This window comes from Microbispora sp. NPDC088329, from assembly GCF_040685655.1.
Taxonomy (GTDB): Bacteria; Actinomycetota; Actinomycetes; order Streptosporangiales; family Streptosporangiaceae; genus Microbispora.
Genome location: NZ_JBFBIP010000022.1, coordinates 57,007 through 113,385, shown reverse-complemented (window position 1 = coordinate 113,385; position 56,379 = coordinate 57,007). Strand labels below are relative to the sequence as shown.

General features: G+C 69.3%; 55 protein-coding genes and 1 tRNA gene (2 of these 56 cut by a window edge). 30 read left to right on the top strand and 26 right to left on the bottom strand.

Annotation, left to right across the window (positions count from 1 at the left end; genetic code table 11):
* Window positions 1-1,121 carry the 3' portion of a VWA domain-containing protein gene (locus tag AB0O28_RS31935; protein ID WP_363646280.1) on the top strand. Its footprint begins 13 nt before the window's first position, so only the last 1,121 of its 1,134 coding nucleotides appear in the window; its start codon lies off the left edge, out of view; it ends in the stop codon at window positions 1,119-1,121.
* Entirely contained in the window at window positions 1,118-3,145 is a 2,028-nt protein-coding gene (locus AB0O28_RS31930) for a hypothetical protein (RefSeq protein WP_363646279.1), read from the top strand. Before AB0O28_RS31935 ends, AB0O28_RS31930 begins: the two co-directional genes overlap by 4 nt.
* 38 nt (window positions 3,146-3,183) lie before the next feature.
* On the opposite strand, the gene AB0O28_RS31925 is transcribed toward AB0O28_RS31930, so the two are convergent.
* From AB0O28_RS31925 to AB0O28_RS31915, 3 genes are all read right to left on the bottom strand, one after another.
* Window positions 3,184-3,522, bottom strand: coding sequence for an Imm51 family immunity protein (locus tag AB0O28_RS31925; protein ID WP_363646278.1), 339 nt, complete (start codon window positions 3,520-3,522; stop codon window positions 3,184-3,186).
* Between the two features lie 160 nt (window positions 3,523-3,682).
* Complete coding sequence (locus AB0O28_RS31920) at window positions 3,683-4,096, bottom strand: S4 domain-containing protein (protein WP_363646277.1); 414 nt, start codon at window positions 4,094-4,096, stop codon at window positions 3,683-3,685.
* A gap of 85 nt (window positions 4,097-4,181) precedes the next feature.
* A complete protein-coding gene (locus AB0O28_RS31915; protein WP_363646276.1) occupies window positions 4,182-6,410 on the bottom strand; it encodes a hypothetical protein in 2,229 nt (742 codons plus the stop codon).
* 1,187 nt (window positions 6,411-7,597) lie between these two features.
* Here AB0O28_RS31915 and AB0O28_RS31910 point away from each other — a divergent pair.
* From AB0O28_RS31910 to AB0O28_RS31900, 3 genes are read left to right on the top strand one after another with little or no spacing between them, the layout of a single operon-like run.
* Complete coding sequence (locus tag AB0O28_RS31910; RefSeq protein ID WP_363646275.1) at window positions 7,598-8,515, top strand: copper resistance protein CopC; 918 nt, start codon at window positions 7,598-7,600, stop codon at window positions 8,513-8,515.
* 28 nt (window positions 8,516-8,543) lie between these two features.
* A complete protein-coding gene (locus AB0O28_RS31905) occupies window positions 8,544-9,044 on the top strand; it encodes a hypothetical protein (protein ID WP_363646274.1) in 501 nt (166 codons plus the stop codon).
* Window positions 9,045-9,053: 9 nt separating this feature from the next.
* A complete protein-coding gene (locus AB0O28_RS31900) occupies window positions 9,054-10,370 on the top strand; it encodes a hypothetical protein (protein WP_363646273.1) in 1,317 nt (438 codons plus the stop codon).
* A gap of 97 nt (window positions 10,371-10,467) precedes the next feature.
* Here AB0O28_RS31900 and AB0O28_RS31895 read toward each other — a convergent pair whose 3' ends face one another.
* The 3 genes from AB0O28_RS31895 to AB0O28_RS31885 form a co-directional block, all read right to left on the bottom strand.
* On the bottom strand, window positions 10,468-11,259 hold the full coding sequence (locus AB0O28_RS31895) for a metalloregulator ArsR/SmtB family transcription factor (protein WP_363646272.1): 792 nt from the start codon (window positions 11,257-11,259) through the stop codon (window positions 10,468-10,470).
* 125 nt (window positions 11,260-11,384) lie between these two features.
* A complete protein-coding gene (locus tag AB0O28_RS31890) occupies window positions 11,385-11,948 on the bottom strand; it encodes a dihydrofolate reductase family protein (RefSeq protein ID WP_363646271.1) in 564 nt (187 codons plus the stop codon).
* Window positions 11,949-12,042: 94 nt separating this feature from the next.
* Window positions 12,043-12,783, bottom strand: a complete 741-nt coding sequence (locus AB0O28_RS31885) for a VOC family protein (protein WP_363646270.1) — start codon at window positions 12,781-12,783, stop codon at window positions 12,043-12,045.
* 919 nt (window positions 12,784-13,702) lie between these two features.
* Here AB0O28_RS31885 and AB0O28_RS31880 point away from each other — a divergent pair.
* Window positions 13,703-16,399, top strand: coding sequence for an RICIN domain-containing protein (locus tag AB0O28_RS31880; protein WP_363646269.1), 2,697 nt, complete (start codon window positions 13,703-13,705; stop codon window positions 16,397-16,399).
* 748 nt (window positions 16,400-17,147) lie between these two features.
* Here AB0O28_RS31880 and AB0O28_RS31875 read toward each other — a convergent pair.
* The 9 genes from AB0O28_RS31875 to AB0O28_RS31835 form a co-directional block, all read right to left on the bottom strand.
* On the bottom strand, window positions 17,148-17,540 hold the full coding sequence (locus AB0O28_RS31875) for a hypothetical protein (protein WP_363646268.1): 393 nt from the start codon (window positions 17,538-17,540) through the stop codon (window positions 17,148-17,150).
* Complete coding sequence (locus AB0O28_RS31870; RefSeq protein ID WP_363646267.1) at window positions 17,540-18,118, bottom strand: hypothetical protein; 579 nt, start codon at window positions 18,116-18,118, stop codon at window positions 17,540-17,542. The genes AB0O28_RS31875 and AB0O28_RS31870 overlap by 1 nt, the downstream gene beginning before the upstream one ends.
* Before the next feature lie 252 nt (window positions 18,119-18,370).
* A complete protein-coding gene (locus AB0O28_RS31865) occupies window positions 18,371-19,138 on the bottom strand; it encodes a GntR family transcriptional regulator (RefSeq protein WP_357051085.1) in 768 nt (255 codons plus the stop codon).
* A 92-nt stretch (window positions 19,139-19,230) separates the two neighbouring features.
* Window positions 19,231-19,938, bottom strand: a complete 708-nt coding sequence (gene deoC, locus AB0O28_RS31860; RefSeq protein WP_363646266.1) for a deoxyribose-phosphate aldolase — start codon at window positions 19,936-19,938, stop codon at window positions 19,231-19,233.
* A gap of 42 nt (window positions 19,939-19,980) precedes the next feature.
* A complete protein-coding gene (rbsD, locus tag AB0O28_RS31855) occupies window positions 19,981-20,436 on the bottom strand; it encodes a D-ribose pyranase (protein WP_357051079.1) in 456 nt (151 codons plus the stop codon).
* On the bottom strand, window positions 20,433-21,977 hold the full coding sequence (locus tag AB0O28_RS31850) for a sugar ABC transporter ATP-binding protein (RefSeq protein WP_363646265.1): 1,545 nt from the start codon (window positions 21,975-21,977) through the stop codon (window positions 20,433-20,435). Before AB0O28_RS31850 ends, rbsD begins: the two co-directional genes overlap by 4 nt.
* A gap of 4 nt (window positions 21,978-21,981) precedes the next feature.
* Window positions 21,982-23,001, bottom strand: coding sequence for a substrate-binding domain-containing protein (locus AB0O28_RS31845; protein WP_363646264.1), 1,020 nt, complete (start codon window positions 22,999-23,001; stop codon window positions 21,982-21,984).
* A gap of 59 nt (window positions 23,002-23,060) precedes the next feature.
* Entirely contained in the window at window positions 23,061-24,083 is a 1,023-nt protein-coding gene (locus tag AB0O28_RS31840; RefSeq protein ID WP_357051070.1) for an ABC transporter permease, read from the bottom strand.
* A gap of 14 nt (window positions 24,084-24,097) precedes the next feature.
* Window positions 24,098-25,009, bottom strand: coding sequence for a ribokinase (locus AB0O28_RS31835; protein ID WP_363646263.1), 912 nt, complete (start codon window positions 25,007-25,009; stop codon window positions 24,098-24,100).
* Between the two features lie 1,181 nt (window positions 25,010-26,190).
* Here AB0O28_RS31835 and AB0O28_RS31830 point away from each other — a divergent pair.
* Window positions 26,191-27,078 carry a DDE-type integrase/transposase/recombinase gene (locus AB0O28_RS31830; protein ID WP_363646262.1) on the top strand — a complete coding sequence of 296 codons (888 nt, stop codon included), beginning with the start codon at window positions 26,191-26,193 and terminating at the stop codon, window positions 27,076-27,078.
* A gap of 425 nt (window positions 27,079-27,503) precedes the next feature.
* Complete coding sequence (locus AB0O28_RS31825) at window positions 27,504-29,915, top strand: tetratricopeptide repeat protein (RefSeq protein WP_363646261.1); 2,412 nt, start codon at window positions 27,504-27,506, stop codon at window positions 29,913-29,915.
* Window positions 29,916-30,194: 279 nt separating this feature from the next.
* Here the strand turns inward: AB0O28_RS31825 and AB0O28_RS31820 are convergent, their stop codons facing one another.
* On the bottom strand, window positions 30,195-30,905 hold the full coding sequence (locus AB0O28_RS31820) for a GntR family transcriptional regulator (protein ID WP_363646260.1): 711 nt from the start codon (window positions 30,903-30,905) through the stop codon (window positions 30,195-30,197).
* Window positions 30,906-30,923: 18 nt separating this feature from the next.
* Entirely contained in the window at window positions 30,924-31,463 is a 540-nt protein-coding gene (locus AB0O28_RS31815) for a GntR family transcriptional regulator (protein ID WP_363646259.1), read from the bottom strand.
* A 281-nt stretch (window positions 31,464-31,744) separates the two neighbouring features.
* Between AB0O28_RS31815 and AB0O28_RS31810 the strand changes: the two genes are divergently transcribed.
* From AB0O28_RS31810 to AB0O28_RS31745, 14 genes are all read left to right on the top strand, one after another.
* Complete coding sequence (locus AB0O28_RS31810) at window positions 31,745-31,903, top strand: hypothetical protein (protein WP_363646258.1); 159 nt, start codon at window positions 31,745-31,747, stop codon at window positions 31,901-31,903.
* 414 nt (window positions 31,904-32,317) lie between these two features.
* Window positions 32,318-32,560, top strand: a complete 243-nt coding sequence (locus AB0O28_RS31805; protein WP_363646257.1) for a helix-turn-helix domain-containing protein — start codon at window positions 32,318-32,320, stop codon at window positions 32,558-32,560.
* A complete protein-coding gene (locus tag AB0O28_RS31800) occupies window positions 32,560-32,811 on the top strand; it encodes a hypothetical protein (RefSeq protein ID WP_363646256.1) in 252 nt (83 codons plus the stop codon). The genes AB0O28_RS31805 and AB0O28_RS31800 overlap by 1 nt, the downstream gene beginning before the upstream one ends.
* Entirely contained in the window at window positions 32,808-33,137 is a 330-nt protein-coding gene (locus tag AB0O28_RS31795) for a hypothetical protein (protein ID WP_363646255.1), read from the top strand. The genes AB0O28_RS31800 and AB0O28_RS31795 overlap by 4 nt, the downstream gene beginning before the upstream one ends.
* A 140-nt stretch (window positions 33,138-33,277) precedes the next feature.
* Window positions 33,278-34,096, top strand: a complete 819-nt coding sequence (locus AB0O28_RS31790; protein WP_363646254.1) for a hypothetical protein — start codon at window positions 33,278-33,280, stop codon at window positions 34,094-34,096.
* Window positions 34,097-34,212: 116 nt separating this feature from the next.
* Window positions 34,213-34,434, top strand: coding sequence for a hypothetical protein (locus AB0O28_RS31785; RefSeq protein WP_363646253.1), 222 nt, complete (start codon window positions 34,213-34,215; stop codon window positions 34,432-34,434).
* A complete protein-coding gene (locus AB0O28_RS31780) occupies window positions 34,431-34,745 on the top strand; it encodes a hypothetical protein (protein ID WP_363646252.1) in 315 nt (104 codons plus the stop codon). Before AB0O28_RS31785 ends, AB0O28_RS31780 begins: the two co-directional genes overlap by 4 nt.
* Window positions 34,745-35,062, top strand: a complete 318-nt coding sequence (locus AB0O28_RS31775) for a hypothetical protein (protein ID WP_363646251.1) — start codon at window positions 34,745-34,747, stop codon at window positions 35,060-35,062. Before AB0O28_RS31780 ends, AB0O28_RS31775 begins: the two co-directional genes overlap by 1 nt.
* Window positions 35,063-35,076: 14 nt before the next feature.
* Window positions 35,077-35,457 carry a hypothetical protein gene (locus AB0O28_RS31770; RefSeq protein WP_363646250.1) on the top strand — a complete coding sequence of 127 codons (381 nt, stop codon included), beginning with the start codon at window positions 35,077-35,079 and terminating at the stop codon, window positions 35,455-35,457.
* Window positions 35,457-37,766, top strand: a complete 2,310-nt coding sequence (locus AB0O28_RS31765) for a DNA translocase FtsK (RefSeq protein ID WP_363646249.1) — start codon at window positions 35,457-35,459, stop codon at window positions 37,764-37,766. Before AB0O28_RS31770 ends, AB0O28_RS31765 begins: the two co-directional genes overlap by 1 nt.
* A gap of 272 nt (window positions 37,767-38,038) precedes the next feature.
* Window positions 38,039-38,935 (top strand): bifunctional DNA primase/polymerase, encoded by an 897-nt coding sequence (locus AB0O28_RS31760; RefSeq protein WP_363646248.1) that lies wholly within the window; start codon window positions 38,039-38,041, stop codon window positions 38,933-38,935.
* Window positions 38,932-40,506 carry a hypothetical protein gene (locus AB0O28_RS31755; RefSeq protein ID WP_363646247.1) on the top strand — a complete coding sequence of 525 codons (1,575 nt, stop codon included), beginning with the start codon at window positions 38,932-38,934 and terminating at the stop codon, window positions 40,504-40,506. The genes AB0O28_RS31760 and AB0O28_RS31755 overlap by 4 nt, the downstream gene beginning before the upstream one ends.
* Window positions 40,507-40,825: 319 nt before the next feature.
* Entirely contained in the window at window positions 40,826-41,020 is a 195-nt protein-coding gene (locus AB0O28_RS31750) for a helix-turn-helix domain-containing protein (protein WP_363646246.1), read from the top strand.
* Window positions 41,021-41,034: 14 nt separating this feature from the next.
* Complete coding sequence (locus AB0O28_RS31745; protein ID WP_363646245.1) at window positions 41,035-42,405, top strand: site-specific integrase; 1,371 nt, start codon at window positions 41,035-41,037, stop codon at window positions 42,403-42,405.
* 128 nt (window positions 42,406-42,533) lie between these two features.
* Here the strand turns inward: AB0O28_RS31745 and AB0O28_RS31740 are convergent.
* Window positions 42,534-42,608: transfer RNA gene (locus tag AB0O28_RS31740), tRNA-Arg, on the bottom strand.
* Window positions 42,609-42,757: 149 nt separating this feature from the next.
* On the opposite strand from AB0O28_RS31740, the gene AB0O28_RS31735 reads away from it, so the two are divergent.
* The gene (locus AB0O28_RS31735; RefSeq protein WP_363646302.1) at window positions 42,758-43,126 is read left to right on the top strand and encodes a response regulator; all 369 of its coding nucleotides are present in this window, start codon (window positions 42,758-42,760) and stop codon (window positions 43,124-43,126) included.
* Window positions 43,127-43,199: 73 nt separating this feature from the next.
* Window positions 43,200-43,820 carry a LysE family translocator gene (locus tag AB0O28_RS31730; protein WP_363646244.1) on the top strand — a complete coding sequence of 207 codons (621 nt, stop codon included), beginning with the start codon at window positions 43,200-43,202 and terminating at the stop codon, window positions 43,818-43,820.
* On the opposite strand, the gene AB0O28_RS31725 is transcribed toward AB0O28_RS31730, so the two are convergent.
* A complete protein-coding gene (locus AB0O28_RS31725; protein WP_363646243.1) occupies window positions 43,821-44,528 on the bottom strand; it encodes an alpha/beta hydrolase in 708 nt (235 codons plus the stop codon).
* An 81-nt stretch (window positions 44,529-44,609) separates the two neighbouring features.
* On the opposite strand from AB0O28_RS31725, the gene AB0O28_RS31720 reads away from it, so the two are divergent.
* A complete protein-coding gene (locus tag AB0O28_RS31720) occupies window positions 44,610-45,203 on the top strand; it encodes a TetR/AcrR family transcriptional regulator (protein WP_363646242.1) in 594 nt (197 codons plus the stop codon).
* A 313-nt stretch (window positions 45,204-45,516) separates the two neighbouring features.
* Entirely contained in the window at window positions 45,517-46,095 is a 579-nt protein-coding gene (locus tag AB0O28_RS31715) for a DUF5666 domain-containing protein (RefSeq protein WP_363646241.1), read from the top strand.
* A 64-nt stretch (window positions 46,096-46,159) separates the two neighbouring features.
* Here AB0O28_RS31715 and AB0O28_RS31710 read toward each other — a convergent pair whose 3' ends face one another.
* The 4 genes from AB0O28_RS31710 to AB0O28_RS31695 form a co-directional block, all read right to left on the bottom strand.
* Window positions 46,160-47,548, bottom strand: coding sequence for a glycoside hydrolase family 16 protein (locus AB0O28_RS31710; protein WP_363646240.1), 1,389 nt, complete (start codon window positions 47,546-47,548; stop codon window positions 46,160-46,162).
* A gap of 322 nt (window positions 47,549-47,870) precedes the next feature.
* Window positions 47,871-49,247: a DHA2 family efflux MFS transporter permease subunit gene (locus tag AB0O28_RS31705; protein WP_363646239.1), complete on the bottom strand. Its 1,377-nt coding sequence runs from the start codon at window positions 49,245-49,247 to the stop codon at window positions 47,871-47,873.
* Window positions 49,244-49,774 carry a PadR family transcriptional regulator gene (locus tag AB0O28_RS31700; protein WP_363646238.1) on the bottom strand — a complete coding sequence of 177 codons (531 nt, stop codon included), beginning with the start codon at window positions 49,772-49,774 and terminating at the stop codon, window positions 49,244-49,246. Before AB0O28_RS31700 ends, AB0O28_RS31705 begins: the two co-directional genes overlap by 4 nt.
* Window positions 49,775-49,825: 51 nt before the next feature.
* Window positions 49,826-50,332: an anthrone oxygenase family protein gene (locus AB0O28_RS31695; protein WP_363646237.1), complete on the bottom strand. Its 507-nt coding sequence runs from the start codon at window positions 50,330-50,332 to the stop codon at window positions 49,826-49,828.
* 82 nt (window positions 50,333-50,414) lie between these two features.
* Here AB0O28_RS31695 and AB0O28_RS31690 point away from each other — a divergent pair, with 82 nt between their 5' ends.
* From AB0O28_RS31690 to AB0O28_RS31680, 3 genes are all read left to right on the top strand, one after another.
* Complete coding sequence (locus AB0O28_RS31690; protein WP_363646236.1) at window positions 50,415-51,359, top strand: AraC family transcriptional regulator; 945 nt, start codon at window positions 50,415-50,417, stop codon at window positions 51,357-51,359.
* 339 nt (window positions 51,360-51,698) lie between these two features.
* On the top strand, window positions 51,699-53,090 hold the full coding sequence (locus AB0O28_RS31685; RefSeq protein WP_363646235.1) for a GH1 family beta-glucosidase: 1,392 nt from the start codon (window positions 51,699-51,701) through the stop codon (window positions 53,088-53,090).
* Between the two features lie 58 nt (window positions 53,091-53,148).
* A complete protein-coding gene (locus AB0O28_RS31680) occupies window positions 53,149-54,144 on the top strand; it encodes a LacI family DNA-binding transcriptional regulator (RefSeq protein WP_363646234.1) in 996 nt (331 codons plus the stop codon).
* 13 nt (window positions 54,145-54,157) lie between these two features.
* On the opposite strand, the gene AB0O28_RS31675 is transcribed toward AB0O28_RS31680, so the two are convergent.
* On the bottom strand, window positions 54,158-54,496 hold the full coding sequence (locus tag AB0O28_RS31675; RefSeq protein WP_363646233.1) for a rhodanese-like domain-containing protein: 339 nt from the start codon (window positions 54,494-54,496) through the stop codon (window positions 54,158-54,160).
* A gap of 96 nt (window positions 54,497-54,592) precedes the next feature.
* On the opposite strand from AB0O28_RS31675, the gene AB0O28_RS31670 reads away from it, so the two are divergent.
* Window positions 54,593-55,171: a helix-turn-helix domain-containing protein gene (locus AB0O28_RS31670; protein ID WP_363646232.1), complete on the top strand. Its 579-nt coding sequence runs from the start codon at window positions 54,593-54,595 to the stop codon at window positions 55,169-55,171.
* A gap of 19 nt (window positions 55,172-55,190) precedes the next feature.
* Here AB0O28_RS31670 and AB0O28_RS31665 read toward each other — a convergent pair whose 3' ends face one another.
* On the bottom strand, window positions 55,191-56,282 hold the full coding sequence (locus tag AB0O28_RS31665) for an alkene reductase (RefSeq protein ID WP_363646231.1): 1,092 nt from the start codon (window positions 56,280-56,282) through the stop codon (window positions 55,191-55,193).
* Window positions 56,283-56,300: 18 nt separating this feature from the next.
* Window positions 56,301-56,379: the 3' portion of a tetratricopeptide repeat protein gene (locus AB0O28_RS31660; RefSeq protein ID WP_363646230.1), read on the bottom strand. Its footprint extends 2,051 nt past the window's final position; only the last 79 of its 2,130 coding nucleotides appear in the window; the start codon falls outside the window, past its right edge — the gene reads right to left on this strand; the stop codon is at window positions 56,301-56,303.

The following is a 56,379-nucleotide window of genomic DNA, read 5'->3' as shown; positions in this document are numbered from 1 at the left end:
CCCTCGAACGGTGGCGCCTGCTGCTCGGCGAGGCCGGCAGCGCCTGCCTCGGCGGGCAGGGCCTCGACGCGCAGGCCGCCGCCCGGGACGCGGCCATGGACTGGCTCTACGGCCGCGACGAGGACCTGCGCCGACGCGGCGTGCGGCAAAGCGGTGCGCGGCAGGGCGGGACGGGCGAATCGACGCTGACCACCGTCGACTGGCTCGACGACATCACGCGGCTGTTTCCCAAGGAGACCGTCGAACGACTGCACCGTGACGCGGTCGAGCGCTACGAGATCCATGACGTGGTGACCGACCCCGCCGTGCTGCAGCGCATCGAACCCAATCCCGCGCTGCTCAGGGCGGTGCTGCGGACCAAGCACCTGATGAACCCACAGGTGTTGCGGCTGGCCAGGCGGATCGTGGAGCAGGTCGTCCGGCAGCTGACCGACAGGCTCGCCACCGAGGTGCGCAGCGCGTTCTCCGGCACGAAGGCGCGACGGCCCGGCCGGATGCGGCTGGCCCGCAACTTCGACATGGTCAGGACCCTGCGCGCCAACCTCGGCCGCTACCAGCCGGAAACCGGCAAGGTGGTGATCGAGACCCCGTTCTTCTTCTCCCGCACTCGCCGCCACCTGGAGCAGTGGCAGGTGATCCTGCTCGTCGACCAGTCCGGGTCGATGATCGACTCGGTGATCCACTCGGCGGTCACCGCGGCCTGCCTGTGGGGGCTGCCCGGCGTACGCACCCACCTGGTCGCCTTCGACACCGAAGTGGTGGACCTGACGGCCGACGTCGACGATCCGGTGGAGTTGCTGATGAAGGTCCAGCTCGGCGGCGGCACCGACATCGCCCGCGCGGCGGCGTACGGCGCGGGCCTGGTGGATCAGCCGCGCCGCGCGATCGTCGTGCTGATCTCCGATTTCTACGAGGGCGGTGATCCGCGCCGGTTGGTGCGGGTCGTCCGCGAGCTGGTGGCACAGGGCAGCACGGTGCTGGGCCTGGCCGCGCTCGACGAGCAGGCCAATCCCGCCTACGACCGGGAGCTGGCGCAGCGCCTGGCCGACGCCGGAGCCCATGTGGGCGCGATGACCCCCGCCGAGCTGGCGTTCTTCGTCGCGGAGCACGTGGGCCGATGAGGACGGATCTGCTCGGGCTCACGGCGGACTCCCTCGCCGCGCTCACCAATCGCGGTCTGGTCAAACGGGCCGGCAAAGAAGCCGCGCCGGAGCTTCGGACCGACGCCGACGGCACCGTGCACGGCAGCTTCTCCGACGGCCCGGCCACGACCCTGCCTCCCGGCGGCCTCGACCTGGCCCGCTGCACCTGCGGTGCCGTCGGCGCCTGCCGGCACGTCATCGGGGTGATCCTCGCCTACCAGCGCCTGTCCGCCGAGGCCGCCTCGATTCCCCCAGGGGCTGACACGACGCCCGTAGAGGCCGGCCCAGCGCCTGCCAAAACTCACACAGCGCCCGCCGAAGCTCACACAGCGCCCGCCGAGGCCGCCGCGGAGCCCCCGCCCTGGTCGCCCGGTCAGCTGACCGACGAGGAGCTCACCGCCAAGCTCGGTGCCCGGCTGATGGCCGCCGCTCGCCGTACGGCGAAAGCCGGGTTCACCGCGCGGGTCCGCCGGGCGACCTCCGCCGATCCGGTGTCGCAGGTCGAGCTGGCCACCGCGACCGTGCGCTTCCTGGTCCCCGGCGATCTCGGGTTCGTCCACACCGACACCGTCGCCGGTAGCCGCGATGACGTCATCGCCCTGGCGGTGTGGGCGTTCCGTGTCGCCGACGAGCTGCACCCCGGCGTCCCCGAGGTGCGGGTCGACGTCGGCGGTGAGGCCGGAGCGGGCACCGGATCCGGGCTGGAGCGTGCCCTGGGCCTGGCGGGCACGGTCCTGCGCGAGGGCGCCGCGCATCTCGGCCCGGGCCTCGACGCCACCATCGCCGACGTGCGACGCCACCTGGACGCCGCCGGGCTGCGCTGGCCGCTGCTGGCCGTCGGCGACGTCGCCGCACAGCTGGTTTCCTATCGCGACCGTAGCGCCCACTACCGTCCCGAACTGCTCGCGAGTCACGTCGCCGAACTCCACGCCCGCCACCGGGCGGTGACGCGGCCGGACGCCACCCTGCGCAGCAGCGTGCTCGGCACCGCCGAGGCCGCCGAGACCCCGTTGCGCCGGGCCCGGATGGAGAGCCTCGGCTGCCGGATCCGCGGTCTCGGCGACCAGCGGATCGCCGAGGTCTATCTGGCCCACGGCGACAGTGCCATGGTGCTGGTCCTCCGCCGTCAGTGGGACGGCGACGACGACGGGGCGACGCTGGCGCGGCGGCGGATCGCCACGTCCACGCTGGCCGCTCTGGCCACCGGAAACCTGGTAACGGAATCCGCCGTCCGTAGCGCCAGCCGTACGGTGCGGCTGGCCACCGGGCGGATCTCCACGACGACGGTCAGCCCGTCACGGGGCGACTGGGACGAGCTGCCGCCGTCTCTGGTGGTGACCGACCTCGCCGCGCTCGGCCGTGAGCTCGACGCCCTCCCCCTCCGGCCCATCCGTCCGCGGGTGGAAGCGGAACTGGTCCGGGTCGTCGCCGTCGCCCGGGTGGAGACCATCCGGTATGCGCCAGGAGACCAGCGCCTCGACGCTGTCATCGTCGACCGGACGGGTAACACCGCCACCGTCAGGGCCACGCACACCGGAGCCGCCCCCGGACGCCTCGACTCGCTGGCCGCCGTGCTCGCCGGAGAGAGGGGCGAGCTGCGATTCGTCAGCGGCGTGGCCGGGCGGACCGCCGGCGGTGTCGTCATCGAACCGGTCGGCCTGGTGGCCGGCGACCGGGTCGTCGTTCCCGACCTACAGCCCGCCGGCGGCAGCGGCACCCTCACGGTCGCCGAAGACGACCGGCACGACCCCCTCACCGGGGCTCTGATCGACACCCGAGGACTGCTCGCCGAAGTGGCTCATCATGGCCTGTCTCACCTGCCGCCGACCTACGACGACCGGCTCGCCGCCGCGGCGCGGCGGCTGACCGTGCTCGGGCTGCACCGCGTCGCACAGGCCGTCACGGCCTTCGCGGCGGCGCGGGCCCGCGACTTCGACGAGGCGGTCGAGCGGGCCTGGGTCGACGCGTACCTGCGCCTGGAGGTCGCTCTGGACCTGACCTGACCGATGTGGGGACTCGTCCCGCCCGGCAGCGGGGCGAGTCAGTCGTCGAACTCGAAACCGTCCGCCTTGGCGGCCTCGACGAGCCGCCGCATGCGGTTCGCGTCCGTCGCGACGGACGCCAACCGGGCGCCCAGCTCCTCCAGCACGCCGCGGTCGCTTCCGTACGCGCAGAACATGTCGGCTTCGGGATCGCAGGAGAACCGCCCTTGCAGGGCGGGGACCTCGGTGCCGACGAGCACCTGCGCGACGCCTTCCCAGAAATATCCGTTCGGCTCGTGACCGAGCTCCTCGATCACGCTGTCCACCTGCGTGGTCCCGGCGTCCAGCAACAGCGAGTACGTGCCCGGGACCGACTCGATCAACTTCAATGGATGCATCGGCGCATGTTGCCACCGTCGATGCCAGACCGCAAAACACGCTCGTCGACCACGCCTCATCTGCCGCCGGGCGCAGCCCGAGTAAAGCTCCGAGCCCGTTCAGGACGGCGAATTCGGGTTCGACTGCGCTCGCCGACAGCGTGACCCGGGCAGGCCCGTATCACTCCGGGCGTGCCCGGCGGTCCCGCCCCTCCACCGCCGGGCGCCCGAGCAGCTTGTCGATGCTGCGGCGCTCGCGCTTGGTGGGACGTCCCGCGCCCCGAGCCCGAACGGCCACCGTCACGACCTCCTCGCGCGGAGGAGGCGGAGGGCTCTTGTCGACGTAGCACTCGGCGGCCACGGCGGCGCCGACGCGCTTGGTGATGACGCGGGAGACGACCAGGATGCGTTCGCGCCCCTCGTGCCGCAGCCGGACCTCGTCGCCGACCCGGACGACATGCGCGGGCTTGACCCGCACCCCGTTGACCCGGACGTGACCGCCCCGGCAGGCGTCGGACGCGATCGAACGAGTCCTGGTCAGCCGTACTGACCAGATCCAGCTGTCCACCCGCGCACTCACCTGCTCACCCGGCACTCCGCCACTGTACTGAGAGCGGCGCGCTGCCGGCATTCGAGCCTCGCCTGACCAAGGGGGGGTGGACGTCATGGGGACGGACCGGCTACGGGTTCGGAGGCTCCATATAGGTGAGCTTGTGGTAATCCACAACGGGCGTGCCCGTCACCGGATCGGGGTGTGTCACCTCCTCCAGATAGAAGGGGGCGGTGAGGTCTTTGCCCAACCAGCCGATGTGCGCGACGCCGACGAACGGCGCGGTGATCGACACCGTGTAGTGCTTGTTGTCCTGGCCGGTCAGCTCGACGCTGCAGTTCACGTCGTACTTGACGGACTCCTGGCCCGCCGGGGGCGGTGGCAGGGCGACCTCGGCCGTGATGCCCGCCGGGGTCGGAACCGTGGTGCCGGTGGATGTGTCGACCAGCTTCCAGTTCACCGAGTTGATCGTGATGCCATAGGTCTGCACCGCCACCCGCAGGGTGAGGGTCCCCTTGACCGGGTCGACCAGATGCCAGGTCAGCGGTGCGTCGAAGTAGCCGTCGGCACGCACCACCGTGGAGGGACCCGGCTGGCCGGTGGGGAAGGTCCACAGGAAGGGGGTGTTGGTATCGCCGACGTAGTTGCCGCCGATCAGGACCCGTCCGCGCACCGGAAGTCCGTCGGCGTTCTTGGCGATCACCTTCACCGACCGGGTGTCGCCGGTGGTGACCGGGTTCGGGTCGGTGTCCAGCGTCATCTTGCCGAACGTCACGGGGACGGCCGAGCCGCTCGCGGTCGCGGTGCACAGCTGCTGGACGGCGTGCACGTAGTCGGGCCGCCCCGACGCGGACGCCTTGAGCTGCCCGGCCGGGACCCTGACCGTCGTCGACGTGGCCTCACGGGCGCCCCGCCACACGCCGTTGACATACACCGACACCAGTGCGCCGGGCACGACACCCTCGACCGGAACCTCCGTCCGCCACGCCTCCAGAGGCTGGCGCACGGCCGGCGCCCCCAGCGGGGGCATCTTGACCACCTTCCAGTCCGCCCTCTTCACGATGTCACCGCCGCAGCCGCTCTCGACGGCGCTGACCACCTCGTCTGTGACCAGGGGCCGATAGCAGCGCACCACCGTGGTGTCGGAGGTCGCCGCCACCGGTGCGCTTATCGGCGTTTTGCCGACGGTGAGCCACACCAGGGCGTTCGGGGTGGTGCCCCGCACCTCCACCAGAGTGCCGCACTCGTACAGCGGCCCGATCGAGATGTCGCGGCTGATGACGGAGTAGTCGACGCCGACGGGCTGCGACATGGTGGCCTGGCCCAGGCAGTTGGAGACCTCCACGTACACCTGCATGTCGGGGTCGGCGAGTACGGCAGGCGCCGAGGACAGCAGGGGAAACCAGTCGTCGCCGTCCTGCGAGGCCGTCCAGAGGCCGAGGTCGACGGTCTTGTTGTGCTTGTCGACGGCCCTCGCGAGAACCTGCGCTCCTCGACGAAGCTTGGAGACGGTGATGACCGCGGTCTTCTCGCACACGCGCGCGTGGACCGTCGGCCTCTCATAGGGGGCGGCCTTGTCCGCCGAGATGGTGGTGGTGCGGCTCTCCGCCCCGCAGCCCGTGTAGAACCGCTGATACAGCCCGACCTTACTACCCTGCTTCAGGGACCCCACGGCACAGCGGATCGTGTCTCCCACATAGGGATAGTCCAGGATCGTGCTGTCGATGGTCATCCGCAAGGAGGCCCCGGGGACCACCCCCGACACGTCGACCTCCGTATCGCACTGCAGAGGGTTCCGCTGGAACTGCGGAGCGGGCAGTGGCGGGGAGACCGGCGAGGCCACCACCGGCGGGCTGACCGTCACGGGACCGCTGATCACCGCCTTCGTCACAGGGTCCACGTAGTGCTGCCACACCGTGAGGACCTGACCCGGTTTGAACGCGCCGCTGCGGCTCTTGTTCAGCAGCACCGAGACCTGCGACCAGTCGGGCCAGTCGCAGAGCGTCTCCCCGACGGTTACTCCCAGATATCGGACGGTCACGGTCGCCCCGGCCACGGCGCCGGCCACCACAAGCCAGTCGATGCACTCATGCACCAAACTCGCGCAATGCACCGCCCCCAGCGATGCCGGCGGGTCCTGCACGGGTTCCGCCCGGGACGGCTCTCCGGTGACGCCGGGCGCCGTCTGCGTCACGGTGAGCTGCTGGCCCGTCTTCAGACCGAGCCCGGCCGTGGGGATCAGCGTGACGCCGTCGGCGCTCGCGGGCACTGAGGTGCGGAAGGCACCATCGGCGAACAGGGTGACGACGCTGCCGGCGTGGGCGTTGTCCACTCGCACGGTCGGGCTGATGGTCGTCACCGGGCCGATTATCTTCGGTGCCGCGAGAGGCGTTTCGGTGTCCGCCTGCGCGATGTCCGCCAAGGCGCCGAGGGCAGCGCCCGCGGTCGCCGCCACGGCGAGGTTTCTTCCCAGGCGCAGAGCTCCACGCCGGGTGACCTCCATTCCGGATCCCTGTCCGCATCCGCAACGGCGCGCGGTCGGCTCTTCGGTCATCGGCTCTCCAGGACGCTCGCAGTCGCCCCGAAGGATGAGGGATCCCCAATATCGGAGGAAGACCCAATTTCGCCCTGTCCCCTGATCTGGCAGGCGAAATCCTCCGGTTGGGCACGAAGGCGGCCCGCCAGAAGGGATAGCCGTAGCCGATATCGGCAGGGCCGGAGAGGCACGATGACTCCGGCGTCACGCGAAGTCGCAGAGGTGGGTGCGGATGCCGGCGAACCGTATACCGGTAAGTTTCACAATCACGCAGGCCGAATTCCCATCCCAGTGGCGGCGGCGACCAGCTCCCGCATGCTGGCGGCCCTCCCCCGCGACGACCGCCGTCCGGCCTGCCGCGATGACGCCTTTGCGGCATAAGCACGAATAGCAGGAAAAGCGCCTACCGATAGGTCACCTTCTGCACGCGCCCGGCAACCGGGAACCGATCCCGGGGATGACAACGGTGGCATGGTCCGCGGAGAGTCCAAGGAGAGCGCGGCTCGGCGCAGCAGCCGGCGGAGGATCTTCCACCGGTGGCGGTAGCCCGTGGATCGACCGCGACCGTCGGCGTCGCCTACCGCGACGCCCACGCCCACTACCTGCTGCCGCCGAAGCCGGCTGGCCCACGTCGTCCAGTCGATCCAGCTCACCGACCGCCCGGCGCTCCGTACGATGCTTGAGGGCTACTAGGCGAGCCTGCGCAGAAAGACCAACATCGACTAGAGCGTGCGCCCCGATGATCGGGAGGCGCCGGCTGCGCGTGTCGACGCCGGTGGCCTCGCCGACGTACCACGCGGCCAAGAGCGATCCGGCCCCGGTCCGGCAGGGCCCGCCCTGGACCGGCAGGGGGCATCGCTGCGACACTGGGTACAGGCTCTACTTTTGGTGTCAACGGTGCAAGTTCTGTTCTTCTGTGGCAAAAGTCGTTAACCTCGACGGAATTGGTCCTACGGGTCCACGCCGCATCTCCCCTCAGGGGCCGTATCGCATGGAGAGCAGAAGTGACGATGGCGCGCTGGTTGGGCCGGTTGCTTCTGCCGGTCGTCGTCGGCGTGGTGGTGATGGCCGCCCTGGCGGCGCCCGCGTCCGCCCATGGCCAGCTCGCGATGTCGACACCGGCGAAGGACAGCACGGTGCGCGAGCCGTTGGAGTCCCTCTCCCTCTACTTCACCGAGGCGCCCGCCCCGAACGCGTACTTCGCGGTCACCGCTCCCAGCGGCGCCCGGGTCGACCAGACCTGGACGCACGGTCAGCCGAAACGCCTCGACAAGCCGGTCCAGGAGTACAACCTCGTCGACGGCTTCTGGGAACCGAGCGTCTACAACACCGGCTTTCCGGCGCAGATCCCCGTCGCCTACTGGCCTGAACGGGGCGAGTACGTCGTCAAGTATCTGTCGATCGCCTCCGACGGGGAGCCGGTGCGGGGAGAACTGCGGTTCACCTACAAGGGCAGGACCTCGGGGCCGCCCAAGGGCTGGCAGGCCCCGGACAACAAGCCCGACCCCATCCTGCTCGGCTCGGCCGAGCCGGGGAGCGACACCCAGACCCCGGCGCCCGACACCGGCGGCAGCCCGGCGGCGATGGGCCCGGCGGTGCCCCCAGCCGGCGCCAGCCCGGGCACGGAGACCGGCGCCGGCCCGGGCACTGTCACGCAGACCGGCGCTAGTCAGGCCGCGGCGTCCGGAACCGGCAGCTCTGCCGCCCGGACAGCGCAGCCGGCCGACTCCGGCACCGGGCTGTCGGTATGGCTGGTGCCCGCGATCATCGTCGTGGGAGCGGGCGCCCTGGTGGTACGGGCGGCGCGGCGACCCGCGCCCGCCACCCCGGCGGCCGGGCGGTCTTCCGGCCGTCCACAGGCCAGGAAACCCGCACGCGCCCCGGCGTCACGTACTCCGCAGCGTCCCAAATCCACCAAGCGACGCTGACTCGTCCCATCCCTCAGGAGAACCCCCGATGACGATCGCCCCTGCACGCCTGCGCCCGCTGCTCGCGGCGCTCCCGCTCGGCGTTGCCCTGCTGATGGCCACGTCGGCCTGTGGCGGGTCGGATGCCGCCACCCCCGCTCAGTCGGCCGCCCCGGCATCCACCGAATCGGCCGCCCCGGCTCCCGCCGAGTCGGCTGCCCAGGCTCCTGCCGAGTCGGCCCCCCCGGCCGCCGGCGAGTCGGCCGCCGCCGCCCCCGCCGACCCGGCCGTGAAGGAGATCACCGTCACCATCGCCGGCCGGAAGGTCACGCCTCCGCCGGGACGGATCGAGGTGACCAAGGGCCAGACGGTGCGCATCACGGTCACCAGCGACACCGCCGACGAGGCGCACCTGCACGGGTACGACAAGGCCGCGAGCCTGCAGCCCGGCACCCCCGCGAGCATCGAGTTCGTCGCCGACGAGACCGGCCTGTTCGAGATGGAAACCCACGAGTCTGGACTGCAGTTGTTCCAGCTCCTCGTGCGTTAGGCCGGTGGGATGCTGCTGGCTCACGGCGTCGGCGGCCGCCAGGACCTGCCGATCCCGTTCTCGGCCGCACTGACCGGCGCGGCCCTCGCGCTGCTGGTGTCGTTCGTGGCGCTCGGCGCACTGTGGAAGGAACCGCGGCTGAACGCCGCCCTCACCGGTGCCCGCTCCTTGCCCGGCGCCATCCGGACGGCGGTGACCGCGCCGGCATGGAGGTGGGTCTGGCGAATCGCCGGGCTCGTCGTCGCGGCGTACTTCTGCATCGGGTTGATTTTCGGTCCCGATCGGGCCGACAATCCCACGGCCGGGGCGTTCTACGTACTGTTCTGGGTCGGCCTGGTGCCGCTGTCGCTGCTGTTCGGACCGGTGTGGCGCGGCCTGAACCCGTTGCGGACGCTGCACCTGCTGGCCTGCAAGGGGCTCGGACGCGACCCTGAGCTCGGCCTGCGGCCGCTGCCGCCGGGCGTCGGATACTGGCCCGCCTGCGCGGGCCTGTTCGCCTTCGTCTGGCTGGAACTCGTCGCCCCCGAACGGGCCACCCTGCCGGTCATCGGAGCCTGGCTCGCGGCCTACGCCGTGCTCATGCTCGCCGGAGCCGTCGTCTTCGGCTCCCGTTGGTTCGACCACGCGGATGCGTTCGAGGTCTACAGCGATCTCGTGGGCAGGCTCGCCCCGGCGGCCAGACGCGGCGACGGCGCCGTGGTCTGGCGCAACTCCCTCGACGGCATGGCCGGGCTACGACCGGCGCCGGGTCTGACGACACTGGTGGTCACGCTCCTGGGCTCCACCATGTACGACAGCCTGTCCAACGCCCCGGTCTGGGTGCGCTTCGTGCAGGAGAGCTCGGTGCCGGCCCCGGTCACGGGCACCGCCGGGCTGGTCGCCGTCATCGCTCTGGTGCTCGCGGCGTACCGGGCCGCGACCGCGCTCGCCGGCCGATGGGGCGCGGCCCAGCCCGGCACGACGGCGGGTGAGATCGCCCACTCGATCGTGCCGATAGCCGTCGGATACGTGGTGGCCCACTACTACACCCTGTTCCTGCTGGAAGGGCAGCGGACCATCGCCCTGCTGTCCGACCCGCTGGACACCGGCGCCGACTGGCTCGGCACCGCCGGGTGGACCATCCAGGCGTTCGGCACCACCCCGGCGGGGATCGCCACCCTCCAGGTCACGGTCATCGTCATCGGTCACGTGCTGGGCACGGTACTGGCGCACGACCGCGCGCTGGCCCTGTTCCCCCGCCGGACCGCCGTCCTCGGGCAGATTCCCCTGCTCGTGCTGATGGTGGTCTACACCGTCGTGGGGCTACTTCTCCTCTTCGCCGCCTAGGTCGCGACGGCAACGCAGCGGGGCGCCGCCCGGGCCACGCGCCCAGGCGGGCCGGCCCGACGGCACCTCGCGACGACGTCGAGCCCGATCGGGGAGGTCACGCGTCGTCCGGCAGCGGTTCGCCGGTCTCCAGCAGCGTCTTCAGGCTCGCCATCACGTTCGGCCACCCGTGGCTGACCATCTCGGCCAGGCTCGATCCGGGCTCGAAGCCGTCGTGCACGACGGTGAGCTTCACGACCTGCGCGGCCTCCTCGATCGTGAAGGTGACCTTCGAGCGGGCCTCGCCGGACAGCCGGGCGAGCGTTTCCTCGTCCCAGCCGAAGCGCTTGGCGAGGTCCGGGGTGATGGCGTGCCAGGTGTAGGAGAGCCGGCTGTAGGGTTCGGCCTCCAGCACGACCTGCTCCGGGTCGCTGATCAGCACGCCGTGGTTGTCCCAGGTCATCGGTGAGCCGACGGACCAGTCCGTGATGAACTCCGTGGCCCAGTAACGGCGGGTGAAGGCGGGGTCGGTCAGCGCCTGCCAGAGCTTCTGCGGGGTGGTGCGGATGTAGGTGGTGTAGACGAAGGTCGGCGCGTCCATCGGGGTCTCCTCCAGGGCGAGTTTCAGGTCCGCCAGGGCTTGCACCCTGGCCCGGTCGTAGCGGCTGATCCACCGGTGGGCGACCTCGTGCACGGGCGCGGCGTTGAGGTAGTGCAGCTTCTCCCGTCCCCGCCGCACGGTGGCGACGAGCCCGGCCTCCTCCAACACCGCGAGGTGCTTGCTGACGGACTGCCTGGTCATGTCGAGTCCGGCGCACAGCTCGCGCAGCGTCTGCCCGTTGCGGGCGTTGAGCGAGTCGAGCAGCGCGCGTCGGCTCGGATCGGCCAGCGCCTTGAACACCTCGTCCATGCCCGCCCTCCTACCCGGGTCACCGTTGTCGATATGCAGCCTTTCGGTTGCCTTTAACTTAGGCAGCCAAATGGTTGCCTGTCAAGGCGCACGTGGAGTCACACCTGTCGCTGCGGCGAAGTCGACTAGCGCGCCACGCGGTAATGGAGGTAAACGACTCTCGAGCCGAAGGTGCGGGTCTCGACGAGTTCGAGATCCACCCGACGCTCACGCTGGGGAAAGAACGGGATGCCACCGCCGACCAGCACCGGGTGGACCCGGGCCCGATACTCGTCGATCAGACCCACCGCGGCCGCCTCGGCGGCGAGAGTCGCGCCGCCGATCGCGATCTCGCCCTCTCCCGGCTCGGCGCGCAACCGCTCGATCTCCTCCGCCAGGCCGCCGGAGGCCAGGCGGGCATTGCCCTGCACCGCCGACAGAGTGGTCGAGAACACGATCTTCGGGAGCGGCTTCCAGATCGCGGCCCATTCGAGCAGCGATTCGTCGAGCGACGGATCCTGATCGGCGGTCTCCCAGTACAGCATCGTCTCGTACAGCCGCCGTCCCATCAGGTGGACGCCGACCTTTCGTATCTCGTCCGTGACGAAGCGAAAGACCTCCTCGTCGGGCGCCGACCAGTCGAAGTCGCCGTCCGGCCCGACGATGTAGCCGTCAAGTGAGACGCCCATCGAATAGGTCACGCTGCGCATCGAGGTCCTCCTCGTCAACGGGTTCGCCGGTACGACCGCGGGACGTCGGACGGCGAGGGCGGAGGCGCGGTACGGAGCCGACGTAGGCCCCGCGTCACGCAGGAGCGAGGACGCAGAACTCGTTGCCCTCCGGGTCGGCGAGGACGACCCACGGAACGTCGCCCTGGCCGACGTCGGCGAGCGTCGCACCGAGGGCCTGCAGCCGGGCGACCTCCGCTGCTTGATCGTCACCACCGTACGGCACCAGGTCGAGATGGACGCGGTTCCACACGGTCTTCACGCCGGGTGTCGCGCGGAGGAACCTCAGATACGGCCCGGCACCCTTGGCCGAGCGCAGCACCGCGTGGTCGTCGGTCACCTCGTGCAGGGTCCAGTCCATCGCCTCGCCCCAGAACCTGGCCATGGCTTGCGGATCCGCGCAGTCGACCGCCACCGCGGCGATCGGACCGGTATCGCGGTAGATCTCCCGAGGCTCCAGCACGCAGAACATGTTGCCCTCCGGGTCGGCCAGAACCGTCCACGGCACGTCGCTCTGGCCGACGTCGGCGGGCGTCGCGCCGAGTTCCTTCAGGCGCGCGACCAACTCCGCCTGATGGGCCACAGAGGTGGTCGCGAGATCGAGGTGCACGCGGCACTTCACCGTTTCGGGATCCGGGACGGTGACGAGACAGACGCAGGCGTCGTCGGAGTCGGCCCAGACGAAGCCCATGGGCCCGACGCCCGTCACAATGGGTCCCTCGCTGAAAACACTCCAACCGAGCGCCTCCGCCCAGAACCGGCCGAGCGCCGAGTTGTCCCGAGCCTTGAAATTCAGCAGACCGAGTCGCAGCGCCATGCCGCTCACCCTATGCCGCAGCAGATCAACCGCGACGAACCCGCGCACCCTCGGCTCAGCCGCCGGTACCGGCAGGGGTCACAACTGCGGATGAAAGTTTCAGCAGCAGCGAATGTGACTCACCACTGCCGAGATGAAGCGTTTTCTGCCTGAACCTGCCCGGAGGGCGGCCGATCCAGCAGGGACCTGATGCGCTGCGGACACCGTACGGAGGATTTCGCCGGGCCGCCGGCGACCGGCGCCGAGCCGGAGACACCAGCCCTGACCTGGCAGGATCGGGCCGCGAGCTGCCAGCTCGCAGTACGCATGAGGGCGGGGTCGCACCGCGGCCCGCGGGATCCACAAGTCGCGGGAGATCACCCGGCGTCGCGGTGCCGGGGAGGTACGCCTTCCCGCACTCCATCGACTGTCGCGAGACCCCCTGTCGGTGCGGATCTCAACGCTAGACATCATTCGGCATACGTCATACGTTTCTCCTCGCAATGGTAGCGCCACGTCTTCCACAGACCCTTAGGGCGTGTTATGAGGCGACCTCGCGCCCCGGCAGCGTGACCCTCGTCAGCGCGGGGCCGGAGTGGACGGCAAAACTCCTACGGCACCGGCAGGCTCGTCCTTCGCCTGCTGAAGGGTGCGTAAGCCCGCCTGTGACGAATGCCCGGCGCGCACGACCGGCCGCCCCCCTCATCCCGCGGTAAGGACATTCGGCCTTCCCGGCGACGAGCCTGCCGAGGCCCACGCTCCACGGCGATCGCCGCGCATGGCGTGAGGACGGCCGGACCCTCGGCCCGCAAAGGTGGCACAGCTCTCCGATCGATGTCGGCAACTGCACGACAAGGCGCCACGCCCGCCCCATGGCACACGCTGAGGCGGGGTGATTTCGCGGCGGAAATCTGCTCGGAACCAGCGAAAGGAACAGAGCGTGAAGTCAGCCCTGTCCACCACGGGGAAGGCGTTAGCAGCGCTTGCGGTGTTCGTCGCCGCAGTGTTGCTACCCACCTTCGCAGGTGGCATCCCGGCCTCGGCAGCGACCCAGGCGACCTACTACGTCGCCCCCGACGGCAACGACGCCAACCCTGGAACGATCACGTCACCGTTCAGGACCCTGCAGCGCGCGAGGGACGTCGTTCGCACGGTGAACGCCAACATGACAGGTGACATCTACGTTTATCTCCGCGGCGGCACCTATACGGTCGGCAGCACAATCGACTTCACTCCGGCCGACTCCGGCACGAACGGCTACCGGGTCATCTACTCCGCGTACCAGAACGAGACGCCAATCCTCAGCGGAGGCGTTCAGGTAACCGGATGGACGCAGCACAGCGGTAACATCTGGAAAGCCCCGCTGAATCGCAGCAACAAGCTCCGTGCACTCTATGTCAACGACAAGCGCGCGTTCATGGCATCGAAGACGATGAATTCGGCGGGATGCTACGGAAACTACACCATCACGGCGGGACAGGCGTCCTGGGCGTGGGAATCCGGTTCGCAGTGCGCGGGAGCGAAATACAGTCTGAACGACTTTCCCGCCGTCGCCGCCAATCAGGACGACATCGAGATAGAGACCGCGACGACCTGGACCACGGCCATCGTGGGTGTCCGGCAGGTCACCACTGAGGGCTCGAATCGCATAGCCCTGTTCCAGCAGCCGGGAGCGGCCATCGCCCAGGGCGCCTTCAACGGCAACGCCCAGGTCGGCGGCAGCCACAAGGTCATGAACGCCTACGAGTTCCTGGACGCGCCGGGTGAGTTCTTCTTCGACAAGACGAGCCGGACGTTGTACTACTACAAGTCAGGCTCGGAAGACATGACGACCGCGTCGGTCTGGGCGCCGAACAACGTGTCCACCCTTATCAAGGTCGCCGGCACCTCCACGAGCAGCCGCGCCCGGAACATCACGTTCTCCGGCCTGACGGTCCAGCACTCCGACTGGAACCTGTTCAACGTGGCCGGCTCGGTGCTCAAGCAGGCCCAGCAGGGCAATCTCGGCGCCATCGCGTACGCCAAGCAGAACTTCCACGCCTACTACTACCGCAACGTCGACCTGGCGCCCGGCATGATCCAGATCGAGAACGCCGACGGGCTCGTCCTGCAGAACAACCGGATCCAGCACACCGGCGTCGACGGAATCACCCTGGCCAACGACGTGGTGAACACGAAGCTGATCGGAAACTACACCAACGACATCGCCGGATCCGCGATCTCCGTGGGCCATCCCCAGCATGTCTACATCGGCGACTACACCTCGACGAACCGCGAGAAGTATCCCGTCCAGGTCGAAGGCGCGCCCAAGAACATCGAGATCAAGAACAACTACATCTACGACAGCGCCGTGTTGTTCAACGGGCACAGCCCGATCTCGGCGTACTTCGCCGACACCCTGTCCATCCAGCACAACCGCATCGAGAAGACCCCGTGGTCCGGCGTCACGCTCGGCTGGGGGTGGTGGAACTTCGACGGGTCGTCAGGCTCCATCGCGCCCAACCGGCCGACCACCACGGCGAAGAACAACACCATCAGCTACAACCACTTCATCGACACGGTGCAGCGGCTGAGCGACACGGCGCCCGTCTACACGCTGGGCAACCAGCCGGGGACCACGATCACCAACAACTACATGCAGGGCGTCCCGTCCGGTCACAAGTACGGACTCCACCCGGACGAGGGCTCGGGGAACATGACGTTCCGCGACAACGTCCTGAGCGTGGACAAGAATGTCACGTGGCTCATCAACTCCGACGACTTCGGGCGTAAGCACGACCTGAGCATCACGCAGACCTACGGCCCGATCAACAAGGTCTCCAACAAGAACCTGCCGAACAGCACGGTCCAGGACATCCTCGTGTACTCCGACTATGTCTGGCCGTCGCAGGCCTACGGCATCGCCGTGAACTCCGGACTCGAGGACGCGTACCGGAACATCATCCCGCAGAGCAATCTCTCTCTGCCGGATTACGTCCTGCCCGCCAGCACGTTCGTCGCCGCCGGTACGACGTCGATTCCCATCCGGAGCACCGGCGATGCGAGCAAGACCGTGTGGCTGGCTCCCTCGGGCACGACGTCCTTCACCGCCGGCGCCACGATGACCAGGGCGGACGGAACCGCGACCTCCATCGCCGTTCCGACGACGAACGGTGAGTATCGGCTCTACGTCGTGGACGCCCAGGGGAACCGATCGGCCGAGTCGAAGTCGCTCGTCAGGCAAGGCAACGGCGGCGGGACCGGCCAGCCGAGCGGCTCGATCGTCGGTGGCCAGTCCGGCCGATGCGTGGACGTCACCGGCGCCTCGGCGACCAACGGCGCCCAGGCGCAGCTGTGGGACTGCAACGGGCAGACCAACCAGCGGTGGACGTACACGTCCGGCAAGCAACTGCAGGTGTTCGGCAACAAGTGCCTGGACGCTTACAACCGGGGCACCTCGAACGGCACCCAGGTGATCATCTGGGACTGCAACGGACAGAACAACCAGCAGTGGAACCTGAACTCGAACGGCACCATCACCGGTGTGCAGTCCGGGTTGTGCCTGGACGCGAACGGCGCCGGCACCGCCAACGGTACGAAGCTCATCTTGTGGTCGTGCAACGGCGGCACCAACCAGCAGTGGAGCCTGCGCAGCTGATGTGAGGTCCTACCGGGCCGCGGACGGTCATACGCGCACGTCCGCGGCCCATCCCCGCCGACGGTCGGGATTCCGGGCAAGGCGTTGCGGCCCTCGCTCGCCACGCATCCGGCACCGTCGCAAGACGGCAAGCCGCAACAGTCGTACGACACGAAAAAGGCCAGATCACACGATGTGTGATCTGGCCTTGGTCTGGTGCCCCCTGCGTGGCACCAACCAGATCTGCGCCGGCTCCACCAGAGGTTGTATCCGGACGAAGACTGACCATCGAAGCCCGCGTCAGTTTCCGAAGCTGACCGCATCCGTCACCCGTGGTGCGCGACACGGCGACGACCGCGACCCCCAGGCGTTCCTACTCCGCTGGGACGGCAGGGCCTTTCGTCCACAGCCGACCTCTCCGGACACGAAAGCCTCTGTCGTAATGACAACCGACCGGGGCGGCTGTAGCCGGAGGATCATCCACATAGGCCGTGTGGCCGGCGTCTGCCGCCAAGATCGCCGCGTTCGTCCTTCGCGCCAGACCCGGCGGCAGGAGCTTGTCCAGGTCCGCAGCAGGGCTGAAGGAGTTCTCACATTGTGAGACCGAGGGCGATGAGCGGGTTACGGAAGTCGTCGCGGGCCCAGCGGGTGCCTTCGGCGATGTTGGTGTGGTTGAGCAGGCGTAACGCGCCGATCGCGTGGCTGCGCATGACGGCGAGGATGAACGGGGCTGAGGCGGTGCGGACACGGCAGCGGTCCTCGCCGAGCGTCACATCCCGGACGTAATGATCTCTGTTTCGATCGACCATTCGCCCCTGACCAGTTCGGCCAGGCGTCGTGGGCCGGTCAGTTCCGCGGTCAGGTTGGTGACGCCCAGCACCGCGACCGCCGACAGCGGCTTCCAGCCCAGGTCGTAGACGTGGCGTTCGAGCAGGAAGACCTGCTTGACGTGCGGGAAGCGGGTTCCGGCCGGGGCGGACATGACCTGGATGGTACGGATCTCGGTGCGGCCGTAACCGCGGTCGTAGGTGACCCAGTCGATCGGCACCGGCGGGCCGCGAGGTGGGCCAGGACCTCCTGGGGTGCGCGGGCGATCCAGTGCCTGATCGCCCGCGTAGGAGACCGCGCCGGACACGATCGCCGCCTGGACCAGCGCCAGCATCACCACCAGCGGATGCCGGCGCCCGCGCCGATCACGAGAGTCGGGGATCTGCGCCCAGACCTGGCGAAGATCGGCCATGTCCACGATCTCCTCACCGCAGGATGAGCGCCCACGGTGTGCCGGAGCGCGGTCGTGGCCGAAAGATCGCCTTCGTCGTGGGACGCTGGCGCCGCGTTCGGTCGGACGGGGATCGCCACGGGCCCGATGAGCGCGAGAACGCGACAGAGGTGAGAGGAGACGGCGAACGCCAGCGAACGCAGGGCTCGCCAGAGCGCGCGTTCGCCCACCGACAGCCAGAAGGCGACCAACGCGCCCGCCGCCGCGTGCGCGGCGAACATCGCCAGGACAGACATCCCGTCGTGTGCGGGGATCGCGCCGTGCGCGACGGCCATCGGGCCCGTGTGCCCCGGCATCATGGCGTGCGCGCCGACGCTGGATGTTCCGTCCGCCGGGGTCGTCCAGGTGAACCACACGTGCAGGTAGAGCCGGACCGTCTCCACAGCCGCCAGAAGCCAGCGGGCCGACCACTCACGACCAGCCAGGCGGTAGCCGATCAACGTCACCAGGCCCAGGGCCATGCCGACCGACCATGCCGGCACAGCCGTGGGGCCATCAGATCATGACCTGCTTGGGACAGGCCAACGCGTACCAGGGCGAAAACCCCGGTGCGCATCAGCCGAAACCATCCAGGCGGGTGCCGCACGACCTCCACCCCTGCTCTACGCCGCGTAGAGCAGCAGTCTAAAGCGGACCGGCGCACTGCCTTCCTTGCTGAGGCCTGACCGGCGTCTGCCGCCGCAGCGGTCCCCTGTGGCGGACCCGTACGTAGGTCAGCGACGGGAGAGCAGCGAGGTGACCCGCATTCGTTCGCTATGGATCCACACGTCGGAGTACTCGATCGGCCGACCGTCGTCGAGGTAGGTGATCTGCTCCAGGTACAGCAGCGGGAATTGCTCCGGCACCTCGAGCGCCGCCGCGATTCGTCCAGCGGCGGCAGTCGCGCCGAAGGTACGTCGCCCAGTACTGATCTTCAGCCCGTACTCGTTCTCTAACAGGCCGAACAGGGAACGGTCGGCCAGGTCGACCCGGTCCAGGCCGGGAGCCAGATCGATACGTACGTAGTTGACCAGCCAGGCCACCGGGCCGGAGGAGGTGGCGCGGAGCCGCTCCAAGCGGAGCACTGACTGGCCGGGACGCAGGTCGAGCAGGGCAGCCACCGGCGAGGGTGCGGCCATGATCTCGTGGGTGACCACCTGGGTGGTCATGGAGACCCCCTGCCGGGCGAAGTCCTCGGACAGGGTGGTCAGCTTCTGCGCGATCGAGGGCTCGATGGTGGTGGAGGTGACGAAGGTGCCACGCCCCCGGACCTGCACCAGTAGGCCGTCCCGGATCAGGGTCGACAGCGCTCGACGCAGGGTACCCCGGGAGATGCCAAGCTCGGCCGCCAGTTCCGGCTCGCTGCGTAGCCGATAGTGCGGCGGCCACTCGGCGGACAGGATCCGCGCCCGGATCTGCTCCGACACCTGCGCGTGCAGGGGCATCGGCGCGTCACGGTCGAGGTGCTCGGACGCACCGGACGGGCCCAACTGGTCGGACATGTCACCTTCCATGGGGGACTCCGCCGCCCCTCGACCCACGGCTGCCGATCACAGCCGCTGCCTGTCGCTCGGGTCGAGGGGCGGACGGATGATCAATAGCTCGTAGTCTGTCCGTCTGTCGTGTCCGTGACAATAGCCACCCCGGCGCTGGTGCCAAGCAGCACCGCCCCGGCCCGCAGCAGGGACACGGCCTGATCGAAGGACTTGATCGAGCCGGAGGCCTTGACCTTCACGCCCTCCGGTGCCCGGGCCACCAGATAAGCGATACTCTCCGGGTTCGCCACCTCGATTGCACCGCTGCTGGCGTTCTTCAGGATCGCCGCACCGGCCTCGATCGACAGTTCGACGGCCGCCTCCCGCTCGGCTGGGGTGAGCAGCGGCAACTCGAGCATCACCTTGATCGGCACGCCGGACGCCCGGACCACCCCGGCGATGTCGTCGCGGAACGCGTCGTATCGGCCGCTCTTGAGCCAGCCGATCTGTACGCCGATGTCGATCTGCGTGGCACCGGCCTGGACCAGGCTCTCAGCTTCGGCGGCCTTGCCAGCGCTGGTGGTCACTCCGACGGTGGGGAAATCCAGCGCGGAGGCGACCTCGACGCCGGTGCCGCGCAGTACCTCGGCGACTTCTGGGACCCAGGAGCCCGGCACCATCGCGGCGTTGAAGCCGTATCGGACGGCTTCCTCGGCGTGGGCTACGATCCGGTCCCGGGTCACTCCGGTCTCAATCAGGGTGTGTTGGATGTAGGGGGCCAGCGCCGCAGGAGTGGCCGCGGCGTCGGTCTGAGTGGCAGTGCTCACGTTCTATCTCCAATTGGGTACGTCGTGGGGGCGATGACGCCGCTACATCCGGTCCTGGTAGTAGTCGGGCACGATGACGCCGGGCTCGTCGAACCATCGAGGGACGTCCACGCCGCAGATCAGCCCCACGTTGCCCCACGGGTTGAACGCCCCGGTTCGCACGATCACCTTGGCCTGGTGGGCCAGCTCGCCGAGCATCTCGGCGTGCTGCCGGGTGGTAAGCGGTACGCCGGGGAAGCGCTGCCCCAGCCAATCCGCGAGGGGCTTGTTGTGAGTGGTGACGTCCTCGGCGACCACGAGGCCCTCGACGATGATCTCGTCGGCGACGAGGTCCAGCACGGTGGTGAGCCTGGGCAGATCCTCGGTGATGGCCAGGTCGATGCGGTGGGCGGTGCGCGGGATGGGGAAGCCTGCGTCGACCACGAGCAGCAGATCGGTGTGGCCGAGGGTGGCCAGCGCCCCGGACAATTCGGCGTTGAGCACGCCCCTGCGTTTCATGCCTTCTCCTTCATAGTGTGAGCGCCGGTGGCCAGGGCCATCACCCTCTCCTCGGTGGCCTCCGCCGCAGGGATGACGCCGACCAGGGCGCCGGCGGCCATGACGGCAATTCGGTCGCTGACGGTCAGCAGTTCGGGCAGGTCCGACGAAGAGACGACGAGCGCTACGCCCTTGTCGGCCAAATTGCGGAACAGTCGGTAGATCTCCGCCTTGGCGCCGACGTCGACGCCCCGGGTGGGCTCGTCCAGCAGCATCAGCCGGGGCTCGATGGACAGCCATCGGGCCAGCAGCGCTTTCTGCTGGTTGCCGCCGGAGAGCTGCGTGATGCCCTGGGCGGTCGTCGAGGTCTTCACCCGCAGTTCCTGAGCCCGGGCGTCCGCGTCTCGACGCAGGGCCCGCCGCTGCAGCAGGCCGAACCGCTGCCGACGATTCAGGGCCAGGATGTTGACGTTGTCGGCGACGCTCATCGTCGGCAGGATCCCCTGCTGCCGGCGCTCACCCGGCAGGTATGCCACCCGGGCGGCGATCGCGTCGCGCGGTGACTTCGCGGTGAACGCCTTCCCGTCCAGTGAGAGCTCACCGCCGGTCACCGGATCGGCGCCGAAGATGCCGCGCAACAGCTCGATCCGGCCGCTGTCGGGCAGCCCGGCCAGGCCGACCACTTCGCCCGGGGCGACTTCCAGATCGACATCTGTGTAACCGGTGCCGGAGACGCCCCGGACTCGTAGGCGGGGGGCGGCCGTGGCGACGGGTGCGGGGGTGTCATGCCGGCTGAAGTCGGCGGCGAGTTCCCGGCCCACCATCGCGGCGACGACCTGGTCGGGGGTGACTTCCGCAGTGGGCCAGTGCCCGACGTGCCGACCGTCGCGCAGGACATGGACGTGCTGGGAGAGGGCGAACACCTCGGGCATCCGATGCGAGACGTAGAGCATGGTCACCCCGTCGGTCTGCAGCGACCGAATCACCTCAAACAGTCGCTCCGACTCCGATGGGGAAAGGATCGAGGTCGGCTCGTCGAGGATCACCACTCGCGCCTCGCGGGCCAGGGACCGGGCGATGATCACTAGCTGTTGGGAGGCGGCGTCCAGGTGGCGGATGCTGCGTCGGGGGTCGACCCCCAGACCGAGCCGGTCCAGCAACTCCGCTGCCCGCTCGTTCATCCGACCGCGGTCGGGGAAGGGGCGGGATCCCGGTTCGACGCCGAGCATGATGTTTTCGGCGACGGTCCGGTCCTGGGCGAGAGCCAGCTCCTGGGGCACCAAGGCGACCCGATGCCGACTGAGCAGGGTGGCCGGATCGTACCGGCGGACCGGCTCACCGTTTACTCGCACAGTGCCGGAAGTGGGGGTGTCCAGCCCGGCCAGGATCTTCATGAGTGTCGACTTGCCGGCGCCGTTCTCACCCATCACGGCGGTGAGGCTGCCGGCAGGGACGCTCAGGTTCACGTCCTGCAGCGCGCGGACGGCTCCGAAGTGCTTCGACAGACCTGTCACCTCGACGGCGGCCGCCGTCGAGGCGGCATTCGTGGCCGGGCTGGTCATCGGCTCAGCCCTCCACTGGCGCGGAGGCCACGTTGTCAGGGGTGACCACAAGTGCGCCCGTGTCCACGTCTTTAATCTCGGTGCCGTTCTTGAGGAAGTCGGCGAGAAGCTTGACCGCCTGATAGCCCTGCTCGGCCGGGCCCTGGCTGATGGTGAGGTCGACCACACCGCTCTTGAGGTACTCCACCGTCTGCGGCTGAACGTCAAAACCGACGGCGTGAATCTTGCCCGCCTTACCGGACTGCTGAAGCCACTTGGCCCCGGCGGTGAAGCTGCAGCAGTCGAGGGAGACGAGCGCGATCGCATCGCTCTGTGCCGCCATCGTGGACTCGATGGTGTTGTAGGCCGCGCTCGGCTCGTTACCGGTGTTGATCGGACCGACGACTTGCAGGCCGGAGTCCTTCAGCCCTTCCTGGAAGCCAGAAAAGCGGTCGTTGGACCAGCCGGCACCGGAGTCGACGGAGACCACGACAACCTTGCCGGTCTTACCCTTGAGCACGCCGAGCAACTCCTTCGCGAGGGACTTGCCGGAGGACACGAGGTCTTGGCCGACGAAGCCCATCTGCTTGGACTCGGGGTTGTTGGTGTTGAACGAGATGATCGGGATGCCGGCGTCGTACGCCTGGGCGATGACGGGCTTGAGGGCGTCGTTGCTGGCCGAGGAGACGGCCAGGCCATCGATCTGCTTCTGGTTGATCAGAGTCTGCAGCTCGGCGACCTGGTCGGCGGGGTTGCCGCCGGACGGCCCGATCATCTGCGCGTCGACGCCGAACTCCTTGGCGCCACGCTCCATGCCCTCTCGGATCGGGACGGCGAAGGCCAGCGATGGGTCGTGGTAGCTCAGCTTGATCTTGAGTGGCTTGCCCTGCTTGACGTCTTCCTTGATGTAGTCGGCGAGCTTGAAGCCGCCGTTCTCGGCGGAGGCGGTGCTGGCCGGGGTGACCGCGCCGCAGGCGGCGTTCGCCAGCAGCGCCAGGCTGAGGGTCACGGCGACCGCGACCCGACGCCCGAGGGAGAACTTCATTTCGGGTGGCTCCTTACGGTGTGGGGGGACGGGTAGTCAGGGGCGCGTGCAGGTGAAGGTCACCGACGTCCGGAACGTCTGCGAAGCCAGGTGTCGGCGGCTACGGCGAGGATGATCACAGTGCCGGTAGCCACCGTCTGCCAGAAGGAGGAGATGCCGCGCAGGTTGAGGATGTTCTGCAGGACGCCGATGAACGCGACGCCGATGACGGTGCCAAGCATGGTGCCGGAGCCGCCGAACAGGGCCGCGCCGCCGATGATCACTGCGGAGATCGCGGTGAGCTCCATGCCGGAACCGGTGACCCCCTGCACGTAGGAGAGGAAGGACAGACCGAGCACGCCGGCCAGACCGGCGAGGGTGCCGGAGAGCATGAAAGCGGTGACCTTCACGCGGCCGGTGTTGATGCCGCACAGCCGCGCGGCCTCGGCGCTGCCGCCGACGGCATAGGTGTTGAAGCCGTAGCGGGACTTTGAGAGGACGATCGTGCCGAGGACGGCGACGACGGCGAAGATGACGAGCTGCATCGGCAGGACGCCGAAGAGCTTGCCCTGACCGAGCAGGTTGAACTCGGCGATGTCAGGGTCGTTGGCGGACAGGGAGATCGGCGACCCGCCGCTGAGCAGGAGCGTGACGCCCCGATAGACACTCAGCGTGCCGAGAGTGACGATGAAGGACGGGATTCTGAATCCCACGGTCATCAGGCCATTGATCAGGCCTGCGACCGTGCCGGCGGCGATCCCGGCAAGAGCGGCCAGCGGCCAGGCGACATCCGAAGTCATAAGGAGACCGCAGACGACGGCTCCGAGGCCGTAAATGGAGCCGACGGACAGATCGATCTCAGCGTTGATGATGACGAAGGTGACGCCGATCGCCATGATGCCGATCTGCGCGATCTGCTGGCCGACGGTGAGGAAGTTGCTGGTCCCTACGAAGCCCGGAGCGAGCAGAGTGCCCAGCAGGAAGAGCACGACCAGGGCGAGGAAGGTGCTGGACTCCCGGGCGTGCAGGAACCGCTGGAGGGGCGAGGGGTTGCTGGGGGCCGCGACCCCGGACTTCACCGGAGGCGCCGCCTGAGTGGTCATCTGGGCCATCTCTCTCATCTCTTCAACAGGGTCGCGACATCGTCCAGGCGGGGCAGGGCGGGTATGACCTCGGCGATGCCGACGCTGTGGGCGCCGGCCGCGGCGGCGAACCGAACCGCCTCGGTGAGGTCGTCGCCCCGGACTAGGGCGACCGCGAGCGCCCCGGTGAAGGCGTCGCCTGCACCGGTGGTGTCGACCACGCGGGGCACGGTGACAGGCGCGACCCGGGTGCGCTGCCCACCTGAGTCCACCAGTGCGCCCTGGGCGCCGAGGGTGAGCACGACTGTTCCGGCGTAACGGGTCCGGAGCAGGTCGACGAGCTCATCGCCGCTGGCTGTGCTGTCCGGGTCTCGACCGGTGAGCACCCGAGCTTCGCTGGCATTGGGGGTCAGCACATCGATCCACGCCCACGCCTCGTCGGGCAGGGCCACGGCCGGGGCGGGATTGAGCAGGGTGCGGACCCCGTGCTCGTGCGCGGTCCGCAGGGCCGCGAGCGCGACCGGCAGGGGAATCTCGAGGCTGACCATGGCGAGGTCTGCCGCAGCGATTCGGTCGGCGAACCCTTCGACGTCTGCCAGAGTCAGCTCGTCCAGTGCTCCGGGTGCGATCGCGATCCGGTTCTCCCCCTCGTCGTCGACGAGGATGATGCCGACCATGGTGGCGGCGCCGGCGGTGCGGACCCGACTCGCGTCGACCCCTTCCTCGGCCCATAGCCGGCGGGCGGCAGCGCCGAACTGGTCCGGCCCGACCGCGGTCAGGAAGCTGACCTCCGCACCGAGGCGGGCCGCGGCCACTGCCTGGTTAGAGCCCTTGCCTCCGTGCCCGGAGGTGAACTGGCCGCCCGAGAGGGTCTCCCCCGCGACGGGCATCCGGGGCACCTGCATGGTGAGCCCGGCACCGTAGCTGCCGACCACTGCAATCTTCATCCTGGCCTCTTGTTCATGGACAACCATGTACAAACTTGGCGGTGACGCTACCGACGGCGTGTCGTAGGTGTCAATAGTCAGGAAAGTTCCCCTGGCACATCCCCTTGCCCAGGAAGGCGATCCGATCCTTGGCCCACGACCAGCGAGCGCTGATGAGAACGGGCGGGACTCCATAAGACTGGAGGCCCGCCCGTTCCTGTGCTGTTGGGCTGGTCAGCGGCTTGATCCGCTGGTCAAGGTCTGGTGCCCCCCGCGAGGGTCCCAACAGAAGGGAAACAAGAGGCACCCCTTCTAACCAGGCAATTCGCACTCGACCACGATTGAGGCGGTCCACCCCCTCCCGAAGCGACGAGTCCGTACCGTCCGAGTCGCAGCGGAGAGGTGAAGACAATGCCCGATATCGCCCAACTGCTGGATCCGGCGAACGTCGACGGGGCAGTGTGCTTCTCGTTGCGCAGATCGCCGCGGTTGGTCCGCTCGCATGTGCAAGCCATCTGGCTGGGCGCTTGTTCTCTGTAGAGGCCTAAATGCGCTCAAGAGTTCCGCGAACGTCTCGAACCGCAGCTCGCCATCCTGGAGGCGCAACCATCGCGGCAGGGCCACGCGGAAGAGTTACTCGACCGGCTCCCCCTCCTGACCGCCAACGTCGCCGAAGCTCCTGAGGAACTCCAGCGCGAGCTGTTCGAGGTCTTTCACCTGGGAGGTCCGCTACGACGCCCGCGCGAACACCGCCCTCATCAGGGTCACGCTGGACAGCGACACGATCAGTGACATCGTCAGCCTGAGCGAGAGGGTAGTAAGCAACCCGTCACCCTCAGGCAGGCCTCAAGCATCCATGATCGAAACCGACACCAGCTCGGGTGATCACGATCATGCCTGCCCGCCTATGGCCTCAACCTCCGATGGCAGCCAGACAAACGATCCCATAGGACGCAAAAACGGGCACCCTTCGCCCCGAAATGGGGTGGATGCCCGTAGCGCAGATCTGCTTGGTGCCCCCTGCAGTGTTGTGGTTCAGGACATAGGAAACGGGTGTCTCGAGACATAGGAAACCACCGACGGCGATCGACGCCGCCACCGTCGAACTGATCCTCCGCCTGCGCAAGGACCTGTCCAGCCAGGGCCTGGACGCCGGGCCGGACACGATCGCCTGGCACCTGCACCAGCATCACCAGACCACCGTGTCCCGGGCGACGATCAGCCGCTACCTGACCCGCGCGGGGCTGGTCACCCCCGAGCCGACCAAACGGCCACGCTCCTCCTACATCCGCTTCCAAGCCGAGCAGCCGAACGAGACCTGGCAAGCCGACTTCACCCACTACCGCCTCGCCGACGGCACCGACGCCGAGATCCTCACCTGGCTGGACGACCACTCCCGCTACGCCCTGCCGGTGACGGCCCACCCCCGCGTCACCGGCCCGATCGTGCGGGACACCTTCCGCCACGCGGTGGCCGCCCACGGCGTGCCCGCCTCCACCCTGACCGACAACGGCATGGTCTTCACCACCCGCCTGGCCGGCGGACGCGGCGGCCGCAACGCCTTCGAACACGAACTGCGCCGCCTGCACGTGACCCAGAAAAACTCCACCCCCAACCACCCCACCACCTGCGGAAAAGTCGAACGCTTCCAGCAGACCATGAAGAAATGGCTGCACGCCCAGCCCGACCAGCCCGCCACCATCAGCGACTTACAAACCCTCATCGACTGCTTCGCCGACGCCTACAACCACCACCGCCCCCACCGATCGCTGCCGCACCGCGCCACCCCCGCCGGGGCCTACAACACCCGGCCCAAGGCCCAACCGACCGGCACCCGCGACGGCGACACCCACACCCGGGTCCGGCACGACCGCGTCGACCACACCGGCGTCGTCACCCTCCGGGTCGGCGGCCGGCTCCACCACATCGGCATCGGACGAACCCACGCCCGAACCCACGTCATCCTGCTCGTCGACGATCTCCACGTCCGCGTGGTCAACGCCACCACCGGCCAACTCCTCCGCGAGCTGACCATCGACCCCACCCGCGACTACCAACCCCAGTACACGAAGAAACCCCCGAACCCGTAGGTTCGAGGGTTTCCGATGTCTTGCGACATCACAATGGTGCCCCCTGCAGGATTCGAACCTGCGCACCCGGCTCCGGAGAGGGTGTCACATCCGCGCCTCACATCTCCCTGAGCTGGGAGAAGACGTCGAATCGCCGTCCGACCGGCGCTCTGGTCCACAGTAGGTCCACGAGGACGGCCGCATCGGTCTCTCCGCATTGCCTGCGCGAACACCGTAACGCCAGTCCCACCTGCTTACCGTCGGCTGTCCGCCCGGCCCGCGCTGTCCTTTTGGGTTGGTCGACGGCAGATAGGCGATCAGGGCCGGGGCCAACTGCGGAGATCGCACTGATACTTCGTATGCCTGCATGAGTGGACGCGCGCCCTGATATGCGTTTTCCTGTCACTCGTGAAGTAGGAACAGCAGGCAGGGACCGGAGGCACGGAATGGCACGGAGCCGCATCACCGCGATGATCGGCGGGTTGGTGGTGGTAGGAGCGATCCCGACAGTGCTAAACGCCTTCAAAATAACCAACCCCTGGATAGTTGGTGGCGCAGCTCTCGTGGCGGCGCTTGCGCTGGTCGCTGCCGGAATGTGGCAAGAGCGGTTTAAGCGGCTGACCCAGCGCCGCGATGAGCAACGTTTCAAAATCGCTGACGGCCTACTAACGCTTAGGTCCGGTCGAGTGCCAAAGGTCCGCAAGATGGCCGATCCGCTACGGCTAGGCGTGCATCCCAGCACCCCAATCTACAGGTCGGCTCCCGAGGCTGAAGGAGTGATCGGTGACCGAGTGCCAGCCTATGTGCCTCGCGACGTTGACACAGAACTCGCCATACAGCTTCGCGCGGGCGGTTTTGTCGTGTTGGTCGGAGATTCTACAGCGGGAAAATCGCGGACCGCGTTCGAAACCGCCCGCACCGAGTTGCCTACGCATGATTTGTTCGTGCCCGGTGACAAAAATATCCCTAAGGACGTGATGGCCGCAGTAGTCGAGCAAGTAATCCAGGCTAAAAAAGCCGTGCTCTGGCTAGATGACCTGGAACACTACCTGCGGTCCGGGGCGATCACGACCGTGCAGATTAGCCGTATACGGGACAGTAAGGGGCATAAGGTGATTCTCGCCACATTACGCAGCGCCGAAGAAGATCAGCTCATTCAAGTGCCAGCCGACGCTGAGGACCGGAAAAGAACGTTGGGCGATGAGGCCATCCAGGTTCTCAGCCAGGCCCACAAAATCCGACTACGTCGGCTGTTTAGCCCAGATGAGCTGGCTCGCGCCCGCGCTCACACGTCGGATGAGCGGATAGCAGACGCGTTGGAATACAGCGACGAGTATGGGATGGCCGAATATCTGGCTGCAGGTCCGCATCTCCAAGACGCCTACGAAAACGCATGGGAGGTTGGCCGTAACCCTAGAGGAGCAGCCCTGGTAGCGGCAGCAATCGACTGCCGCCGCGCGGGATACCTATCTGCCCTTCCCAAGGAGCTTCTAGAAGAACTTCATCAGATCCACCTCGACAGCCGCGGCGGGAAGCGACTGCGGCCTGAACCCCTGGAGCAGGCATGGGAGTGGGCAACACGACAGCGCCGGTCTACCGCAGCCCTACTCCAACCCGCAAATAGCATGGAAGCAAGGGTAGAGGTTTTCGATTATCTCGTAGACCAACACCAACAGCAAACGGGGCCAGCCTCGAAAGTCCCTGACGATATTGTTCGGATAATTTACCGTCATGCCAACACGCCCGACATTGACGCTATTGCCGAGCATATGCTCAATCAAGGGCGTTACCAGCTTGCCGCGGACGGATTTACGAAGGCAGTCTGGATTCACGGCGCCAGCAAGGGAGATGAACACCCCGATACGCTGCGCAGTCGAGCATACCTGGCAGACGTATTGGTAGATTTAGGGCGCTGGAAGGAGGCCAAAGCAGAGTCATTGGCAGTACTTGCTGCACGTCGGCGGGTGCTAGGAGAAGAACACCCTGAAACCCTAAATAGCAGAAGTAGTTACGCTACCCTATTGCAAGCCCTTGGCCGATGGATGGAGGCAGAAAGAGAGCACCGTGCGGTATTGGAAGCGCGTCGCATAGCGCTAGGCGAAAAACATCGGCACACGTTGGTGAGCCGCAACAATCTCGGGGTGATTCTACAGGATCTCGGGAGATGGGAAGAGGCAGAACAGGAGCTCCTCTTGGAACTACGCTCCGTTCAAGAAGTCCTCGGCGCCGAGCATCCGGATACGCTAGTTAGCCGCACAAACATAGCCTACTTACGCGCACAGCGCAGCGTTTGGCAAGACCAAGAAACTAGAGCCGAGACGTTGTCCGAGGTGCAATCGGAACTTGAGGCGATCCTGAATATTCAGCGGCAATCAGAGGGCGATGAGCATCCGGACACGTTGAGGATTCGCAGATACTTAGCAATAGTATCGGCAAAGCTCGGACTACAGGAAGCGGCGGCGGCAGAGATGGGTACCATTCTCGCTATTTGGAAGCACGTTCAAGGCGAAGAGCATCCAGCTCCTCTTCAGACGAGAAACGAGTTGGGGTTGATTCTCTGGTCCGCGGGGCGCTTAGAAGAAGCGGAAATTGAGTTTCGGCTAGCCCTTCAGGGCCAACGGCGAGTACTCGGCGAGGGACATCCAAATACACTTGCCAGCTGGAGCAACCTCGCAACGGTTTTGCGGGATCAAGGTCGATTGCGGGAAGCCCATGGAGAACTCGTCCAGGCTGTACAGGTAGCCTTTGCAGCACTTGGTGATCAGCACATACAGACGCAAAGAATTCTTGCCAACCTTGCGCTCCTTTTGATCAGGATGGGCCAATGGGGTAATGTGACGGATCAGCCAGAGGGATAGCACGAAAAGCAGGTAGAGGGACGCTTCCGCGCCGTCGCGTTGGCTCCGGGACACGGAGTCCCAACTGCTGCATGCGTCAATCCCCAAAGGGAGCTGCATGTGGTAGCGCAGGCCCCTCTACTGGGACGATTGATCACTGCTGGGGACCGCTGTGCAGACAGCCGAACGACCAGCGTAGGAGCAAATTCCCTTCCGCCCCCCGGGCATGCTGCTGTGCTACTGAAACATCACTCCAACTTCTGGATGCCAAGAGGATTTCCCATATAACGTCAGTAGATCTCACCTCGGAATTAGCTGATGGTATTTCAGCTCGTAGAGGTGCCCACCCTTGATGAGGATAGAAGCTTCGACCGGGCGTGCTTCATCTGAGTGAACAACGCGGAACTGCCGGATCACTGGGATGCCCTCGGGAAGCTCCAGAAGTTCGGCCTCTTCTATGGTGGGCGGCCGTACGGAGACGCTGTCAGTGAACTCACGCTCCGGGTAGCCGAGCTCGGCGAGCACGGCCGGCGCGCCCCCTCGGATGCGTCCGCGACGGCTGAGCGCGGTGCCGGCGACCAAGCTGTGCGGGTAGTACGACCAGGACACTTCGACGGGTTCCTCGTCTCGCAACATCAACCGGTGCCGCAGTACGGCCCGCTTCTCCCCCAGCTCGGCTGCCACGGCCTTGGGCGCCTCGACCTCTGCGACATCTAGCAGCCGGTAGGCGACACCGCGCTCGGCCGGGTCGAAGTAGGCGGCGGTCCGGACGACGAACGGACGCCGGTCGCGAACGAAGACGCCTTTGCCGGCCTGGCCATAAGCGAACCCCTCAGCTTGAAGGAGCTTGGTTGCGTTGTGCGCGGTGGCCGGGGCGGTGCCATACGTCTCTGCCAGTTCCGCCGTAGAGGGAAGCTTTTGGCCCGGCTCAAGTTCCCCCGACATGATCTTCGCCCGAAGGTCGGCGGCAATCCTCAGTTGCGGGGGTCGATCGTCCGACTTTCGCGCCACGGCCCGTTTCCTCTCTGATTACAGGGTTGTCTCATACCGCAGGTAGCGGCCCTGCGGGTTCATCTTCATCACGCTGACCTCGATCGGCTTGCCGTTGTCCGCTCGGAGTGTGCGGGTCAACACCAGGACCCAGCCGTGCTCGTTGAGACCGAGAGCATGCCGCTCGTCTTCTGACGCTGGCCGGGCGTAGACGTCCTCCTCGGCATGCCGGGGCTCATAACCGAGTTCAGCTAGGAGCACGACGGCGCCGCCGGCGACCTTGCGCGGCTCGGCAAGTTGGGTGCCCCGGGCGATCGCCGCGGGGTAATAGGAGTCCGCCAGCTCTACGGGCCGTTCGTCCAGGAGCACGATCCGGCGCCGGACGACAACCGGGTCGCCAGGGGTGAGCTGAAGGCGCTCCGCGACATCCTTCGGTGCCGGCTGCTCCCCTACCTCGCCAAGCCGATGCGTCCCTGTATGGCCGTGCAGGGCTGCCTCTTCCGCCCATGCGTCCGCCTGCCCAGCGGTGTACGGCTGGATGTACGGCGTCGACACGCTCGCCCACTTCTGCTCCGGCACGCTGCCTCCTGCGGTCCGCCAGATCACCTACTTTCTCACCTTACTCGGAGGGCAGTAAGGCGTTCTGCACCGGATCTCGCAGGTCAATCACACGCGACAACCTTGCTAGCTTTCATGGAAGGCAGTAAGGTTGGAGGCGTACGTCGGCGGACATCCGCGGACACAAGAAAGGCCCCGGCGGGTGGCACCCCGCCAGGGCCTGATCAACAACCCCTGTCCCCCGACTTGGGGCGTCCATCCGGCAAGACGCCGCCCCGAGTCACCGAACAAGGAGCTTCAGGATGGCACGACAGACCACCATTCACCACATCCCGCTTCACACGGGGTGGCCGAACGGTGAGCGCCCCTCGGGGTGGCCTGGCACCGACCCGAGCCGGAACGTGCGGGACGAGTACGACAAGCAGGTCAAGGCCGAGCAGAGGAAGCGGGCGGCCCGGTGAGCGGCGGCAAGACGACCACGAAGCAAGGCCACGGTCAGTGGCCGGCGGGCGCCAATGACGTTAAGCCCGGCAAGCCGCTTCACACCTGCAGCTGCGGCGCGGTCAGCTCCGCCCCTATCAACCACGACCACAAGGGCGGCAAGCGGTGACCCGCCGAGACGTACAGGGCTACGCCCAAGACCTCATCGCCCAGTCGGAAGCGCAGCAGGCCAAACCGCCGGCGTCGCCCAAGGCCCCGGCGTCGGGGCCGGTCCGGATTCCAGCCAAGCTGCCCCGCCGGTAGCAGCGGCGCGCTGACGTTGCGGGTGCTCGGGTGCCCGGAGCGGCAGCTCAACCCACGCGAAGAGCGGCCCCGACCTCACCGACCAAAGCAGCGTCGGGGCCGCACCCCCACCAATGGAGGTATCACCCATCATGGCGACCGCGTTCGTCGTTACCAACACCACCGAGGACATCCAGCACTACCGCGTCCCGGACGCGATGAAGCTCCTCAGCCTGGGCCGCAGCACCGTCTACGAGCTCATCCGGTCCGGCCGGCTGCGCTCGGTCCGCCAGGGTCGCGCCCGGCTCATCCCCGCCTCCGCCATCCGCGAGTACACGGCGGCCCTGGCACGCGAGGCCCAGGAGGCCGGCGGAACCGAGGCGGTGAGAGCCTGATGGCTCAGCTTCGATGCGCCCTGTACGGGATCCGCGCCACCGACATCGACCTCACCGTCAGCACGATCATTCCCGGCGTGGTCCGCATCGACCTCGGTTGCGGCGTGTACGTCGAGGTTGGTGGAGTTTCGGTGGACGCCGAGGCTGAGGCCGCCGCGATGGACCGGCTGGCCGAGCTGGCGACCGAGGCCGCCGCTCGTCTGCGCGAGGTTGCCGCCGCCCGTATCGCCGGGCCGGAGGTGACAGCGTGATCAGTGTCCGGTTGATCGGCGAGCCGAGCGAGGTCGCCCAGGCTGCCCGCATCATCGGCAACGCGTTGCGGGTGGTCAGCCAGTCCGACCGCTACCCGTGCCGGGGCGCTTCCACCCGTGCGCGTGTGTACCTCGACGCCGAGGTCAAGCCGCAGGCCCCCGGGGCCGGCGTGAGTGACCTGGAGATCTACCACGAGCGGGTCAAGGAACTGCGCGGCCAGGGCCTGGACTCGGTCACTGCCCGCCTTCAAGCCATGGATGAGGCCCGTCAGCGCATCGACGAGCGCGAGCAGGCCTGGCACGACGCGCAGGAGGTGTCCCGATGAGTGCCACTCCCTTGTCCGCCCCAGATCCAGACGAGGTGACGCGCGGCTTGGCCGCAATCGAGCGGCACCTCGCCGAGGCGGCCCCGACCGCGCCCGCCCCGCCTTTCACGCCCCCTGTGGACGGGCAGGGCGTAGGAGGCGTGACGGGAGAGACTCGCCGTGTGCAGCGGCTGCGCGCGGAGGTGGCCGAGGCACACCTGCTGGCCGGCCTGCAGGACGATGACGCGCCGCTGCTGCTGGACACGCCGAAGGTCCGCAAGCGGCGGAAGAAGGCACATGAGGCCGCCCGCCTGCACGAGCTGTCCCAGCAGCCCGTGCAGCTGGCTTACAGCGCGGCCAAGGCCCGGCGCCGGGTGAACGTCGGTCTGTCGATCGCGCTGGCGCTGGCGCTGGGCTGGTCGACAGCCGGAGTGCAACTGTTCGCCGCCGAGGGCGCCCCGGCCTGGTCGCCGTCGTGGCTGTTCGCCTGGTTCGTCGAGCCGTTCATGTCGATCGCGCTGCTGTGCTTCGTGGGCGCCCGAGCATACTTCGGAACCCGAGGGCAACCGGCAGACGACCGGACGCTGGACCGTATCGAGTACGTGTTCGTGGCCCTCACGCTCGGGATGAACGCCTTCCCGCACCTGCCCGGAGTGGCCGAGCCGTTCCGCTTCCCGAGCCTCGTACTGCATGTGCTTGGCCCGGTCGTGGCGTACGCGGTGATGACCGGCTGGCCCCGCCTGCTAGCCCGGTTCGCCAGCCTCGATCACGGGCTTACCGGCCTTACGTACAGCGCAAACGCCCATGATCCGGTAAGGGGGATCGGGCCGGAGGTGGCCCGGTTGATCGAGCGGGCGCGGGCGCTGATCGCGGTCGGGGAGCTTCCGGCGGCCCCGAGCGCGTACCGGCTGCAGCGGATCCTTCGGTGCGGGATGGACGACGCTCGCGCCGTCCGCGACGCCCTGGCCGGGGGTGCGTGATGGACCGCCCGAGGAAGACCACAACGGCCGCCCAGGCACCGGCCCCAGTGTCGGCCGTGGTCCGGCATCGCCCGGTCGTCGCGTCCGGAGCCGACGCAGTCGGCAGGACCTATCAGATGCGCTGCACCTGCGGCAGGACGGGAGAGGTGCACCAGGTGCGCAGCCTGGCCCGGATGGACCTGGAGCGGCACATCACGACGTTGCCGCTGGTGCCCGCCCGCCAGCAGTGCCGCGACCCTCAGCGGCACGACTGCCGGGAGTGGGAGCCGTGCGCCCTGTGCGAGGGCCAAGAGCCCTTGTTCACCCTGACCGGCCCAACCAGCGAGGAGACGGCGTGAGGACCGTCTGCGTCCCCGCGGCCGCCCACCAGCGGCCCCGGCCCGGCGCCTGGCCGCGCATCCGCGCCTGGTTGCGCCTGGCGCTGTGTGTGGCGCTGGCCCTGTTGGTGCTGCTGGTCACGGCGGCGGATGCGTGGCTGACCGCGCTGCTGGGGCTGCCCCCGCTGCTCCCCCGGGTTCGCCGCCTGGCCGCGGCGGTCGCCCGGGTGGTCGCCGCCGAGTGCCGCACCTGCACAAGCCACTTGAGCGACCCCGGCAGCGACGTGGTCGACGCGGAGGTCATCGACACCGATCAGGAGGTATGGCGCTGATGAGCAGCCGCAACATCACCGAACTGTCCGCGATCGAGTTCACCGGCTCCCTCGGGGAGGCGTTTCTCGCCTACGGCAAGCAGCTCACCGCGCTTGGGGAGCGGTGGGGCGTGGAGCTGGAGATCGCCGCGGTGGACGCCGAAGCCGCGATGTCGACCATGAAGGGTCACCTGCTGCTGTTCGGCCTGGATTCCAAGGTCCGGGCCCGCCGGGTGGCCAAGCGGCTCAAGCGCGCCCGGGATCTGGCCGCGGCCCTGGCTGAGCGGGGCGGAGACTTCCCCCGCGCCTACCGCAAGCACTTCCTGCCCAATCAGTGAAGGGAGGCCCCGGCATGGGGACCGGTAACGACCGGCTGGACGAGATCGCCGGTATCGAGTTCCACGGCAAGGTGCCGGCGAAAATCGCCGCCTACACTCTGGCCACCCAGCGTTTCGCGCACGACCTGGCCCGCGAGCTCGACCACGCCGAAGCCGCAGCCGAGGCCGCGATGAGCCAGCTGAAGGGGCACCCCCTGCTGCGGGGAATCGACATCCGCGCCCGCGCGTGGCGGGTGGCCCGCCAGCTACGGGAGGCCCGCGAGATCGCCCAGGGGATCTCGGCTGAGGCGGTCAAGTTCAACCTGCAGTTCCGGCAGGAGTTCCTCGAGGCCCTGGAAGCGATGGAAAAGCGCGACACCAAGGGCAAGGAGTACAAGGGGAAGGTCGATCTGTGATGGCACGCAACACCACCTCCCTGCAGCTCGTGCAGGACGCGACCATGGAACGCCTGGCCGCCGCGACGCTGTCCAAGGTCGGCGTGCTGGTCCCGCCGTGGGTCATCCTCGGCGCCGAAGCCGCCGCCGGGGCCATCTCCCACGCCATATGGGGCCAGGCGCCGGCGGTGACGTGGGCGGCGGTCGGCTGCACCCTCGGCTCCACCGCCCTCACTGCCTTGACGTGGGCCATCACCCACCAGCGCAGGTTGATCGGCCGCCTGCACGCCACCATCACCACCGCGGCCGCCAGTGCATGGTTCACCACCGCCACCATCACCGGCCTGCACCCCCCGGTGGTCAACGGGGCGTTGTTCTTCGGCGGTGCCACGCTGGCCCTGTCGTGGAACATCCGCACGGTCATCCGCAACACCAGCGGCGACGGGGAGCACGACGGCGGGGACGCCCTCGGGACGCTGTTCGCCCGCGCCCGGGAACAGGCCGGGCTCAAGGGTGCGAAGGTCCGCGCGACCCAGGTGACCGAGCACAAGGTCAAGGGGCAGATGCAGCTGCCGCCCGGGGAGAAGACCGCCGACGACGCCATCAAGGCCACCGACCGCATCGAGTCGGGCATGCAGCTGCCGCCCGGCAGCGTGATCGTCGCCCGGGATGACGACCGGGCCGACCGCGCGCACATCACCGTCTCCGACCCCCGCGCGATCCGCCAGCCGATCGCCTGGCCCGGCCCGTCCCACCCCGGCGCGTCCATCACCGAGCCTTTGCGGATCGGGCTGTATCAGGACGGGGACGACGTGCTGTACCGGTTCGTCGGGCACCACCTGCAGATCATGGGCCGCACCGGCTCCGGCAAGAGCATCGGCGGGGCGTGGAACATCATCGGGGAGATCATCACCCGCCACGACGCGGCGGTGTTCTCCATCGACATCTCCAAAGACGACCAGACCATGGGGCCGCTCAGGGAGGGCCTGCACCGGTTCGAGACCGGCAAGGCCGGTGCGGTGGAGCTGATCCGCGCCATGCATGAGGCGATCCCCCAGCGCACCAAGTGGCTGGCCGACCACGGCTACAGCGACTGGGAGCCCGGGTGCGGGCTGACCTACTGGTACCTGCACATCGAGGAGATCGCCAAGCTCGTCAACGAACTCAGCGCCGACGACGAAGAACGCCTCGGGGAGATCCTCAAGGAGATGCGTTCCGCCGGCGGAAGCGTGATCCTGTCGCTGCAACGCGCCGACTACACCCAGATCCCCACCCTGTTCCGGTCCCAGATGGCCAAGATGTGCTTCGGCCTGTCCGACCCCGACGACGTCAAATACGGCGTATCCGCGCGGCAGCGCAAGGCCGACGTCGTCCCGCACGAGTGGGAAGACCACTACCCCGGCATGGCCTACCTCGACGCCCGCAGCATCCGCGCCACCCACTACGCCATGCCCCTGCGCACCTACACCTGGGGCCGCAACAGCAGCGAAGCCCGCGCCGCCATGGCCGCCCACGCCGCCACCTACCCCGCGAGGAGCAAGCAGGTGGACGACTTCACCGCCGCCCTGGCCCGCCCCACCGGCCCGGCCCCCGCCGTGAGTACGGCGACTACGGCGGTGATCCCGGCACCCGCCGGCACCGGGTACGGCCCGCAGGACGAGCGTGAGGAGTTCGCCGCGAACTTCGCCGAGCTGCTGGCTGACGCCGCCGAGCTGGTGATCGCCACCCAGCACGCCTCCCCGGCCATGCTGCAGCGCAAGCTTCGCATCGCCTGGACCGACTGCCTGCGCCTGCTGGAAGCCCTCCAGCGCAAGGACATCGTCGGCCCGCCCGCCCCCGGTGACGACCTCCGGCCGGTCCTGGTGGCCGCCGACGACCGCAACGCCGTGCAGCTGGTGGAGCAGCTGCGCGCCACCGGGGACGTCGTCACCGCCGCCCTGGCCCACATGGACGATCCCGACCCGTCCCTGTCCGCCGGCCCCGACGACGCGATCCGCCAGCCAACCCCGGAGGAGGCCGACGCGCTGCAGGCCGACGGGCCCCTGGTGAAGCTAGACCCCGCCCAAGCGCGCCAGCTCGTCTACGCCTGGCTGCGCCACCGCCACCAGACCGGCACGCCCACCTTCACCGCCACCGACGACGAGCTGACCGCCGTACGGCACAAAACCGGCAACGGCCGCGGCTGGATCTACAAGGTCCTGTCCGACCTCACCGACCGCGGCGTCCTCACGGTGACCAAGTCCGGGACCGCCCGCGCCTACACCATCACCGACCTGTCCCCGCTGGACCACGACGACCACGGCCGCGACGGCTACGACCGCGCCGCCTGATCCCAGGCCCCCGGTGCGGGCCGTGACGACGGCGCCGCCCCAGCCCCCGTGCGGCTGCGCGTGGGACGCGCCGCGCCCGCGCGGATGATCTTGTCATGCACGGGTGTCATGCCCGTTCACGCCCCCTGTCACAGGGCTGTCACGGAGCTGCTGTCACGGGGTCACACCCCCGCTGACCTGTAACTCCCATCCCCAGCCCCTATCCGTGACACCCGCCCCTGTCACGCCTGCCGATCTCGTGCTGCCCGAACACGCTCAAGGAGCACCACCGCATGAACGATCAGCTTCGCTACGCCCTGGCCGCCGCGACCCGCGGCTGGCACGTCTTCCCGCTCGTGCCGGGGGGCAAGGTGCCGCTGAAGGGCTGGGCGTGGAAGGAGCGCAACACCACCGACCCCGAGCTGATCCGCCGTCTGTGGGGGTGCAGGCCGTTCAATATCGGCATCGCCACCGGCCCCTCTCGCCTGGTGGTGATCGACCTGGACAAGCCCAAGCCCGGCGAGACGCCGCCGCCTGCCTGGGCGCTTCCCGGCGTCACCGACGGCGCGGACGTGCTGGCCGTGCTGTGCGAACAGGCCGGCCAGCCGTTGCCGTTCGACACCTTCACCGTCACCACCCGCCGCGGCGGCATCCACCTGTACTTCACCGCCCCACCCGGCGACCCGCCGCTGGGCAATACCTCTGGCGACCACGGCAACGGACTCGGCTGGAAGATCGACACCCGCGCGGCCGGCGGGTACGTCGTCGGCCCCGGCAGCGTCGTCGACCTGCCCGACGGCGCCGGACCCTACGAGGTCACCCGCCGCGATGAGGTGGCGCCGTTGCCGGGCTGGCTGGCCGAACGGCTCCGCCCCGCCCCTCTGCCGCCGCAGCGGCCCGTCGTCGTCCCGCTGCGCACCGGCCGCCGGGGCGCTTACCTGGATGCCGCCATCCGCGCCAGCCTGGACGCGATCGCCGCCGCGCCCGACGGGAGCCTGAACACCACCCTGTACGGCGCGGCCGTCGCGCTCGGGCAGCTCGTGGCCGGCGGCGCGCTGGACGCCACCGACACCGAGGGCCTGCTGCTGGAGGCAGCCGTACAGACCGGGCACCCGCCCACGCAGGCCCGGCGGACCATCCAGTCCGGGTTCCGCGCGGGCGCCAACCGGCCCCGGAGCGTGCCCGCGTGAGCGAATCAAACGGCTGGACGCAGGTTCAGATCGGCTCAGGCCCGGAGACCATCCGGGTCCTCAAGGCCGCCCTGGCCGACCAGCTCCTGCCCGACACCTACGTGAGCGGCGGCGCCCTAGTCCACATGGAGACCATCTCCGGCGGCCAGGCCAGCCCCGCCGCTGACGAAGACTCTCCCCTGCCGGTCACCGCCAGCACCATCACCCCGGCCACCCTGGCCGGGCTGCTGGCCGAACACGCCTACGTCTACCGGATGCGCTCCCGCAAAGACGGCAGCGGAGGAGTCGAGACGTACGAGGAGGAGGTCACCCCGCCCCGGGACATCCTGGCCTCCGTCCTGGCGGGCAAGACCTGGCCCGGCGTGCCGCCGCTGCGTGGGGTGATCGGCGCCCCGGTGCTGCGCCGCGACGGCACCCTGCTGCAGCGGCCCGGCTACGACGCGGCCACCGGCCTCTACTTGGCCTCCAAGGTCGCGCTGCCCAAGGTTCCCGACCGCCCGAGCCCCGAGCAGGTACAGGCCGCCCGGGACTTCCTACTGAATCGGTTCCTACGCGACTTCCCCTGGGCCGGCCCCGCCGACCGGGCCAACTACCTCGCGCTGCTGGCCACCCCGATCCTGCGGCACTACACCCGCAGCCTGACCCCGTTCGCACTGATCGACGCGACCATGCCCGCCTCCGGCAAGTCCATCCTCACCGGCGGCCCCGGCATGCTGTACGGCCAGCGCGTCCTGCCCTGGGCCTACACCGAAGAAGAACTCCGCAAGAGCATCACCGCGGTCCTGGCCGAACAGGTCGGCGTCGTGGTCTGGGACAACCTCGCCGAAGGCACCGTCATCGACTCAGCCACCCTCGCCCTGCTCGTCACCGCCGGTGTCTGGTCCGACCGCCAGCTCGGCGCCTCCCGCAACATCGCCACCGTCAACGACCGGCTCTGGATGGCCACCGGCAACAACCTCCAAGTCGGCGGCGACATGGCCTCACGTACGGTGCGCGTCCGCCTGGACCCGAACATGCCCCGCCCCGAACAGCGCGACCAGTCCCGGTTCGGCATCCCACACCTGGACCAGTGGATCACCGCCCCGGCCAACCAGCTCACCGTCTTGTGGCACCTGCTCATCCTGATCCTGGACTGGACCAGCCACGGTGCCCCCCGGGCCGCGGGCATGTCGATGCGGCAGTTCACACCCTGGGCGCAATCCCTCGGCGGGTTCCTCGCCCAGCACGGCATAGAGGGCTTCCTGGCCAACGCCGCCGACGTCCGCGACATCGACGAGGACGAAACCCGCTGGCGCGCATTCCTGGCCTGCTGGCACCGCCTGCACGGCGACCAGCCCATGACCGCCGCAGAACTACGCCGCTCCGGCGAACCCGACCGCCTCGGCTTCGACGAAAACGACCGCTGGGACGGCCAGTTCATCACCACCCACACCGGCCGCCTGCCCAACCCCCTGGCCCTCGGCCGGCTCCTCACCGGCCAGATCGGACGCTGGCGCGGCGACTACGTCATCCGCTCGGCCAAGAACGACCGAGGCGACCGAAACGTCTTTTGGGTCGAGCGCCATGGGTGACAGAGCGCTGAAACATCTCCGCATCTCCGCATCTCCGCAACACACCCTGCGACCTGGCAAAACGCGTGCGGAGATAGCGATGATCAATCGCCGTCCATCTCCGCATCTCCGCAACCAGTGCGGAGATGACCCCCCGTCTGCGGAGATGACACCGGCCCAGCCTCCCCATCTCCGCAACCATCCGACCAGCTCAAAGCCGGTCCTGCGGAGATGCGGAGATGCGGAGATGTTTCAGCCCCCCCGCAGCAGAGACGCACCCGGAGCACATTCCGGCCCACCCATAACGACGCCATCAGATACGAGAAAGGTAGTCACGACCATGACGACGCGAGCGAAGAGCATGCTCACCATCGCCGAGGTCCTGGACGAGATCGACGTACCGAAGTCCACCTTCTACCGCTGGCTCAACACGGGACGCGGCCCGAAGTCGCTCAAGCTGCCCAACGGGAAGCGCAAGATCCGGCGCCGCGACCTCGACGCCTGGCTCGCCACCTTCGAGAACACCATCGGCTAGGAGCGAAGGCATACATGCTGACTCATGACGTCGTGATCTGGAGCATCCGCAACCGCAAGGGCCGTGCCAAGCCGTACCAGCTCCGATGGAAGGTCGGGACAGAGCCGAAGTCGAAAGCCTTCCTGACCAAGGCGCTCGCCGACAACTTCCGCGCCGACCTCCTCAAGGCCGCAAAGAACGGCGAGCTCTTCGACACGGAGACCGGCCTGCCGGCCTCCATGCTCCCCACGGCGGCCGAGGAGCCGCCCATGAGCTGGTACGACTTCGCCATCAAGTACACCGCGATGCGCTGGCCCGGCGCTGCCGCGAAGACCCGGGAGAGCATCGTGGACAGCTTGGCCGTGGCCACGTTCGCGATGCTCGACGGCGAAGCACTTGGCCTGCCCCGGAAGGAGATCCGCGTTGCCATGCAATGGGCGCTGATCCCACGGGAGGACGGCGAGGCCGCACCCGCCGACCTGGCGCCGACCCTGCGGATTCTGCAGAAGTCCACGCTCCCGCTCGCCGACATGGCCGATCCGATCGTCGCGCGCCGCGTGAGTGATGCCCTCGGCCTTACTCTCGACCGGAGGCCCGCCGCGGCCGACACCACGGCTCGTCGACGCCGAGGGCTGAACACGGCGCTCGAGTACGGCGTGGATCTCGGTGAACTCAAGGACAACCCGCTCAAGCGGATCAAGCAGAAGAAGGTCGCCAAGGAAGACGTCGTCGACCGGCGGGCCGTCGTCAACCCCGAGCAAGCGCGGGAACTGCTCACCGCCGTGTCCTACGTGGGGAGCTGGCACCGCGCCCGGGGCCGTCGCCTCGTGGCCTTCTACGCCACGCTGTACTTCGCGGGCGTCCGGCCGGCCGAAGCCGTAGGACTGCGGCGAGACGACTGCCACCTGCCCGAGGAAGGGTGGGGGCTGCTGACGCTGGCCAAGACCCGTCCGAGCAGCGGAAAGCAGTGGACGGACACGGGCACCGTCCATGACCTGCGCGGCCTGAAGCAGCGGGACCCGCGTGCCGTCCGGGAAGTCCCCATCCCGCCCGAACTGGTGGCCATCCTCCGCGCTCACCTGGAGGAGTTCGGCACGGCCCCCGATGGGCGCCTGTTCCGCAACGAGCGCGGTGGCGTTCTCGGTGCTTCCACCTACTCCCGGGCCTGGGAGGAGGCGCGCCACTTCGCCTTCACCCCTCAACAGGTGGCCTCTCCACTGGCCGGCCGCCCGTACGACCTGCGGCACGCCGCCCTGTCCACATGGCTCAACGCCGGAGTGGACGCGACCGAGGTGGCGGCCCGCGCCGGCAACAGCGTGGAGGTCCTCCTGAAGCGCTACGCCAAGTGCCTCGACGGCCGCCAGGAGCAGAACAACCTCCGCATCGAGGCCGCATTGACCCAGTGAGATTCGGTCCACAACTGGTCCACAACCAGCGAGCGCCAATGAGAACGGGCGGGACTCCGTGAGACTGGAGGCCCGCCCGATGATCTGTCGTTCGCCCTGGTCAGCGGCTTGATCCGCTGGTCAAGGTTTGGTGCCCCCTGCAGGATTCGAACCTGCGCACCCGGCTCCGGAGGCCGGTGCTCTATCCCCTGAGCTAAGGGGGCTCAACCGCTGATAAGGCTACCAGCACTTGAAGGCCGCTCGTGACATCATTTCGGCCGCCGGAGAGTGCGGGCATGTGGATCAGCGAAAACCGCGCGGCCACCCCGTCTCATTGGCTAGCTTTGCCGCCGTGGGCGAGCTTCTGGGACGCGTGCTGGTCGTGGATGACGACGAGGTCATCCGGCAGCTCATAGCGGTCAACCTGACCCTTGAGGGGTTCGAGGTCGAGACCGCGTACGACGGGCAGGACTGCTTGGACCGCGTCCATGACGTGGATCCCGATGTGATCACGCTCGACGTGATGATGCCGCGCCTGGACGGCTGGGAGACGGCGACCCGGCTGCGGGAGGACCCGAGCACCCGGCACATCAAGGTCATGCTCATCACCGCCCGAGCCCAGGAGGACGATCGCAGGCGGGGATACGACATCGGTGTCGACGCCTATCTCACCAAGCCGTTCGACCCGGCCGAGCTGATCCAGATCGTACGGGACCTCGCCAAGGGCCCCGAGCCGCTCTGAGCGCATTGGTCCACGGACGCGGGCACCGATTGGCCCGGGTACGCGGGCCGGGACGCTTCTAGCCTCGGCAAGCGTGATCGACGCATCGACGTTCCTGGTGTACGCGGCCGCCTCGGCGGCGGTGGTGGCCGTGCCGGGCCCCAACAATCTCTACATCGCCGCCCGGGGTGTGGCCCAGGGCCGCCGTGCAGGGGTCGCCTCGGCCCTCGGCGTGGAGACGGGCACGCTGCTCCACATCGCCGCGGCGGCGGCCGGCCTCTCCTATCTGCTCGCGCGGTCCGCGGAGCTGTTCACGGCGGTGAAGTGGGCCGGCGTCGCCTACCTCGCCTATCTCGGCGTCCGCGCCCTCACCGGCCGGGGCTCCGACGGTGACGAGCCGAGGCCACAGCCGCTGCGCCGGGTCTACCTCGAAGGCGTCGTGGTCAACGTGCTGAACCCCAAGACCGTGCTGTTCTTCCTGGCGTTCCTGCCGCAGTTCGTGGATCCCTTCGGCGACGTACCCGGGCAGGTCCTCCTTCTCGGGCTGGTCCTCGCCGTCATCGGGCTGGCCTCGGACCTCGCGTACGCGCTCACCGCCGGGTCGCTCGGCCGCCGCCTGCGCGCGAGCACGCTCAGGTACGCGTCGGGGATCGTCTACCTGGCGCTCGCCCTCGTCGCCGCGCTGAGCGGGACCGGGCGTGCGGCGCGGGGCTGATCAGCCCGGGCAGGGTGCGACGGTCCGGGCGGCGTCGTCGATGAAGCGGGCGAGCCAGGCGGGGTCGGCGAGCACGGTCAGATGACCCCGGCCCGGCAGATGCGTGAGGTTGCCGTCGGCGCAGGCCCGCAGGAACGCCTGCTCGTCGGCGCGCAAGTGATCGCGGGTGCCGTTCACCAGCCAGACCCGCCCGGGGTAGGCCGCCAGCGAGGCCAGGGGGTCCTCCGCCGTGACCGCCGCGACGACGGACGCCACGACCTCGCTGCTCAGGCCGCCCTCGATCATGGCTTCCCCGGCGGCGCCGGGCAGCATGCGGCGCAGCACGAAGCGGCTCACCCGGTCGGCCAGGGCGGGATCGCGGGCGGCCAGTCGCCCGGCGAGCCGGTAGGCGCGCGCCCAGGGCACATCCGGCCGCGCCGTGCAGCCCATCGCGACCAGGCCGGCGACGAGGTCCGGGTGCCGCGCGGCGGTGGCGATGCCCACGTAGCCGCCCAGGGACAGCCCCACGACCAGCGCCCGGCCGCCCAGGTCCTCGATCGCCTCCGCGACGACGCCGCAGGCCGCCTCCGTGTCGTACGGCAGGCCGCGGCGGCGTCCGTGACCGGGCAGGTCGGGCGCGGCGGACGGAGCCCTCAGCAGCGCCCGGACCGGGGACCACATCGTGCCGCTCACGCGGGTGCCGTGGACGAAGACCACCGGCATACTCATGACGCACCTCCTCCAACACAACGCGACGTTGCGTTGTGTTTCTTAGTAAAACACAACGGTGCGTTGCAGTAGGCTCCCGGCATGGCCCCACGCAAGAAGGACGACATCCTGAACGCCGCGCTTCGCCTGCTGGCGGAGAAGGGCTACGAGGGCCTGACCATCGAGGGTGTGGCCGAGCGGTCGGGGGTCAACAAGACGACGATCTACCGGTGGTGGCCGTCGAAGGCCGCCCTGCTCGGCACGGCGCTGGTCGAGGCGCGGGCGCTCGACTTCGACGTGCCCGACACCGGCAGCCTGCGCGGCGACCTCCACGCACTGGTGGGCGGCCTGGCCCGGCTGCTCACCACTCCCCCGGCGGCGGACATCGCCGTCGCTGCGCTCGGCGCCGCCGCCAACAACCCCGAACTCGCGGAGGCGGCCAGGGACTTCTTCGCCGACCGGTTCACCCGCGAGCTCCCGATCTTCGAGCGGGCCCGGGAACGCGGCGAGATCGCCGATCCCGGCGACCCGATGCTGATCATGGATTTGCTCGCCGGTGCGGTCTGGCTGCGGGTGGTATTCCGGCAATTGCCTCTCGACGATGGCTTTACCGAGCGGGCGGTGAACGCCGTACTCGATGGGGTAGGGCGGCCAGAGGATCCGGAGGCAGGCCGACCGGCACGCACCGGCGGCTGACCGGGCGGATCCGCCGGACGGCCCGGCCAGGAGCGCACCGGCCAGGAGCGCACGGGCAGTGACCCTTGGGCGGGCCCGCCGCGACGGGTTCGCGGGCACGCGCGCTCCACGCGCGGCCGCGTACACCCGGCGCGCACCTTCCCGCGGACGTCTCATGACCTGCCACGGTCGCGTCCGCGCACGTCATTCGCGCAAATCCCAGCCGCGCCGGCCACGTCAGGCCGCACCGTGTCATACCGCAGCGCGCAAGAGCGCCGTGTCATGTCGCACCGTGTCATGTCGTGCCCCAGCGCCGAGTGGAGGGAGCACACCGATGACCATGTCCAGCAAGCCGCCGAAACCGCACGGCAAGCGGCCCCGGCTCCTCCTCGGAGTCGCCGCGGCGCTCGCCCTCGCGACCGGCGCCGGCCTCGCCGCGGCCGGCGCTCCCGGCCAGGACCAGCCGCGGTACGCCCAGGCGGGACAGCTCCAGCCCGGCCCCGCGCAGTTCGGCATGACCGAGCTCGCTCTGCTCCAGCTCGGGCAGGCTCAGCGGCCCGGCACGGCCGGCGACTACCAGACCTTCACCAGCCAGACCGGGGCGGTGGACTCGGTGCAGAGCGGCACCCTCACGGTGGACGGCCGCAGCTACACGGTCGACGAGTCGACCAGGATCGTCGCGGACTACAAGGGCCTGCAGGGGATCCAGCAGGGCGACCAGGTCTGGGTCGTGGGCACGACCGGGGACAACCCGAAGGCGATCATCGTCGCGGACGCCAGCCGGCCGGCGTTGCCGGGACACGGCGGAGGCGGCGCGCCCCCGGCGCAGACCCCGCAGACTCCGCAGACTCCGTCCGCGCCCGCCACACCCAGCGAAGGGGTCTCACCCGCGACCGTGCCGCCCACCGGGTGACGGCGGCCGCGATGCATGGGCGGGGACCGCCGCGGTCCCCGCCCATGCGGTCACGCCCCTGCGATCACGAGGTGGCGAACGTGAACCAGTTGAGGTTGACGAAGTCGGCCGGCTGGCCGCTGCTGAAGGTGATGTAGACGGTGTGGGTGCCGGTCGTCGGCGTGATGTTGGCCGGCACCGTCGTCCAGTTCTGCCAGCCGCCGGTGTTGCCGACGGCGAAGTCGCCGATCGGAGTCGCCGTCGGGCTGTCGAGCCTGACCTGGACGAGGCCGCTCACGCCGGCCGCCGCGCCGGAGGCGACCCTGGCTTTGAACTGCCGCGCCGCCGTCGAGCCGAAGTTGACGCCGTCGTAGCGCAGCCAGTCGCCGTTGGCGATGAAGCCGACGTCCTGCCCGCCGCCGGCGTCCTGGGTCGTCTCCGTCTGCGTGCCGCTCTGCGCCTGGTAGTTCTCCGCCTGGATGGTGGAGCGGGCGTCCACGCCTCCCGGCTGTTGTGGGCTCGGCGACGGGCTGCTGGCCGCGCCGCTCTGCCATACGGCCACGTAGTCGACCACCATCGGGCGCCCGGATACCGTCGCCGAACCAGGCGTGGAGGTGCCGGCGACGCCGTTGGGGAAGCCGCCCCCGATGGCGACGTTGAGCAGGAGGAAGTATCCGGCGTGGGAGGTCATGTTCGACCACGTCGTGGCGTCGAGCTGACCCTGGCTGACGCTGTGGAACTGCTGGCCGTCCACGTACCACCGGAGCTGGTTGGGGCTCACGCTGCGGTCCCATTCGAACCGGTAGGTATGGAAGGCCGACTGGCAGGTGGAGCCGGGGCAGGCCCGGCTGTTGCTCAGGCCGTTGGTCTCGTTGCACGGCCCGTTGGGGTTCACGCCGCAGTGCAGCGTCCCCCAGACCGTGTTGAGCCCGTTCACGTTCTCCATGAAGTCGAGCTCGCCGATCGAGGGCCAGTTCTGGTAGTTGCCCCGGTAGGGCGCGCCGAGCGCCCAGAAGGCCGGCCAGTAGCCGAGGGCGGCGCTGCCGGTGACGTTCGGCATCTGGATGCGGCCCTCGATGCGGAGGATGCGGCCGTCGGCCGGCTTGAAGTCGGCGCGGCGGGTCTCGATCCGCGCGGACGTCCAGTTCTGCCCGCTGCCGATCGGCGTGATGCGCAGGTTGCCGCTGCCGTCCAGGCTCAGGTTGGACGTGCTGGACGTGTAGTTCTGAATCTCGCCGGTGCCCCAGTTGCCCGGGCCTCCGGGGTAGGCGTGGCCGGTGTCGATGATCCAGTTGGTGGACGAGGGAAGCGTTCCGGCCGTGCCGTTGAAGTCGTCCGACCAGACGAGCGACCAGCCGGAGGGCGTCGAGGGGACCGACGCGCCGGCGGGCCGTACGGCGAGGGCCATGACCGCGGCGGCCGCGGCGAGCAGCGCCAGCATCGAGCGCCGCCATGGGGAGTGGAGCACACGCATGAGTACCTCTCTCCTCGGTCCGGTCGTCGCGGCGGGGGGATCGGGGGGTGCGGGCGGCTCCTCACGGCGCGCGGACATGGACGTCTGGGAGGCCGGACGGCGGTGTCCGGAGAGGGCCGTGAGGGCCCGCGCACCGCGACCGCGGACCACTTGAGCGACACTGTCCCCTTTGAATCTCACTCGCGTCAAGAGGGTCTGTGAAATCTGAGAGAGCGTTCTCAGGGGAAGAAAGCCGGTGGAACACGAGCTGCGAGAGCGCTCTCCAACGCATTCTTGGAGCTGGGAGGATTGGGCGCCATGACCGGCCTGACTCGCGGCCCGGTCACGGTGCGGTCGTCCGGCGGAGCCCGGTCGCGGCCAGGGCGCCGAGCAGCGCCACCGCGGACAGGAGCACGACGGTCTCCCGGAAGCCCGTGAGAGGGGAACCCGTCGCCGCGCCGCGGGCGGTGAAGAACGTGACGAGCAGCGCGATCCCGAACGATCCGGCGAGCCGCTGCGCCACGCTGAACAACGTGTTGCCGTCAGGGACGCGCTCCGGCGCCAGGCCGCCCAGCAGCGAGACCACCAGCGGCTGACTGGTGAACCCGATGGCCAGGCCGCGCCCGCACAGCACGAGCGTCGCGAGCCACACGGGCGTGTCCGGCGTGAACAGCGCCATGAGGCCCGTCATCACCGCCAGGAGCACCATCCCGAGCACGACCGCGGACCGCACCGAGTAATGTTCGGCCACCTTGCCGCCCAGCCAGGTGGACAGCCCCATCGCCAGGCCCTGTGGCAGGAGCGCGAGCCCGGTGACGAGGCTGGTGTGGTGCTGGATCGTCTGGAGATAGAGCGGCGCGAGGAACAGCACGGCGAACAGCACGACGCTCGACACCGCGCACACGGCGAGCGTCAGCGCCCGCGCCGGGTCCCGCACCAGGTCGAGCGCGAGGGCGGCCTGCGGCCGGCGGCGGGCCCACAGGACATAGGCCGCCAGAAGCGCCAGACCGGCCGGCCACCACGGGGTGGCCCAACCGCCGGCCGCCGCCCGTTCGACTCCGTAGGTCGCCAGACCCAGCCCGGCCGCCAGCAGGATCAGCCCCGGCAGGTCCGGCCGTACGGCACGATCGCCCCTGACGCCCAGACCGGCCCGATACGCCGCGAACGCGCCGGGCAGGGCGAGCAGCCCGATCGGCAGGTTGATCAGGAAGATCGAGCGCCAGCCGTACGCGCCGATCAGCAGGCCGCCCAGGGAGACGCCGAGCGCGGGCGCCGCGAAGAACGCGAGGCCCGCGGCGAGCGGCACCCTGCCGCCCGAGCCCGCCGCGGCTCCGCCCTGCCCGATGAGCAGGCCGATCGCCAGCGGGACGAGCGGCGCGCCGCCGAGGCCCTGCAGCACTCTGCAGCAGATCAGCGCGCCGGCGTCCGGGCTCAGCGCGCACGCGGCGGACGCGAGCGTGAACAGGGCCAGGCCGGCGATGTACGTCGGCACCAGCCCGAACCTCCTGGCGAGGAAGGACGTGACGGACAGGCCGACCGCCAGCGCGAGCAGGTAGCCGCTCACGGCCCACTGCACGACGTCCAGCGGGCGGTCCAGTTCGCGTACGAGGCCGGGCACCGCGAGGTTGACCACCGACGAGTCGACCATCGACAGGATCGGGCCCGCGACGAGCCCGGCGGACATGAGCCGGGTGGGCGTGGCCGCCTCGGCGCCCGTCATGTCGGGTCCTGCGGCGCGGACTCGGCGAGCGCCGCCTCCAGTTCGTCCAGCCAGGCCAGTTCGAGCCGGTGGCGCTCGAGGTTGAAGCGCAGGACGCGCAGGCCCCACGGCTCGTGTCCCGCGGCCGCGGCCAGTTCCTCCTGCGCCGCCAGGGAGTGCTCGACGCACTCCCGCCGCGCCTCGATGATCCTGCGCCGGTCGGACGCGGGCAGCAGGTCGAACAGGCCCACCCTGACCTGGAACTCCTCGTCCTTCGCGAGGAGCATCGGGTCGGCCGTGCGCAGCAGCGCCAGCAGACGCGCACGGCCCTTGTCCGTGATCCGGTAGACGGTCCTCGGCGGACGCCCCGGGGCGACCTCCTCCGCCACCTTCTCGATCTCGCCGCGCTGCTCGAAGCGGCGCAGCGCGGGATAGAGCGTGTTGTTGTTGAGCAGCCCTCCCGTGGCGCGCTCGATGTACTTCTTCACCTCGTAGCCGTGCTTCGGCGCGTTCAGCAGTCCTCGGAGGATCACTATGTCGGAGTACACGGGGTTAACTTAACCTAGGTTAGACTAACCGTAAAGAGAGGGAGCGCCGGGTCAGGCGCCCCGGCCCCAGCGGTAGACGCCGTAACCGGTCAGCAGCAGGCTCACCGCGCCGGACACGGCCCGCCACGTGTTCCAGGTCGTCCAGCGGGCCGAGTAGTCCGACCAGATCCGGGCGGCGGCCTCGGCCGGGCCGCCGTGGGCCGCGGCGGCCGCCAGGGCGTCGTTCATCGGCACGTTCACCGCGGCCGTGATCAGGATCACGCCGACCGCGTACACCCCGGCCGCCGCGAAGAACGGCCAGGCCGCGCCGGAGCGAGGGGTGGTCAGCAGCAGGGCGCCCGCACCGGCGGCGGCGACCGGGGCGAGGACGAACGCCGCCAGGAACACCGGGTTCTGGATTCTGGCGTTGACCGCGTTCATCGCGTCGACGGCCGAGGGGGCCGACGCGGCGTTCAGTCCCGGCATGACGCCGGCCGAGAACCCGAAGAAGGTGCCCGCCATCCCGGCGGTCATGAGCATGGACAGGGCCGCCGCGACGACGGCCAGGAGATACGTCATGGCGATCAGTCAAGCGGCGGGCGGCTCGGGGCGACATCGTCGAGAAGCTCGACCGCATATCCGGCCGTCTACGATTCCGGGCATGGACGCGCTGGCCGATCTCCTCGACGGGCCCCGCGCCCGGGGGGCCTTCCTCCTGCGGGCGACGCTGAGCCCGCCTTGGTCCGTGCGTATCCAGGACGAGGCGCCGCTGTGCCTGGTCGCCATGGTGCGCGACCATGCGTGGATCACCCCGGACGGGGACCGCGCCGTACGGGTGGGGCCCGGCGACGTGGCGATCGTGCGCGGGCCCGGGCACTACACGGTCGCCGACGACCCGGCGACCGCGCCGCAGGTGGTCATCCATCCCGGGCAGGTCTGCACCGCACCGGACGGGCGCGGCATGTCGGCGGAGATGGACCTGGGCACCCGCAACTGGGGCAACGACCCGGACGGTCCGGCCGTGATGCTCATCGGCACCTACCAGATGCGCAACGCGGTCACCCGGCGACTGCTGGCGGCGCTGCCCACGCTGCTGGTGCTGCCCGGCGACTCCTGGGACGGATCCCTGGTCGCGCTCCTCGGCCGGGAGATCTCCAAGGACGAGCCGGGCCAGGAGGTCGTGCTCGACCGCCTGCTGGACCTGCTGCTCATCGCCGTGCTGCGGACCTGGTTCTCCCGCCCGGAAGGGCAGGCCCCGGGCTGGTATCGGGCGAACGGCGACCCGGTGGTGGGGCCGGCGCTGCGACTGCTGCACGCCGACCCGGCCCGTCCCTGGACCGTCGCCGAACTGGCGGGGAGGGTGGGGGTCTCCCGCGCCGCGCTGGCACAGCGGTTCGGGAAGCTCGTCGGCGAGCCGCCGATGGCCTACCTGACCGGACTGCGGCTGGCGCAGGCGGCCGACCTGCTGCGTGAGACCGACGCGACCCTCGAGTCGGTGGCCAGGCAGGTGGGGTACGGCACCGCGTTCGCGCTGAGCACGGCCTTCAAGCGGGAACACGGCGTGAGTCCGCAGCGGTACCGCGAGGGTCTGAGACGCGCCGGGTAGACCCACGTGACGGATACTGTGAGAGCGCTCTCTCAGGGATGCCGGCTCAACGCGTCCGGACGCGATCTCGTTCGCGAGGGGACGGTGCCTCCACGTCGCATCGACGGCAACAGGAGTGATATCACCAGCGGATACCACCCTCCGAGATGACAGGTGTCGTTGCCGATCCAGCCCTTGACGCCCCTCCGGCCGACTCCCCCTGGCCTGAGAGCGCTCTCTTCTTGCATGCTTGTGCGGAAGCCTCACGGGCACGGCGCCGGCGCCCCTGCCACTCGTGCTCATCTTCGTCCTGCCGGGCGAACGGATCATCGGAGGAACCATGCGAGGAGCTGTGAAGAGTTGACCGCGGAGACCATCACGACTCGGGAGGCCGGTTCGCCGGGCTTGGCCTTCCCTGACGGCTTCATCTGGGGTGCCGCAACGGCGGCCTACCAGATCGAGGGCGCCGCCGCCGAGGACGGCCGCGGCCCCTCCATCTGGGACACGTTCTCCAAGGTCCCGGGCAACGTCGCCGACGGCCACACGGGCGACGTCGCCTGCGACCACTACCACCGGTACGCCGAGGACGTCCGGCTCATGACCGAGCTGGGCCTGGCGGCCTACCGGTTCTCCGTGGCCTGGCCGCGGATCCTGCCGGCCGGGGCGGGGCGGGTCAACGCCGCCGGTCTCGACTTCTACGACCGCCTGGTGGACGAGCTGCTCGCCCACGGCATCGCGCCGTACGCGACGCTGTACCACTGGGACCTGCCGCAGGCGCTGGAGGACGCGGGCGGCTGGGCCGTACGGGACACCGCGGCGCGCTTCGCCGACTACGCGGCCGTCGTGCACGAGCGGCTCGGCGACCGCGTCCGCACCTGGACGACGCTGAACGAGCCGTGGGTGGCGTCCTTCCTCGGCTACTGCTCCGGCGTCCACGCCCCGGGCAGGCGCGCCCCGGCCGCCGCCTTTCGCGCGGCGCACCACCTGCTGCTCGGCCACGGGCTCGCGACGCAGGCCCTGCGGGCGGGCGGCGCCGCCGAGATCGCGCTCACCCTCAACCTCTCCCCCGTGATCCAGGTGGACGGCGGCGAGCGGGAGGCCACGCTCGTGGACGGGCTGATGAACCGGCAGTTCCTCGACCCCGCGCTGCGGGGCCGTTACCCGGAGGACATGCTGGACGTCGCCGCCCGTCACGGCGGCCTCGACCACATCCGGGACGGCGACCTGGCCGTCGTCCACCAGCCGATCGACCTGCTCGGCATCAACTACTACAACCCGTCCTTCGTGTCGGCCGCACCCGCGGAACCGGCCAACCCCGCCTTCCCCGGCACCGAGGGCATCCGGTTCGAACCGCCGACCGGCCCGACGACCGCGATGGACTGGCCCATCGAACCGGGCGGCCTGGAGACCCTGCTCGTACGGCTGTCGCGCGACTACCCCGAGGTCGGGTTGCTCGTCACCGAGAACGGCGCGGCCTTCGACGACCGGCCCGACGGCGATCGGGTGCACGACGACGACCGGATCGGCTACCTCGACGGCCACCTGCGGGCGGCGCACGCCGCGATCACCGCCGGTGCGGACCTGAGGGGTTATCTCGTATGGTCGCTCCTGGACAACTTCGAGTGGGCCTACGGGTACCACAAGAGGTTCGGCATCGTGTACGTCGACTTCGAGACCCGGCGACGCGTTCCCAAGGACAGCGCGCTGTGGTATCGAGACGTCATCGCACGTAATGGGCTGGGGAGTGCCTGACGAATGCCGCCCGTCGCGAGCAGGGCTTGATTCGTCAGGCACGACGAAGGGGGAATGAATGAAACGACCCACTCTGGAGGCGGTGGCGGCGCGGGCAGGGGTCTCCCGCGCGACCGTCTCCCGGGTCGTCAACGGGCAGATGACGGTGACACCGCAGATCAGGGATGCCGTGATGCGCGCCGTGGACGAGCTGGGATACGTCCCCAACTCGGCGGCGCGCAGCCTCGTCACGCAGCGGACCGACTCGATCGCGCTGGTCGTGTCCGAGCCGCCGACCAGGGTCTTCTCCGAGGACCCGATGTTCTCCACCGTCATCCGCTCGGCCAGTCTGGAACTGGAGGCCGCCGACAAGCAGGTCGTGCTCATGCTCGGCGGCTCCCCCGAGAGCCACGCGAGGATCGAGCGTTACATCGCCAGCGGCCACGTCGACGGGGTCATGCTGATCTCGATGCACGGCGCCGACCCGCTGCCCGCCGCCATCGCGCGGATGGGCGTCCCCGCGGTCTCGTACGGCAGGCCGGCCGTGCCGGTGGCCCTGCCGTACGTGGACAACGACAACGTGGGCGGCGCGGTGAAGGCGGTGCGCCACCTGCTGGACAGCGGGCGGCGGCGCATCGCGACGATCGCCGGGCCGCAGGACATGATCGGCGGCCAGGACCGGCTCACGGGCTATCGCGACGCGCTGCGCGAGTCCGACCGGCGGTCGATCGTGGCCGTCGGGGATTTCACCCGGGAGTCCGGCGCCGTCGCCATGCGCCACCTGCTGCAGGACGACCCGGACCTGGACGCCGTCTTCGTCGCCAACGACCTCATGGCCATCGGGGCGCTGCAGACCCTGCGCCAGGCGGGCCGCCGGGTGCCGGACGACGTGGCGGTCGTCGGGTTCGACGACATCGAGGCGGCCCGCTACACCGAGCCGCCGCTGACCACGATCAGGCACCCGATCACCGAGCAGGCCGCCGCGATGGTCCGGTTGCTGCTGGGCCTCTTCAAGGGCGGCCCGGCCGACCCGGTGATCCTCACGACCGAGCTCGTCGTCCGCGACTCCGCCTGAGCGATCGCGGCGGTCAGGACGCCGTGGTCAGCGACTCGACCGGCAGCCCGGCCTCGACCCAGTCCTGGATGCCCTCCCGGTACTTGCGCACGTCGGTGTATCCGAGCGCGGTCAGCCGGTTGGCCACGGCCTGGCTGTTGGCGCAGGCCGGGTTCGAGCAGTAGGTGACGATCGGGGCGGTCTTGTCCGGCAGCAGTTCCGCGGCCCGCTCGGCGACCTCGGACTCCGTCAGCGGGATCGCGCCCGGCAGGTGCTGCCGGGCGTAGTAGTCGCCGCCGAGCGCGTCGACGACGGTGACGGCGCCCGCGTCGATCGCGGCCTTGAGCTCGTCCCTGCTGATGAGAGCGGTCATTGCGTCCTCCAATTAACTGGACTACAGTCCGTTTTCGTGAACAACCCGGAAATTACCGGACCGCAGTCCGGTTCGTCAAGAGACCTCACGTCCCTGATGGCGGACCCGCCCCGCGAGCGCGCGGACGCGGCCCGCAACCGGCGACGGGTGCTGGAGGCGGCGGCGAAGCTGTTCCGCGAGCAGGGAGTCGAAGCGGTCTCGATGGACGCGGTGGCGGCCGAGGCCGGGGTCGGCAAGGGCACGCTGTTCCGCCGGTTCGGGGACAAGTCGGGACTCGTCGCGGCCCTGCTCGACGACAAGGAACGGGAACTGCAGGAGCGCATCCTGTCCGGGCCGCCGCCGCTGGGGCCCGGCGCCTCACCCGCCGATCGGGTGCGGGCGTTCGTGGCCTCCTACGCCGACTACCTCTTCGATCACCTGGACCTGCTGCGCGTCTCCGAGACCGCGAGCCCCGGAGCCCGGTATCGAATCGGGTCCTACCGCTTCTGGCACCGCCATCTGGCGATCCTGCTGGCCGAGGCGCGCCCCGGCGCGGACGCCGACTACCTCGCCCACGCGCTGCTGGCCCCGCTCGCCGCCGAGCACGTCACCGCCGTGCTGCGGGAGTGCGACGCCGCACGGGTCGCGGCGGGTCTGGCCGTCCTCGCGGACGCCCTGATGTCGAACCGGCCGTAACCCCCGGGGCGCTGCGCGTCTACCCCCTCCGCGCGGCGGGCAGCCGCGCGGCGGAGGAGACGGAATAGTCGGTGTAGCCCTGCTCGCCGCCGCCGTAGTAGGTCGCGGGGTCCGGGCGGTTCAGCGCAGCGCCGGAGCGCATCCGCTCCACCAGGTCCGGGTTGGCGAGGAAGGCCCGGCCGAAGGCGACGAGATCGGCGCCGTGGCGCAGCCAGCGCTCCCCCTCGGCCCTGCCGCCGTCGGCGGGGAACGCGCCTCCCGTGCTCGGCGCCACCACCAGGACACCGGGCCAGGCCCGGCGGATCCCCCCGGCGAGCGGTGTACCCGCCGCGACACCGGCGAGGTGCAGGTAGCCGAGACCGGCCGGGGCGAGGGCCGCGGCCAGGGCGGGGTAGATCTCCCCGGCGCCGTCCTCCGTCATGTCGTTGCAGGGGTTGCCCGGCGTGAGGCGCAGCCCCACCCGGTCGCCGCCGGCCGCCTCCGCCACGGCCTCGCACAGCTCGACGGGGAAGCGGACGCGGTCGCGGCCGTACGGGTCGCCGCGGCGGTTGGTGGCCGAGCAGAGGAACTGGTGGATGAGGTAGCCGTTGCCGCCGTGCAGTTCGACCCCGTCGAACCCGGCGTCGACGGCCCGCCGGGCGGCACGGGCGAAGTCGGCGATGGTCTCCCGCACCTCGCCGGTGGTCAGCTCACGGGGCACGGGGAGGTCGCGACGGCCGTCGAGGGTGAAGATCCGTCCCGCGGCCCGCACCGGCGACGGCGCGACCGGCCGGAGCCCGTTGACGCTCGGATGGCCGATCCGGCCCACGTGCATCAACTGGGCGAAGATCCGCCCGCCCGCCGCGTGCACCGCGTCCGTGACCGCCCGCCACCCCTCGGCCTGCCGGTCGGTGTGCAGGCCGGGGGTGCCGGGGTATCCCTGGCCCGCCGGGCTCGGCTGGGCGCCCTCGGTGACGATCAGTCCCGCGGTCGCCCGCTGGGCGTAGTAGCGGGCCGTCTCCGGGCCCGGCACCCCCCGGCGGTCCGCACGACTGCGGGTCATCGGCGCCATCACCAGCCGGTTCGGCAGCAGTAGCCGCCCCAGCCGTACGGGCTCGAACAGATCGGGCATCGCGGCCTCCGCCTCCGCTCAGGCCGGCACGTCGGCGGACGCCTGGGCACGCAGCGCGGCCAGGCAGAGGTCCAGCCGCTCCCGGCTCTCCTCGTCG

Coding starts and splice junctions, on each gene's coding strand:
- rbsD (WP_357051079.1), bottom strand. CDS start 20,436: ATGAAACGCAGGGGCGTGCTCAACGCCGAATTGTCCGGGGCGCTGGCC.
- AB0O28_RS31720 (WP_363646242.1), top strand. CDS start 44,610: ATGGCCCCACGCAAGAAGGACGACATCCTGAACGCCGCGCTTCGCCTG.
- AB0O28_RS31690 (WP_363646236.1), top strand. CDS start 50,415: ATGGACGCGCTGGCCGATCTCCTCGACGGGCCCCGCGCCCGGGGGGCC.
- AB0O28_RS31765 (WP_363646249.1), top strand. CDS start 35,457: ATGGCACGCAACACCACCTCCCTGCAGCTCGTGCAGGACGCGACCATG.
- AB0O28_RS31930 (WP_363646279.1), top strand. CDS start 1,118: ATGAGGACGGATCTGCTCGGGCTCACGGCGGACTCCCTCGCCGCGCTC.
- AB0O28_RS31775 (WP_363646251.1), top strand. CDS start 34,745: ATGAGCAGCCGCAACATCACCGAACTGTCCGCGATCGAGTTCACCGGC.
- AB0O28_RS31925 (WP_363646278.1), bottom strand. CDS start 3,522: ATGCATCCATTGAAGTTGATCGAGTCGGTCCCGGGCACGTACTCGCTG.
- AB0O28_RS31705 (WP_363646239.1), bottom strand. CDS start 49,247: ATGACGGGCGCCGAGGCGGCCACGCCCACCCGGCTCATGTCCGCCGGG.
- AB0O28_RS31710 (WP_363646240.1), bottom strand. CDS start 47,548: ATGCGTGTGCTCCACTCCCCATGGCGGCGCTCGATGCTGGCGCTGCTC.
- AB0O28_RS31890 (WP_363646271.1), bottom strand. CDS start 11,948: ATGCGCAGCGTGACCTATTCGATGGGCGTCTCACTTGACGGCTACATC.
- AB0O28_RS31760 (WP_363646248.1), top strand. CDS start 38,039: ATGAACGATCAGCTTCGCTACGCCCTGGCCGCCGCGACCCGCGGCTGG.
- AB0O28_RS31670 (WP_363646232.1), top strand. CDS start 54,593: ATGGCGGACCCGCCCCGCGAGCGCGCGGACGCGGCCCGCAACCGGCGA.
- AB0O28_RS31900 (WP_363646273.1), top strand. CDS start 9,054: ATGCTGCTGGCTCACGGCGTCGGCGGCCGCCAGGACCTGCCGATCCCG.
- AB0O28_RS31910 (WP_363646275.1), top strand. CDS start 7,598: ATGGCGCGCTGGTTGGGCCGGTTGCTTCTGCCGGTCGTCGTCGGCGTG.
- AB0O28_RS31770 (WP_363646250.1), top strand. CDS start 35,077: ATGGGGACCGGTAACGACCGGCTGGACGAGATCGCCGGTATCGAGTTC.
- AB0O28_RS31805 (WP_363646257.1), top strand. CDS start 32,318: ATGGCGACCGCGTTCGTCGTTACCAACACCACCGAGGACATCCAGCAC.
- AB0O28_RS31825 (WP_363646261.1), top strand. CDS start 27,504: ATGGCACGGAGCCGCATCACCGCGATGATCGGCGGGTTGGTGGTGGTA.
- AB0O28_RS31785 (WP_363646253.1), top strand. CDS start 34,213: ATGCGCTGCACCTGCGGCAGGACGGGAGAGGTGCACCAGGTGCGCAGC.
- AB0O28_RS31835 (WP_363646263.1), bottom strand. CDS start 25,009: ATGAAGATTGCAGTGGTCGGCAGCTACGGTGCCGGGCTCACCATGCAG.
- AB0O28_RS31665 (WP_363646231.1), bottom strand. CDS start 56,282: ATGCCCGATCTGTTCGAGCCCGTACGGCTGGGGCGGCTACTGCTGCCG.
- AB0O28_RS31845 (WP_363646264.1), bottom strand. CDS start 23,001: ATGAAGTTCTCCCTCGGGCGTCGGGTCGCGGTCGCCGTGACCCTCAGC.
- AB0O28_RS31810 (WP_363646258.1), top strand. CDS start 31,745: ATGGCACGACAGACCACCATTCACCACATCCCGCTTCACACGGGGTGG.
- AB0O28_RS31875 (WP_363646268.1), bottom strand. CDS start 17,540: ATGCTGGCGCTGGTCCAGGCGGCGATCGTGTCCGGCGCGGTCTCCTAC.
- AB0O28_RS31895 (WP_363646272.1), bottom strand. CDS start 11,259: ATGGACGAGGTGTTCAAGGCGCTGGCCGATCCGAGCCGACGCGCGCTG.
- AB0O28_RS31745 (WP_363646245.1), top strand. CDS start 41,035: ATGCTGACTCATGACGTCGTGATCTGGAGCATCCGCAACCGCAAGGGC.
- AB0O28_RS31840 (WP_357051070.1), bottom strand. CDS start 24,083: ATGACCACTCAGGCGGCGCCTCCGGTGAAGTCCGGGGTCGCGGCCCCC.
- AB0O28_RS31865 (WP_357051085.1), bottom strand. CDS start 19,138: ATGTCCGACCAGTTGGGCCCGTCCGGTGCGTCCGAGCACCTCGACCGT.
- AB0O28_RS31725 (WP_363646243.1), bottom strand. CDS start 44,528: ATGAGTATGCCGGTGGTCTTCGTCCACGGCACCCGCGTGAGCGGCACG.
- AB0O28_RS31870 (WP_363646267.1), bottom strand. CDS start 18,118: ATGGCCCTGGGCCTGGTGACGTTGATCGGCTACCGCCTGGCTGGTCGT.
- AB0O28_RS31800 (WP_363646256.1), top strand. CDS start 32,560: ATGGCTCAGCTTCGATGCGCCCTGTACGGGATCCGCGCCACCGACATC.
- AB0O28_RS31750 (WP_363646246.1), top strand. CDS start 40,826: ATGACGACGCGAGCGAAGAGCATGCTCACCATCGCCGAGGTCCTGGAC.
- AB0O28_RS31905 (WP_363646274.1), top strand. CDS start 8,544: ATGACGATCGCCCCTGCACGCCTGCGCCCGCTGCTCGCGGCGCTCCCG.
- AB0O28_RS31695 (WP_363646237.1), bottom strand. CDS start 50,332: ATGACGTATCTCCTGGCCGTCGTCGCGGCGGCCCTGTCCATGCTCATG.
- AB0O28_RS31850 (WP_363646265.1), bottom strand. CDS start 21,977: ATGACCAGCCCGGCCACGAATGCCGCCTCGACGGCGGCCGCCGTCGAG.
- AB0O28_RS31675 (WP_363646233.1), bottom strand. CDS start 54,496: ATGACCGCTCTCATCAGCAGGGACGAGCTCAAGGCCGCGATCGACGCG.
- AB0O28_RS31885 (WP_363646270.1), bottom strand. CDS start 12,783: ATGGCGCTGCGACTCGGTCTGCTGAATTTCAAGGCTCGGGACAACTCG.
- AB0O28_RS31715 (WP_363646241.1), top strand. CDS start 45,517: ATGACCATGTCCAGCAAGCCGCCGAAACCGCACGGCAAGCGGCCCCGG.
- AB0O28_RS31680 (WP_363646234.1), top strand. CDS start 53,149: ATGAAACGACCCACTCTGGAGGCGGTGGCGGCGCGGGCAGGGGTCTCC.